Source organism: Streptomyces lienomycini (assembly GCF_027947595.1).
Classification (GTDB): Bacteria; Actinomycetota; Actinomycetes; order Streptomycetales; family Streptomycetaceae; genus Streptomyces; species Streptomyces lienomycini.
The window spans coordinates 4,665,083-4,721,718 of the sequence record NZ_CP116257.1 but is presented as its reverse complement, the minus strand read 5'-3'; the positions used below and the strand labels follow the sequence as shown (position 1 = coordinate 4,721,718).

Sequence of the window (56,636 nt, the reverse complement as noted above, 5' to 3'; positions counted from 1 at the left end):
CCTGGTCACCAAGGACCTCGTCGACTTCCACGTCGCCTACGCCCGCGGCGGCGTCGGCATGACCACGGTGGCCTACTGCGCGGTCGCCAAGGAGGGACGCACCGACCGCCACCAGATCTACTGGACCGACGAGGCGATGCCCGGCCTGCGCGTCCTCACCGACGCCGTGCACGCAGAGGGCGCCGCGGTCTCCGCGCAGATCGGACACGGCGGCCCCGTCGCCAACCCCAAGGGCAACGGTGCCCCCGCCCTCTCGCCGTCCCGGCACTTCCACGCCACCACCCTCAGCTTCGCGCAGGAGGCGTCCCTCGACGACATCCGGCGCGTCACCGAGGCCCACGCCGAGGCCGCGCGCCGCGCCGTCGAGGCGGGCTTCGACGCCGTCGAGGTGCACCTGGGCCACAACTACCTGGCCAGCTCCTTCCTCAGCCCCCGCGTCAACCACCGCACCGACGCCTACGGCGGCGGCCTGGCCAAGCGCGCCCGCTTCGCCCGGGAGATCATGCGGGCCGTGCACGACGCGGTCGGCGGTCGCATCGCGGTCATCGCCAAGATGAACATGGACGACGGGGTGCCCGGCGGCTTCTGGCTCGACGAGGCCATCCCCGTGGTGCAGTGGCTCGAACAGGACGGCACCGTCGACGCCCTGGAGATGACCGCGGGCAGCTCCCTGCTCAACCCGATGTACCTCTTCAAGGGCGACGCCCCGCTCAGGGAGTTCGCCGAGATCATGCCCCAGCCGATGAAGCTGGGCGTGAAGATGGTCGGCGACCGGTTCCTGCGCAGCTACCCCTACCGCGACGCCTACCTGCTGGAGGACGCCCGGCAGATCCGCGCCGCGGTCAAGCTGCCGATGATCCTGCTCGGCGGCATCACCGGCAAGCCCGTCATGGACCTCGCGATGCGCGAGGGCTTCGAGTTCGTCGCCATGGCCCGCGCCCTGCTGCGGGAGCCCGACCTGGTCAACCGCATGCGGGAGGACGCCGCCACGCCCTCGCTGTGCATCCACTGCAACAAGTGCATGCCCACCAACTTCACCGGCACCCGCTGCGTCCTGGTCGACCGCGGCACCACCCGGCGCGAGACCTGGGGCAAGCCCGCCGGATACGTGGCGTGAGGGGAGCGAGGGACGTGAGCCGCGAGAGGGAGGAGGCGGGCGCGGGGGGCCGCCTCGACGCCGTCGCCACGGCCGCCGCCGTACGCGACGGCGCGTGCGACGCCCGCAGCGTCACCGAGCAGGCCATCGCCCGCATCGAGAAGCTCGACCCCGGGCTCAACGCGGTGATCCACACCCGGTTCGAGGCCGCCCTCGCCGAGGTCGCCGCAGGCCTGCCCGACGGTCCGCTGCACGGCGTGCCCATGCTCGTCAAGGACCTCGGCACCGAGGTCGAGGGGCTGCCCGCGACCGGCGGCAGCCGACTGTTCCACGAGGTCACCGCCCGCCGCGACAGCGAACTGGTCGCCCGCTACCGCCGGGCCGGCGCCGTCGTCCTCGGCACCACCAACACCCCCGAGCTGGGCCTCAACGCCTCCACCGAACCGGCGCTCCACGGCCCCACCCGCAACCCGCACGACGGGGCGTACTCGGCCGGCGGCTCCAGCGGCGGCTCGGCGGCCGCGGTGGCGGCCGGGATGGTCCCGGTCGCACACGCCAGCGACGGCGGCGGCTCGATCCGCATCCCGGCGGCGGCCTGCGGACTGTTCGGCCTCAAGCCCAGCCGCGGCCGCGTCTCGCCCGCGCCCCGGCCCACCACCCTGTCGGGGCTCGTCTCCGGACACCATGCCGTCACCACCACCGTCCGGGACAGCGCCCTCCTCCTCGACGTCGCGGCCGGCCCGCTGCCCGGCGACGCCTACGCCGCACCGGAGCCGGCCGCGCCCTTCGCGGAACTGGCCCGGCGCGCCCCGGGGAGGCTGCGGATCGGCCTGCTCACCGCGTTGCCGGACGGCCCGGAGGTGCACCCCGACTGCGCGCGGGCGGCGCGCTCGGCGGCCCTGCTGTGCGAACGCCTGGGGCACGACGTCGTCGAGACCACCGCCCGGTACCGGCCCGACGACGTCGGCCGCACCTCGGGCGTCCTGATGGGCGCCGACCTGGTCGCCCAGATCGACGCCCGTCTCGACCGGCTCGGCAGGCCCCTGGCCGACGACGACATCGAGCCCTTCACCCGGGTGCTGTACGACGCCTACCGCGCGCTTCCGGCCGCCGACGTCAGCCGCGCGCTGCGCCGGGCGCAGGAGATCGGCTGGGCGGTCGGCGCCGCCTTCGACGAGGTCGACGTGCTGCTCAGCCCGACCCTCGCCCGGCCGACGCCGCCGCTCGGCACCCTCGACACGGCCGACCCGGAGTCCATCTACCGGCACGCCTCCGTCTACGCCGCCTTCACCAGCGTCCACAACGTCACCGGAATGCCGGCGATGTCCGTCCCGTTCGGCCACGACAGCCGGGGCCTGCCGCTCGGCGTGCAGTTCGCCGCCCGGCTCGGCGGGGAGGGGACGCTGCTCGCCCTGGCGGCGCAGCTGGAACGGTCGGCACCGTGGGAGACGGCGAGACAGGCGACGTCGTGACGCCGTGACGGCGGAGAGCGTGACGGCGTGACGGCGTGGCGGTGCGACGGCGCACGCCTGGACACACCGGGCGCGTGCCGTCCGTCGGCGGGGACGGCACGCGCCCGCTCCGCTCAGGCGGAGGTCGGTGTGTCCGTGGGCAGCGTCCCGGTGACCGACCGCCCCGCGTCACCCCGCCGGGGGCGCAGCCGGGAGGCGAGGGTCCAGCGTCCCGGGCCGACGGCGGCGACCAGGAGGAAGGACCAGCAGAACATGACCGCCGATTCCCCGCCGTTCTCGATGGGGAAGAGCCCGTCGGGCTGGTGCTCGACGAAGTAGGCGTACGCCATGGACCCGGAGCAGAGGATCGCCGCGGTACGGGTCGCCAGGCCGCACAGGACCAGGGTGCCGCCGACGAGTTGCACCACCGCGGCCCACCAGCCGGGCCATGCGGCGAAGCCGGGCGCGGCTCCGTGCGGGCCGCCCAGGACGTCGAACAGGGTGGCGGCTCCGTGGCAGGCGAACAGCAGGCCTACGACGATGCGGAAGAGCGCGATCACGTGCTCCCTGCGTTTTTCCAGCGCTTCCAACGGTGGGGCTCCTCTCTTGCGCAGCGACCGCGGGGAATCGGGCGGCCGTGGGGGTGGCGCGCAGCACGGGGCGGGGCCCGACGGCGCCCCTGGGGAGAGGGAGACGCGCGGCGGCCCATTCGACTCTCAACCATCACGAGGATCCTTGTCTAGACCAATAGCGCAACGAGTTGCGCCACGGGCCCGCCGGCCCAAGTGAGTGCCTCCGTGCGTCGGTTGATGCTGCGCGAACCCTTGACCGAACGGACTTCGCCGCTATGGTCTAGACCTGAAGTCGTCAGGTCTAGACCTGTATCGGGACATCGGGACATCGGGACATCGGGAAAGGGGCACGACATGCGCACCAAGAGACGGGTGGCCCTCGCGGTCGGGGCGCTGGTCGCTCCGCTGCTCGCCGTCAGCCTTCCGGCGAGCACCGCCAACGCCCACGGCTGGGTGACCTCACCCGGCAGTCGGCAGGACCAGTGCGCCGCCGGGATCGTCGACTGCGGCCAGATCAAGTACGAGCCGCAGAGCGTCGAGGGCCCCAAGGGCCTGAAGAGCTGCAGCGGCGGGAACAGCCAGTTCGCCGAGCTCGACGACGACAGCAAGGGCTGGCGGGTCGCACCGGTCGGCACGACGCACACCTTCACCTGGCACCACACGGCGCGGCACGCCACCGCCAACTGGCAGTACTTCATCGGCAACCAGAAGATCGCCGAATTCGACGGCCACAGCGCGCAGCCCGCCCCGGACGTCAGTCACCAGGTGAACTTCGGCGGCTTCACCGGCCGCCAGAAGGTGCTGGCCGTCTGGAACGTGGCGGACACGGGCAACGCCTTCTACTCCTGCATCGACGTCAACATCGGCGGAAGCGGCGGTGGCGACGGTGGTGGTGACGGCGGTGGCGGTGACGGCGGCGGTGGCGACGGCGACCCGGGTGCCTGCGCCGCCCCGGTCTGGAACGCCGGCAGCGTCTACAACGGCGGCGACACCGTCTCCCTCGGGGGCCACAACTGGCGTGCCAAGTGGTGGGTGACCGGCGAGGAGCCCGGCACCACCGGCCAGTGGGGCGTCTGGGAAGACCTCGGGGCCTGCGCCGCGGCGTGACCCCGACGGGCCGGCGCACGCCCACGGGGGTGTGCGCCGGCCCTCGTGCTCGACGCCGGAGCTTCAGGCGCCGGTCGGTGACGTGGGCAGGTACCGCGGCGCCCGCCAGGCGTCCAGCCGGCGCTCCACCGCGGCCCCCAGTGCCAGCAGTTCGCCGTCCTGACGGTCGCCGGCCATCAGGAGCAGCCCGACCGGCAGCTCGTTCACGGACCCGGCCGGGACCGACAGGGACGGGTACCCGGCGACGGCGGCCGGGGTGGAGGACGGGATCACGTCGTTGTCGCCCCGTGCGCAGTCGGTGGTCCACGCGGGCGGGTTCGCCGGAGAGGCGATGGCGTCCAGGCCGTACTCGGCCATGGTCTCGTCGATCGACCGCTGGGAGAGGTCCTTCAACTCGGCGCGCATGGCCCGGTAGCCCGGGTCCGTGGTCGGCGGCGCGGCCAGCGCCTGCTCGAACAGCTCCTGACCGGCGAAGCAGGTCCGCTCGCCGGGGTGCGTGCGGTTGAACTCGATCAGCTCGGCGAGATCCCGGGGCCCGCCACGGGTGGCGAGGTAGGCGTCGATGTCCCGGTGGAACTCGCTCAGCAGCGCCGGGAACTCCAGCTCGGCCAGCCGGTCCTGGTACGGCGGGGTCACCTCGACGACGACGGCCCCCGCGGCACGCAGTCGCGCCGCCGTACCGGTCATCAGCTCGTCCACCTCCCGGCCGAGCGAGGGCAGCCGCCACAGGCCGATCCGTTTGCCGCGCAGCGTGCCGGGGCGGGTGACCGCGTCCAGCAGGCCCGAGGCGCCGTCGGCGCGCACGAGGTCGTGGGCGCTGAGCACGGAGAGGGTGAGCGCGGCGTCGATCACGTTGCGCGCCATGGGGCCCGCCGTGTCCTGCTCGGCGGAGATCGGTACGATCCCGGACTGGCTGACCAGTCCGAGACTGGGCTTGTGACCGACCACCCCGTTCATCCCGGCCGGGCACACGATGGAGCCGTCCGTCTCGGTGCCGACCGCCACCTGCGCGAGCGACGCCGCCAGCGCCGCGGCCGACCCCGAGGACGATCCGCAGGGATTGCGGTCCAGGACGTACGGGTTGTTCGTCTGCCCGCCCACCGCGGACCACCCCGACGTCGGCCTGGCCGCGCGGAAGTTGGCCCACTCGGACATGTTGGCCTTCCCGAGGATCACCGCGCCCGCCGCCCGCAGCCTCCTGACCAGGTCCGCGTCCGTGTCGGGCGGGGCGCCCGCCAGCGCCAGCGAACCGGCCGTCGTCGGCATGTCATGGGTGTTGACGTTGTCCTTGAGCAGGACCGGAATGCCGTCGAGCGGGCCGCGGGCCGCACCGCGCCGGTGCCGCGCGTCACTGGCGGCGGCCTGGCGCAGGGCCGTCGGGCTGGTGCGCAGCACGGCGTTGATCTTGGGGTCGACGGCTTCGATCCGGCGCAGATACGCCCGGGTCAGGGCCGACGAGGTCAGCGAACCGCGCTCCATGCGCGCCTGCAACTCGGGGATCGTCACCGTGTCGAGGTCCATGCCGTGCGGGAGGCGCTCGGTCGCCGGCCGTGCCGGGCCGTCCGCACCGGGCTCGGCGGCCCGCGCCGGACGGGCGGGCGCGGCGGCCATGAGGCCGGCCGCCACCAGGGCCGCGGTCAGCGCGGCGATGCTTCGTCTGCTCATGGGGGACAGCCCACTGCATCGCGGCGGCCCGCCGCAAGAGCCCCTTTCCGCCGCTTCCACCGGGTGACGAACGGGTTCACTTCTTCCGAATGACGGTAAAATTGAATGAAAGCCGAAAAGGGGGTCCCCATGGATCCGTGGCTGATCTGGTTGATCGTCTCGGCGGTCCTGATCGTGGCTGAGATCTTCACCCTGACCGCCGCGCTCGGAATGCTGGGCGTGGCCGCGCTGATCACGTCCGGATCCGCGGCGGCCGGCCTTTCGACGCCCTTTCAGTTCCTGGTGTTCACCGTCGTCTCCGCGGTCGCCCTCCTCTTCCTGCGCCCCGTCGCCCTGCGCCACGTCCTGCAGCCCCCGGCCGAGCGCTTCGGGGTGGACGCGCTGGTCGGCAAAGCCGCCTACGTCGTCTCCGAGGTCTCGGGCAGGGAGGGCAGGGTTCGCATCGGCGGTGAGGAGTGGACGGCCCGTTCCTACGACGAGACGCTGGTGATACCCCGGGGCGCGACCGTCGACGTCATGGAGATCAGCGGTACCACCGCCTTCGTCTATCCCCGGGAGTGACCATGGAAGCTTCGGCGTTCCTCATCGCCGGTGTGATCATCGCGCTGCTCGCGGTCTTCACCGTCGTGCGGGCGGTCCGCATCGTCCCGCAGGCCCGCGCCCGCAACGTCGAACGGCTCGGCCGTTACCACCGCACGCTGAAACCCGGACTGAGCCTGGTCATCCCCTACATCGACCGGGTCTATCCGGTGATCGACCTGCGAGAACAGGTCGTCTCCTTCAAACCGCAACCGGTTATCACCGAGGACAACCTGGTCGTCGAGATCGACACCGTGCTGTATTTCCAGGTGACGGATCCGCGCGCCGCCTTCTACGAGATCGCGAGCTTCCTCCAGGCGGTCGAGCAGCTGACCGTCACCACGTTGCGCAATGTCGTGGGCTCCATGGATCTGGAGAAGACCCTCACCTCGCGCGACACCATCAACAGCCAGCTCCGCGGCGTGCTCGACGAGGCCACCGGAAAATGGGGGCTGCGGGTGAACCGGGTGGAGATCAAGGCCATCGACCCGCCGCAGTCCATCAAGGACGCGATGCAGAAGCAGATGCGGGCCGAGCGGGACAAGCGGGCCGCGATCCTCGGAGCGGAAGGCCAGCGCCAGTCGCAGATCCTCACCGCCGAGGGCGACAAGCAGGCCGCCGTCCTGCGCGCCGAGGGCAACCGCACCGCCGAGATCCTCAAGGCCGAGGGCCAGTCCCGGGCCATCGACGAGGTCTTCCAGGCCGTCCACCGCAACGACCCCGACCCCAAGCTCCTCGCCTACCAGTACCTCCAGGTGCTGCCGCAGCTGGCGCAGGGCGAGGGCAGCACGTTCTGGGTCATCCCCAGCGAGGTCACCTCCGCGCTCCAGGGAGTGTCCCGCGCCTTCACCGAGGCGCTTCCGCAGTCACCCGCCACCCGCGAGAACCCGACGTCGGACGAGGGCGCCGCCCAGGCCGCCAGCGACACGGCCCAGGCCGCCGAGGCCGCCGCGCAGGCCCTCGCCGACGCCGCCAGGGCCAACGCCGTGACGCCCGAGGCACTGCGTACCCGCCCGGCCGAGGACCGGTGAGCGGCCGGTACCCGGCCGCCCGGGCACCGGCCGCTCACGACGCGGCTACGGGGTGACCCGGTTGCCGCCGAAGGTCACCACGAGGGTGCCGTCCGAGCCGAAGGACCAGTCCAGGGCACCCGCGTAGGCGGCGCAGCGTGAGCCGTTGGAGCCGGTCCAGAACTGGTTCGAGCCGTCGGCGTCGCCCACGGTCTTGTCGTTGGACCCGTCGCCGTCGCGGCAGGAGGTGTTGTCGCGGAACACCGAACTGCCCTTGTCGAAGGAGAAGTTGCGCTCGGCGTTGTCGATGCCGACGTTGTCCGAGATCGTCATCGTGCCCGGGTTCGAGTTGTAGGTGAACCCGTGCTTGCCGTTGTGGTAGGCGATGCTGCGACGCACCACGTGGTCGACCTCGATGCCCTCGCCGCCGAGCTTGTAGCCGTTGCGGTCGCCGCTGGAGTTCTGCGTGCCGTCGGAGAGGGTGCCGTTCTCGTAGGCGAGGGAGTCCTCGATGGTGACCGCGCCGATCGCGCCCGTCTCGGACTTGGTGTAGAGGTCCCAGCCGTCGTCGATGTTGTTGTGGGACACGGTGTCCCGGAAGACGTTGCCGGGGCCCGCGGTGAGCTTGGCGGCGAAGCCGTCGGCGTCCTCGCCGTCGGAGTCGGCGTTGTCGTGCGACTCCGCGCTCAGGACGAGGTTGTTGGACGGCCACTGGTCGCGGGGCGTGTCGGAGGACATCCGCGAGAGCTGCAGTCCCGTGTCGCGGTTGTAGCGCGTCACCGTGCGCTCGAACACGTTGTTGCTGCCGCCGACGAAGATGCCGTTGTCCCCGGCGTGCTCGACGACGATCCCCTTGACGTGCCAGTACGAACCGTTGACCGCGAGTCCCCGGTTCGAGGAGCTCTCCGCCTGGGCCGAGAAGTTCAGCACCGGCGTCTCGCCCGGGTAGGCGGTCAGCTCGGTGCGGTCGCCCGAGGTGCCGTCGTTGCCCCGCGGGACGGTGACCGTCTGCGCGTAGCGGTAGGTGCCGCCGCGCAGGTAGATCGTCCCGCCGGGGGAGATCCGGTCGATCGCCGAGGTGAGGGTCGTCGGGTCGGACTCCGTCCCGGACGCGCCGTCGTCGCCGCTCGGCGACACGTACAGCGCGGAGGCGGCGGGCGGTGTGGTCGTGTCGTCGCCGTCCACCAGGGCGTCGACGTAGTCGACGTTCGGCAGGCCCGCGGACGAGGTGGGGTCGAGCCGCACGGTGTTGCTCCCGGCCCGCACCGGCACCGTGACGGTCTTCGTCACCCACGTGTCCCAGGCTCCGGTGGCCTCGAACGAGGCCGAAGCGGTACGCACACCGTTCACGACGATGTCCGCGGCCCGCGCGCCGCCGGTGCCGTTCGCGAACCGGACGCTCAGCGTCGCGGTGCCGGCGGCAGGGGCGCTCACGGTGAACCGGAGATCCGCGCCGACCGCGTTGGTGCCGTTGCAGAAGCCGCTGCCAGAGTAGCCGGACCAGTCGGAGTCGATGGTGCCGGTGCAGACCGCCGACGTGTTCTCGGCCTCGTAACGGGCGGACGCGGCCTGCGCCGACGTGCCGGAAAGGGTGACGAGCGTGCCGGCCAGCAGGGCGGCGCTCGCGAGGGCGGGTCTTGCGTGCATCGTGTCTCCAGGGGGTTGGGTCCGACCAGGACAGGGTGGGAGGATCGGCTGGAGAAAGCGCTTTCCCATGGGACAGTAGAGAGTGGTCGTGGACGCGTCAACGGTCTTTCATCTGATTCCTGTTCAGAATGATGAACATTGACCCGTGCTTGACGAACATCGGCCGTGCACGCCCCTGTGCGCGTCGTCGGTCTCACCCGAGGGCGGGACCGGTGACGGCCCGGCCGTCGGCGTCGTAGGGCCAGACGTTGGTCCGGCAGCCGTGCAGCCCCTTGATCTGCTGCATCATCACCGGTGCGGGCTGCCCCGCCCCCGGGCACCCCTCGTGACCGTGGCCCAGGAAGTGCCCGACCTCGTGGTTGATGATCAGTGCCCGGTACGACGTGACGTCGTCCGCGTAGTACTGCGTGGCCAGCAGCCACCGCTTGAGGTTGACCATGACGTCCTGGCCCACGTTGCAGTTGACCTCGCCGCCGGTGTCCAGGCCGTACTGGCCGCATATGTCGTCCACCGTCCCCGCCGTGGCGAGCCGCACCCGGAAGTCGGAGGCGCCGCCGGACACCCGCCGGAATCCCACCTTCCCGTCGGCCGTCCAGCCCCGCTCGTCGGCGAGGACGCGCTCGACCTCGGTCGCGACGTCACGGGCCGAGATCCCGATGCCGTCCTCGACCTGCACCACGTAGGTCAACGTCCGCGCGCTCCCGCCGACCCGGTCGCCGCCGCCGCCGGCGGTCGCGAACGTCCCGGGTCCGGACGACGGAATCGAAGCGGGGTCCCGTTCCCGCTCCGTCTCCTTCCCGGCGTCCTTGCCGCCGTCCTTCCCGGAGTCCTTCTCCCGCTCCGACTCCGGCCGGGGCGTCCCTTCCGACGCCTCTTCCGTCCCGTCGGCCCGCTGCGACCCGGGCGGCGCGGACACCGGCGGTGTGCCGGCCGCGTCGGCGGAGTGCCCGGAGGGCTCCGTGCCCCCCTTCAGGGCGAGACCGCCGGCGAGCACCAGCACGGCCCCGGCCGCGAGCCCCGGCCACAACAGGCGGGGCCGTCCGCCCCGCCGGCGGCGCGCGCGTCCGCCGCGGCGGCGGCCCGCGCCGGAAGTCGATGAGGGAATCCGTCGGTGCTCATTCATGATCACGAAGCCTGCACCGGGCGTGTGATGGTCCGTGGACCGCTTCTGGACCGCTGTGTAACAGCCGTCACCCGCAGGCGGGCTCCCGTCCGGGCGCGCGCATACTGTCGTCCATGCCACGGGTCCTGATCATCGAAGACGACCGCGCCGTCCGGGAGGGCGTACGACTCGCCCTGCGACGGCAGGGGCACGAGGTCGCCGCCGCCGCGACCGGCGAGGACGGGCTGGAGCAACTCCGGACGTTCCAACCCGACGCCGTGGTCCTCGACCTGATGCTGCCGGGCATGTCCGGCCTGGAGGTGTGCCGCCGCATACGCCTGAACGACCAGGTGCCGATCATCATGGCCACCGCCCGCGGCGACGACACCGACATCGTCGTCGGACTGGAGGCCGGAGCCGACGACTACGTCGTCAAACCGGTCCGCGCCCGGGTGCTGGACGCGCGCATCCGCGCGGTGCTGCGCCGCGTGGGCGGCGCGGCGGACGACCCGGGCACCCCGCGCACCGAACACCACGGCGACCTGGTCATCGACCGGGCCGGGCTGACCGTCACCCACCAGGGGCGGCCCGTCGCCCTCGGCCCCTCCGAACTGCGGCTGCTCCTCACCCTGTCCGCCTCGGCCGGGCAGGTGTTCAGCCGGCAGCAGCTCCTGGAAGCCGTGTGGGAGCACAACTACCACGGCGACGCGCGGCTCGTGGACGCCTGCGTCAAACGACTGCGGTCCAAGATCGGCGAGCCCGCGGGCAGCCCGCGCTACGTCCACACCGTACGCGGCTTCGGCTACCGGTTCGGGCCGCGGTGACCCTTTCACGGGTGCTGCGCGCGCTGAAGGGGCTGCGGCTGCGCCTGGTGGTGGCCTTCACCCTCGTCGCCGTCGTGGCCACGGTGACCACCGGCGCGCTGACCTTCCGCGAGGCACGGACCGGAGTCCTCCAGCAGAGCCAGGACACCGTGATCGAGGACTTCCGGCACCGCGTCAACACCCTGGCCCCCAACTACCGTTTCCCGCCCGAGGAGGCCGACCTGCGCTCGTTCGCCGACGACGTGTCGCGAGGCGGACGGTCCCAGCCCTGGCGGGTGCTGGTCGCCTACCGGGGGGCCGGCGCGACGTCCGTGCCCGACGACGCGTTCGGCGAACTGTCCCCGGCGATGCGCGAGTCGGTGCGCTCCCGCCGGGCCACCGTGTTCCAGCGGGTGTCGCACGGGGGCCGCCCCGCCCTGGTCGTCGGCATGCCCGTCACCTTCGCCGGCGACTACGTCACCGAGCAGCGCGCGTCCGGACTCGAGGTCTACCTCACCGTGCCCCAACAGGAGGAACAGGGCTACGTCGACGCGCTGGTCGCCGCCATCGAACGCGCCACCGTCCCGGCCCTCGCCCTGGCGGTCCTGATCGCGCTGCTGGCCGCACGCGGCGTGCTCCGTCCGGTGCGGGCGCTGCGCCGGGCGACCCGCAGCATCGCCGAGGGACGCCTGGACACCCGGCTCGCGGTCCAGGGCTCCGACGAACTCGCCGACCTCTCCCGCACCTTCAACGAGACCGCCGCGGCCCTGGAGGCATCGGTGGCGGAACTGCGGCGCATGGAGTCCGGCGCCCGCCGCTTCGCCGCGGACGTCTCGCACGAACTGCGCACCCCGCTGGCGGCCATGTCGGCGGTGACGGACGTACTGGACGAGGACGCGGCCGACCTGGACGAGGACACCGCGACGGCCGTACGCCTCATCAGCGCGGAGACCACGAAGCTGGCCGCTCTCGTGGACGACCTGATGGAGGTCTCGCGGTTCGACGCGGGGGCCGCCGCCCTGCACCTGGACGAGATCGACCTCGCCGAGTCCGTACGGCGCACGCTCGCCTCCCGCGGCTGGCAGGACACCGTGGAGACCGGCCTGCCCGAGCCGGACGGGCCGCGCGGCCGCGTCGACCCGCGCCGCCTCGACGTGATCGTGGCCAACCTCGTCGCCAACGCCCTGCGGCACGGCGCACCCCCGGTCCGGCTGGACCTCCACGCGCGCGACGCCCCGCACACCGGGAGAGAGGTGGTCGTCACGGTCCGCGACAGCGGCGACGGCATCCCCGAGAGCGTCCTGCCCCACGTCTTCGACCGCTTCTACAAGTCGGCCGACGCCCGCGCCCGGAGCGAGGGCAGCGGTCTCGGGCTGGCCATCGCCACGGAGAACGTACGCCTGCACGGCGGCACCCTCCGGGCGGCCAACCATCCGGACGGCGGCGCCGTCTTCACGGTCGTCCTGCCACTGCGGCCCGACGACACGGACGACACGGACGACACGGACGAGACGGACGAGACGGGCGACATGGGCGACCGGACGACGCGCGCGTCGGACCCGGTGCCGGACCCGGTCCCGATGGTCTCCACCCCGGCGAAGGAGGACCGGACATGAACGCGGTGCCCGCAAGGGCGGCCACGGCGGCCCCCCGCACCCGCCCCGCCACCCGGCACCCGGGCCGGCATGCCCCGCGCGCGCTCCCGCTCCTGCTGGCGGCGCTGCTCCCGCTCTCCGGCTGCGGCATCCCGCAGACCGGCGTGGTCGAAGCGGGCGAGCCCGCGACCGGCGTCCTGAAGCCGGGCGCCACCTCCGCGCCGTCGGCGGCCGCGCCCGAAGAGGTGCCCGCGGTCAAGGTGCCGCTCTACTTCGTCGAGGACGGCGCCCTGGTGGCCGTCTCGCGCATCGTGCCGGGCACGGCCGGGCTCGGCAACACCGTGCTGATGCTGTTCGAGGGACCGGACCGCGGGGAGCGGAACAGGGGACTGACGACGCAACTGCCCCCGTCCACCGTGGCGCCCACCGTCCGCGCCGACGGCACGGTGGTCAACGTCCAACTGCCGCGGAGCGCCGGGAGCCTCACCGAGACGGCCATCGACCAGTTGGCCTGCACGGTCGCCGTCGCCCGGCTGCGGCAGGACCCGGCCCTGGACCGCGCGCAGGTGACGGTGGAGCAGCCCGGCGGCCGACTGGCCGGCCGCTCCAGCGACGACTGCCCCACCGGCGAGGCCCCCACGAGCGCCGAGACCGCCACGATCCCCGGAACCGGCGGGAGCGGCGAAACCGGCTGACGGTCGGCGAAACCGGCTGACGGCCGGCGGCTCACAGGCAACCCGAAGGATGTCCTTCCCCTCCTTCCTCAACAAGGGGCGCCCGCACGGGCGGAGCCCCGAACCGAGGTTCTGAGGAGCGGATCCTTGATACGTGCTCGAACGACATGGGCGGCCGCCACGGCGGTGCTGACCCTGCTGGGAGTCGCGCCCGTCGCGGCCCACGCCGGGCCCCAGCCGCCCGGCGCCATATCCGTCCCGGCGTTACCGAACGCCGCCCCCGACCTGCCGCCCGGCTGGCGGATCACCGGCACCGGTGACGCGAGAGCCCTGGAGTGGCGCTCCCCGCGCCTCGTCGTGCCCGGCGACGCACGGGTGGAGTTCCGCCACGCCGACGGCCGCCTCCTCGGCGTACCGGAACCCGACCGGGACGGCAGGACCTTCCGCCTGCCGCTCGGGGACACCGGCCCGGCCGCGCTGGGCGCGCTGACGGACCTCCAGGTCAGCGCCGCCGGCCGCCGACTGGACCGGGAACCGGGCGCCGCCGCCCGGGAGCGCCGCCGCCCCACCGAAGCGCCCCCCGCGAAACTCCCGCCCCCACTCCCCGCCGGCACCGTCGACCCGGGCACACCGGGCCGGTTCGGCACCACCAGCGGCGAGTACACGCTCGACCCGGTCCGACTGCCCGGCCTGCCCGCCCCGGTCGAGATGCGCGGCCTCGTCGTCGCGCCGAAGGGAGCGACCGGCAAACGCCCCCTCGCCCTCTTCCTGCACGGCCGCCACGCCACCTGCTACGTCCCCGGCCAGGGCGAGGACGCCGTCACGATCGACTGGCCCTGCGCCGACGACGCCCGGCCCATTCCCAGCCACCGCGGCTACCTGGAGGACCAGCGGCTTCTCGCCTCCCAGGGCTACGTGACCGTCTCGATCTCCGCCAACGGCATCAACGGCCAGGACGGCGCACTGGAGGACGGCGGCGCCCAGGCCCGCTCCTCGCTGGTACGCGCGCACCTCGCCCGCTGGGCCGACTGGGCCGCCGCGCCCGCCACCGCCCCGGCCGCCGTACGCCGGGGACCGAAGGCCGACCCGTCCCGCGTCCTGCTCGTCGGCCACTCCCGCGGCGGCGAGGGCGTCGACCGCGCCGCCATGGACAGCCTGTACCCGCCGCCCGCCGACCAGGACGGGCACCCGGGAAGGGCCCGCTGGAACATCCGCGGCACCGTACTCATCGGCCCCACCGCCTTCGGCCAGAACCCGGTGCCCGACGTGCCGTCCCTGACCATCCTGCCGGGCTGCGACGGCGACGTCTCCGACCTCCAGGGGCAGCTCTACGTCGACGGCACCCGCGGCGTCAGCCGGGGCCGGGCGCTGCACAGCGCGGTCCACGTCACGGGCGCGAACCACAACTACTTCAACACCGAGTGGACTCCGGGCCTGTCCCAGGCACCCGCCTCCGACGACTTCTGGGAAGACCCCGAGGACCCCGGGGGCCGTGACCCGGTCTGCTCCGTGGACAGCCCGACCCGGCTCACCCCCGCACAGCAGCACCGGGCCGGCGCGACCTACATCGCCGCCGCCGCCCGGCTGTTCGTCGCCGGTGACGACCGGGTGCGCGAGCTGATCGACGGCACCGGCCGCCGCGCCCCCTCGGCCGACCCGGCCCGGGTGCTGACGCACGCCGTCGGCGCGGGCCGCGGCGCCGGGTTCCTGCCGGACGCCGGCGTGAAGGTGACCGGCGGACGCCTGTGCTCCGCGATCGACCCCGACCCGGCCGTCGCCTGCCTCGGCGAGGACGCGCGCGGTTCCTCACCGCACTTCGCGTACTGGGGCCCCGAACGCGAGACCGGCCGCGGCGCGGTCGCCCTGGACTGGTCCGCACCGGGCACCGCGACCCGTGTCCGTCCCGCCGCGCCCGTCTCCCTGAAGGGCGCGCGAAGCCTCGCCCTGCGCGTCATCGTGCCGCCCGGCAGCACCGGCACCCGGCTGGACGTCTCCGTCACGGACGCCGCCGGCCGGCGTGCCACCCTTGGAACCGTCCGCGCCGACGGCCTGCCGGGCAGCGAACGCACCGCCTCCTACTGGGCACAGGAACTGCGCGTACCGCTCGCCGCCGCCGCCCGCGCCGGCGTCGACCTGCGCCGCGTCACCGCGCTGGAACTGACGCCCCGTTCCCGCACCGGCCGGGCCTGGCTGATGGACGCCTACGGCTGGCAGGCCGGCACGCCCCAGGTGCGGCCGGCCCCGCTGGCCCGCGTCGACGTCGGCCGCACGACGGTCAAGGAGGGCGACTCCGGCGTACGCACCTACCGGGTGCCGGTCCGGGTCCGCGGCGAGAAGACCGCCACCGTCCGGACGTACGTCACGGACCCGTCCACCGGAGCCGTCGAGACGCGTCTGGTGACCGTCGGCCCCGGCACCCCCGGCGTCGACGTGACCGTCAAGGTGACGGGCAACAAGCGGTTCGCCTGGGACGCCTCCCACGACGTGCTGGTGAAGGCGGTACGCGGCTCGGTCGTCGGCTCCTACTCCGGCGGCGTGACCGTCGAGAACGACGACCCGATGCCCCGTGTCAGCGTGAGCCCCGTCGCCGACAAGGTCACCGAGGGGCAGCCGCTGCGCTGGAGGATCTCACTGTCACAACCCGCCGACGTCGACCTGGACACCGCCCTGCTGGCGGTGCCCGACGGCGACGCCCGCCCCGAACTGTCCACCAAGGACGTCGACCAGGACTGGCTCCTGGAGACGGTCGGGGAGATCCCCGACGGGGAGGTCCCGCTGTCCGGGCTGGACTGGTTCGCGCTCTGGGTCTCCGTCCCGCACGGCGAGTCGGACGCCGAGGTCACGGTGCCCACGATCCGCGACGGGGTCACGGAACCCACCGAGTACATCGGCCTGCGCGCCATGGACGACGAGGGTGAGCCCCAAGACCCGGTGCTGACCGGCACCGTGCTCGACGCCCCGTAGCGCGAACGGCGCACGCGGGTGCGGCCGGTACGTCCGGTCCGTACCCGCGTGCGCCAGGTGGCCCATCCGCCGGACACCCGACGCCGACCTCGGCGTGGTCCTGTGCCTGAGCCCGGGACGCCTGGGTACTCTCCGCCGCATGGCGGTGGACAGAAGGACCGAGCCGCCGCGCCGGACACCGGCTCGGCAGCGGACGAACCGCACGCTCGGGCGGGCGCTGGTGCGGTGGGCCACGACGACCGATCACAAGGTGATCGGCCATCTCTACCTGGCGACGTCGTTCGGCTTCTTCCTCTTCGGCGGCGTCCTCGCCATGCTGATGCGCAGTGAACTGGCCCGCCCGGGTATGCAGTTGTTCAGCAACGAGCAGTACAACCAGCTCTTCACCATGCACGGCGCGATCATGCTGCTGCTGTTCGCGACCCCCCTGTTCGCCGGGTTCACGAACGCCGTCATGCCGTTGCAGATCGGCGCCCCGGACCTGGCGCTGCCCCGGCTCAACGCGCTCTCGTACTGGCTGTACCTGTTCGGCGGCCTGACCGTGGCGGCGGGCTTGCTCACCCCCGGCGGGGCGGCCTCGTTCGGCTGGTTCGCCTACGCCCCGCTGAACAGCGCGACCTTCAGCCCCGGCCCGGGCGGCGACCTGTGGATCATGGGCCTGGTGCTGAGCGGCGTGTCGACCACGCTCAGCGCCGTCAACTTCATCACCACCATCCTGTGCCTGCGCGCCCCCGGCATGACCATGTTCCGGATGCCGATCTTCACCTGGAACGTGCTGTTCACCTCGATCCTGGTGCTGCCCGCCTTCCCTGTGCTCACCGCCGCGCTGCTGATGCTCGAGGCCGACCGGAAGTTCGGCGCGCACGTGTTCGACGCGGCCAACGGCGGGGCACTGCTGTGGCAGCACCTGTTCTGGTTCTTCGGCCATCCCGAGGTGTACATCATCGCGCTGCCGTTCTTCGGCATCGTCACCGAGATCATCCCGGTGTTCAGCCGCAAACCGGTCTTCGGCTACGTCAGCCTGGTCGGCGCCACCATCGCCATCACCTTTCTCTCCGCGGTGGTGTGGGCCCACCACATGTTCGCCACGGGCGCCGTGCTGCTCCCCTTCTTCTCCGTCATGTCGTTCCTCATCGCCGTACCGACCGGGGTGAAGTTCTTCAACTGGATCGGCACGATGATGCACGGCTCGCTGTCCTTCGAGACACCCATGCTGTGGTCGTGCGGCTTCCTGGTGACGTTCCTGCTCGGCGGTCTGAGCGGCGTCCTGCTCGCCTCCCCGCCGCTGGACTTCCATCTGACGGACTCGTACTTCATCGTCGCGCACCTGCACTACGTGGTGTTCGGCACGGTCGTCTTCGCGATGTTCGCCGGCTTCTACTTCTGGTGGCCGAAACTCACCGGCAAACTGCTCGACGAACGCATCGGGAAGATCCACTTCTGGACGCTCTTCGTCGGCTTCCAGACCACGTTCCTCGTCCAGCACTGGCTCGGCGAGCAGGGCATGCCGCGCCGCTACGCCGACTACCTGGCCGCGGACGGCTTCACCACGCTCAACACCGTCAGCTCCCTCGGCGCCTTCCTGCTCGGCCTGTCCACCCTGCCGTTCCTCTACAACGTGTGGCACACCCACCACTACGGGAAGAAGGTCGAGCAGGACGACCCCTGGGGCTACGGCCGTTCCCTCGAATGGGCCACCAGTTGCCCGCCACCGCGCCACAACTTCACGTCGCTGCCCCGCATCCGCTCCGAGTCCCCGGCGTTCGACCTGCACCACCCCGACGTCACCCGACACGATCAGAGGCACGTGCAGTGAGGACCGAATCCCGTCTGTTCACCGGTGTGGCGCTCTTCTTCGGCGGCGAAGCGGCCCTCTACGGCTGGTGGTCCCGCGAACCCGCCGGCACCGCCGCGCTCGTCCTCGCCTTCCTCATGGCCTCGCTCGTCGCGTTCTTCCTGCGCGTGCAGTACGTCAAGCGCGGCCTGCGGGCGCAGGACCGAGGCGAGGGCGAGATCGTCGACACCGCGGGCCCACTCGACTTCTTCCCGCCGCACAGCCCCTGGCCCATCACGATCGCGCTGGCCGCCGTGGTCCTCGCGTTCGGCATCGTCTTCGGCCTGTGGCTGGCCCTGATCGGCTTCGGCCTGCTCGCCATGGGGGTCTCCGGCCTGGTCTTCCAGTACGCCGACCGCGGCGTTCAGCGTTCCCGCTCGCCCGAGTAGGACCCCGGGTCCGCCGCCTGCGCCGCATCCGCCGCCGGCTCCCGCTGCCGCGCCAGGGCCGAGTCCTGTTCCGGCTCCCGCTCCTGCTCCGGCTCCTCGACGTCGACCCGGTCGCCGTAGTACCACTCGCTGAGCGTCGCCCGCAGCCGTCCCACGTGCGGTGCGTCGTCCTCTTTCCCCGACGGCGCCAGCGGCTCGGGTGCCCTGCGGGCCCGCAGCACGTGACGCTCCTCGGCGTCGAGGGGCCCGTGGCTCTCGGCGTAGCCGCCCGCCAGGGTCTGGTGCACCTCGCCCGTCTCCTCGCCCTGCGACAGTCGCTCGCGGTCCCGCTCCTGAAGTGCCAGGCAGACCCGCTTGGTCACCACGAAGGCGATCGGCGGCGTCAGCACCAGCGAGATCCGGAACACCCATGTGAGCAGGTTCAGCGAGAGATGGAACGTGTGGGCGAGGATGTCGTTGCCGCCCGCCAGGAGCAGCACACCGTAGAACCAGATCGCGGCGACGCCGAGCCCCGTCCGCACGGGCTTGTCCCGGGGCCGGTCGCACAGGTGGTGCTCCTCGTGGTCGCCCGTCACCCACCGCTCGAAGAACGGGTAGGCGTACAGCACCGCGAACAGGGCCGCCGGCAGCAGGACCGCGGGCACCAGCACGTTCCACATGACGGTGTGACCCGCCACCGCCGTCTCGAACGGGGGCATCAGCCGCAGCGAGCCCTCCAGGAAGCCGACGTACCAGTCCGGCTGGGAGCCGGTGGAGACGATGTCGGGACGGTAGGGGCCGTACGTCCAGACCGGGTTGATCTGCGCCACCGCCGCGAGCACGGCCAGGACACCGAAGACCGTGAAGAACAGACCCGTCGAGTTCGTCATGAACTGCGGGAAGAGCGGCTTGCCCACCGCGTTGCGGTTGGTGCGGCCCCGGCCCGCCCACTGGGTGTGCTTGAGGTAGAAGACCAGGATCAGATGGAGCGTGACCAGCGCCAGCAGCAGCCCGGGGAGCAGCAGGATGTGCAGCGAGTACAGCCGCGGCACGATGTCGTGCCCCGGATACTCGCCCCCGAACACGAACATGCTGACGTACGTCCCCACGACCGGGATGGACAGCATGATCCCCTGCGCGATGCGCAGCCCCGTCCCGGACAGCAGATCGTCCGGGAGCGAGTAGCCGGCGAAGCCCTCGGCGAGCGCCAGCACGAACAGCGTCACCCCGATCAGCCAGTTGACCTCACGCGGACGGCGGAACGCGCCGGTGAAGAAAATCCGCAGCAGATGCACCCCGATGGCCGAAAGGAACACCAGCGACGCCCAGTGGTGCACCTGCCGGATCAGCAGCCCGCCGCGCACGTCGAAGCTGATGTCCACCGTCGAGCGGTAGGCCTCCGACATGCGCACCCCCAGCAGGGGCTCGTACGAGCCGTCGTAGACGACCTCCGCCATCGAGGGCTTGAAGAACAGCGTCAGCCAGACACCGGTCAGCAGCAGCACCACGAAGCTGTACAGGGCGATCTCGCCCAGGAGGAACGACCAGTGCTCGGGGAAGGCCTTGCGCAGCAGCCCCCCGCCCTCGGAGACGGGGAGTCGCCCGTCGGCCCAGTTGACGGTGTGTTCGGCCGCGTGACGGGCCCGCGCACCCGCGCGGGCCCTTCTCCTCTGCAACAGCACGGCGCATGGGTTCCCCACCGTCCGGGCCGGAAACTACGCTCCGCCTAGGTGCGGTCACCCTTCGGCTTGCCACGCTGGTCCGGAGTCCCGTGCGGCGGCGGGGAGAACGGCTGCGCGGAGGTCGCCGGTGACACGGGGGAGCCCGTGCGGCCCCGGCCCTGCTCCGGGCGTACGGCATCCGGGTCGCCCGAGGACGGCTCGGCACCGGACCGCAGCTGCTCCAGCCGCGTCGAGAGCACCTCCGTGGCCGGGACACGGTCGGCGTGCGAGCGCTCGTAGGCCAGCAGCTCCTCCACCTCGTCCGCGCCCAGCGACCGGATCCGGCTCTCCAGCCCGCCGATCGGCAGATGGTCGTAGTCGGGCAACGGCAGGGCGTCGCGAGCGGGGTCCGCCATGGTTCTCACATCCTCAGTACGGCAGTACGGCGTCGTGCGCGGGTCAGCGTCCGCCCGGACCGCCGCTGCCGAAGGAACCGCTGCTGCCCTCGTCCCAGCGGGGCCGGTCCTGATCGGTGGAGGTCCGGCTGCCCTGGTGCCCGAGTTCGTGCGGCAACGTGCGTTCGTCGGTCCGCGGCATCTCGTCGGGCTCCCGACGCTCCCGCTCCTCGTGGACGGGCCCGCCCTCGGGCACCTGGGGCTGCTCCTCCGGACGCGGCGGCGGCGGCTCCCGGCGCTTTTGCCGGCTGCCGAACGCGAAGGCGCCGATCAGCAACGCCACCACCACGAAGGCCGCCACGATCAGCCAGATGGCGAGCGCGCCGGAGCCGCCCGCGGCCAGGTCCGTCCATGCGTTGGTCATGGAGCGCGGGTACCCCCGGCCCGCTCCGCCAACCTGCTCACTCCGAGCGTGACGCTCGCGTCCGCGAACGGTTGGCCTTCCTGATCGCCGCGAGCAGATCCGCCTTCGACATCTTCGAACGGCCCTCGACGCCCAGACGCCGGGCGACGCCGTACAGATGCTCCTTGGACGCCTTCTCGTCGACGCCCTCGCCGCTGCGCCCGCCCCGTCCGCGGGGCCGCCCGGACCGGGGGTCGGAGGGACCCTTGCGGCCGCCCTCCTTGCGCTCCCAGTGGTCGCCGACCTTCTCGTACGTGTGCTTCAGCGCCCCGTACGCCACCCGGTGGGCCCGCTCGCCCTCGCCGTACTCCCGAACGGCCGAGTCGTGGGCCTCGATCCAGGTCCGCCGCGCCTCCCGCGGGGAGCGCTCCAGGGTCGACGGGACTTCCTGTCGTCCCGGCATGTCCGTGCACCTCCGTGCTCTTCCGCGTCGCCGCCCCCACCGGTCGCGGGGGGCGGCCCACGGGTGCCCGGCGGCCCACCCGGGAAACGGCCCGGAACCCTTGGAAACACCGGGTCCGGCGTTTGGCGCCGCCGTCGGCGGCAACCCGCGCCGTGTGACATCGACGACGACTTCCCAGCAGGAACTGTTCCGCTTCCTCGAGGACCGCTTCGCGTGCGCACAGGCGTGCAGCGAGTGCGCCCGGTCCTGCGCCCTGCGGGCGAGCCTCGTGGACCCGGACGGCACCGAGAACCAGGAACTCGTACGACGCAGGGGCATCATGTGCGCGGAGGTCTGCGACGCGACCTGCCGGGTGCTGTCCGAACAGAACCAGGTGGACGAGGGTGCCATCCGCGCCCAGCTGGAGTGGTGCCGCCAGGTGTGTCTGGAGAGCGCGCACGTCTTCGACGCACACCCGGGCGCCGAGGAGAGCGCGAAGGCGTGCCGCGACTGCGCCCGGGCCTGCGGAGAGTTCCTCGCCACCCTGCGCTGAGGCCCTGCCGGCGGGTCCAGCGCCGCGTTAACCTGCCCGTATGGCGGCTACCCGGACGGACGGCGACCCGGGGCTCTTCGGTCCCGGCTCCGTGACCTGGCAGGCGCACGGCGACCCGATGATGTGGGTGGCCGGCGTCCGTGCCCTCTACCTCCAGGCCCTGCACCCGCGCGCCGTGCGCGGCGTCATGCAGAACAGCGACTTCTGGCACGACGCGTGGGGCCGGCTGATGCGCACCGCGGGCTTCGTCGGCACCACGACCTACGGCACCACCGAGGCCGCCGAGCGGGCCGGCGCCCGGGTACGGAAGATCCACCGCATGCTCGGCGCGACGGACCCCGACACGGGGGAGCGCTACGGCGTCGACGAACCCGCGCTGCTGCTGTGGGTGCACTGCGCCGAGATCGGCTCCTACCTGCACGTCCTGCGCCGCTCCGGATTCCCCCTCACCGACGCCCATGCCGACCGCTACCTCGCCGAACACCGGCACAGCGCCCGCCTCGTCGGCCTCGACGGCGACTCCGTCCCGGCGAACCGCGCCGACCTGGCCGCCTACTTCGCTCGGGTACGGCCCGAACTGGCCGCGGGGGACGAGGCGCACGAGGTGGACGACTTCCTGCGCCGCCCGCCCACCCACCCCTGCTGATCCCGGCCCGCGAGCTGCTGTGGCGGCGCATCGCCCGACTTGCGTACGACTCCCTACCGCCCTACGCGCACGAGCTCTACGGCAGACCGGCGCCCGCGCCCGCCACCGTCACCCGCCGGCTGCGCGTCACGGGCACCCTGCTGCGCTCGGTACCCGCACGTCTGCGCTGGCAGCTGCCGCCCAAACACATCCTGCGCGCCATGGCACGGCTCGGCCCGGCCGCGCGTCCCGCGCCATACAAACTGGGACGCCGAGCGGCCATACTGGACGGGCCAGGGGGCGGGGCGGACTGAACCACGGGGGCGGGGCGAAGTCATGGGGGACGGCACGCTGATCCAGGGCCGGTACCGGCTGCTCGAGAGGATCGGACGCGGTGGCACGGGCGAGGTGTGGCGGGCGAAGGACGAGTCACTGGGCCGTCGCGTCGCCGTCAAATGCCTCAAACCGCTCGGCACCCAGCACGACCACTCCTTCACCCGCGTCCTGCGGGAGAGGTTCCGGCGCGAGGCCCGGGTGGCCGCCGCGCTCCAGCACCGCGGAGTGACCGTCGTGCACGACTTCGGCGAGTGGGACGGACTGCTCTTCCTGGTCATGGAGCTGCTGGAGGGACGGGACCTGAGCCGGCTCCTGGAGGAGAACAGGGGCCATCCACTCCCGGTCCCCGACGTCCTCGACATCGCCGAACAGCTCACCTCCGCCCTCGCCTACACGCACGAGCAGGGCATCGTCCACCGCGACCTGAAGCCCGCGAACATCGTGCGGACCGCCGACGGCACCGTGAAGATCTGCGACTTCGGCATAGCCCGGCTGGGGCACGACGCGGGCTTCACCGCCCGGCTGACCGGCACCGGCATCGCCATGGGCACCCCGCACTACATGTCGCCCGAGCAGATCGGCGGCGACGAGGTCGACCGGCGCAGCGACCTGTACTCACTGGGCTGCGTCCTCTACGAGATCGCCACCGGCGCCCCGCCGTTCGACCTCGACGACGCCTGGGCCATCCTCGTCGGCCACCGCGACACCGCACCCGAACCGCCCCGCAACCACCGCGCCGAACTGCCCGGATACCTGGACCGCATCATCCTGGACCTGCTGGCCAAACGGCCCGAGCAGCGCCCCGACGACGCCCGTGAACTCGGCCGCCGGATCACCGCCGGGCGAACGGCGCCGGCGCACCTGCCGGCGCTGGTGGCGGCCGGGCCGCGCACACCCGTGCCGGTCGGTGACCGCGCCGGGCTGCCGTCCTGGACCCACGGCATGACCACCGGACACAAGGCGACCGGCGCCGGACCCCGCGTCACGCCCCCGGACCCGGCGGCGGGCCTGACCGGCGACTGGACACCGCGGCCCGCCGGCGACCGGGCCGCGGAACCCGTGCCCGCCCGGCTGCCGGATCCGGTGCCCGAGGCCGTCGCCGGGCTCGCCGGACGCCACAACGCGGGCCTGAGCCTGGGCCGGCTCGGCCGCTGGGAGGAGGCCGGCGAGGTGCACCGCGCGGTGGCCGCCGAACGCGAGCGCCTGCTCGGACCCGACCACCCCGACACCCTCGCCAGCCGCTACGAGGCCGCCTTCACCCTCGGCCGCACCGGTCACGCCGCCGACGCGCTGCGCGCCTACAAGGGTGTCGCCGAGGCCCGGATCAGAATGCTCGGCGCCGACCACGCCGACACCCTCGCCGTCCGCCAGGAGATGGCCTACGCCCTGGGCAGACTGGGCCGGTACGCCGACGCCCACCAGGTCTACGCGTCGGTCCTGACCGCCCGCGAGCGCACCATGGGCGCCGACCACCCCGACACGCTGCGCTGCCGGCACAACCTGGCCTTCAACCTCGGCCGGCTCGGCCGCACCGAGGACGCCCACCGGATGGCCCGCGAGGTGGCCGCCGCCCGGGCCCGTGTGCTCGGCCCGGACCATCCCGACACCCTGGTCACCCGCTACGAGGTGGCCTACGAACTCGGACGGCTGGACCGCTGGCAGGAGGCCCTGGCGACCTACCGCGAAGTCGCCGCCGCCCGCCTCGGCGTGCTCGGCCCGGACCACCCCGACACCCTCGCCGCCCGCTACGAGACCGGCGTCGCCCTGGGCCGCCTCGGCCGCTGCGCGGAGGCGCTCACCCAGTACGAGCGACTGATCGACGACCGCGCCCTCGCCCAGGGTCCCGAGCACCCCGAGACCCTGCGCGCCCGGCACGGCCTGGGCGTCAACCTCGGAAGGCTGGGCCGCTGGGCGGAGGCGCTCGCCGAGGCCCGCGACGTGTGCGCGATCCGCGCCCGGGTCCTCGGCCCCGACCACCCGGACACCCTGGTCAGCCGCCGCGAGGTCGCCGTCGCCCTGGGCTGGCTGGGCCGCTGGTCCGCCGCGCTCGCCGAGTACCGCCTGGTCGCCGCCGCGCGGGAACACGCCCTGGGGCCCGACCACGCCGACACCCTCGTCGCCCGCGACGACGAAGCCCACTGCCTGGAACAACTCGGCCGGGCCGCCGAGGCCGCGGAGCTGTACCGCAGGGTCGCGGTGCAGCGCGCGGCGGCCCCACGGTGACCGGGAGACCACCGCGGGACACGGGTGGCGACCACGGAGGGCGGCAAGGCGCGGCGTGCCGACCGCGGACGGTGCCGACGGCGGGCTGGCCGCCGCCGATCGGGCCGTGTTACCAAGAGCCATGACGACCCCGCCCGGCACCTTGCGCACCTACGACGCCGTCATCGTGGGCGGCGGCCACAACGGCCTGGTCGCCGCCGCCTACCTGGCCCGCGCCGGCCGCTCCGTGCTGGTCCTCGAACGGCTGGACCACACCGGCGGGGCGGCCGTGTCCACGCGGCCGTTCGCCGGGGTCGGCGCACGGCTGTCGCGCTACTCGTACCTGGTCAGCCTGCTGCCCAGGAAGATCGTCCGGGACCTGGGTCTGGACTTCCGGGTGCGAGCGCGCACCGTCTCCTCGTACACCCCCGCCGAACGCGCCGGGCGGCCCACCGGGCTTCTCGTCGGCGGTGGCGAGCGGCGCACGCGCGAGTCGTTCGCCCGGCTCACCGGCTCGGAGCGGGAGTACGCGGCCTGGCAGCGTTTCTACGCCATGACCGGCCGTGTGGCCCAGCGGGTCTTCCCGACCCTCACCGAGCCGCTGCCCACCCGGGACGAGCTGCGCCGCAGGGTCGACGACGAGACGGCCTGGCGGGCGCTGTTCGAGGAACCGGTCGGCGTCGCCATCGAGGAGCACTTCGCCGACGACCTGGTGCGGGGCGTCGCCCTCACCGACGCGCTGATCGGCACCTTCGCCGACGCCCACGACCCCTCCCTGATCCAGAACCGCTGCTTCCTCTACCACGTGATCGGCGGCGGCACCGGCGCCTGGGACGTGCCGGTGGGCGGCATGGGCGCCCTCACCGACGCACTGGCCGACGCGGCCCGCTCGGCGGGGGCCGTGCTCGCCACCGGACACGAGGCGGTACGGATCGAGGCGGACGGCCGTACGGCCGAGGTCACCCACCGCTCGGCCGACGGCGAGGGCGTCGCCGCCGCACGCCACGTGCTGGTCAACGCCTCCCCGCGGGAGCTGGCGGCGCTCACGGGCCAGGCCCCGCCGCCGCCCGCCGAGGGCGCCCAGCTCAAGGTGAACATGCTGCTGACCCGCCTCCCGCGACTGCGCGACCCCGGGGCGGACCCGCGCGAGGCCTTCGCCGGGACCTTCCACATCGCCGAGGGCTACGAGCAACTGGCCGCCGCCCACGCCCAGGCGGCCGCCGGGTCCCTGCCCTCCGCACCGCCGTCCGAGATCTACTGCCACTCGCTGACCGACCCCAGCATCCTCGGCCCCGGCCCGGCCGCGAGGGGCCTGCACACCCTCACCCTGTTCGGCCTGCACACGCCCGCCCGCCTCTTCGCCCGGGACAACGACGCCGTACGCGCGGAACTGCTGAAGTCGACCCTCGCCCAGCTCGACGCCCACCTGGCCGAGCCCCTCGCCGGCTGCCTGGCGACCGACGCCGACGGGCGGCCCTGCATCGAGGCCAGGACGCCGCTCGACCTGGAACGCGACCTGCGCCTGCCCGGCGGGAACATCTTCCACCGCGAGCTGTCCTGGCCCCACGCCCAGCAGGGCACCGGCCACTGGGGCGTGGAGACCGGCCGGGCGAACGTCCTGCTGTGCGGCGCGGGCGCCGTACGCGGGGGTGGGGTGAGCGGGGTGCCGGGGCACAACGCGGCGATGGCGGTGCTGGACGGGACCGGGGCCTGACGGGCGCATGCGGGGGGCGGGGCTGGGTACCGCGACATGACGGACATTCCGTGCACGACACCGCACGACACCGCACGACAAGGAGCCTGCCATGGCGGACCTCAGCCCCATCGACCTGCAGAAGGCCCTCAACGGCATGGACTACCCGGCCGACAGGAAGTCGCTCGTCGACCGCGCCCGCGAGAACAAGGCCGACGACAAGGTCGTGAACCGTCTCGACGGTCTGAAGGAGAACAGCTTCGACGGCCCGAACGAGGTGCAGAAGGCCGTCTTCAACGGCTAGCGACACGGCCGGCGACCCCGCACAGGACACCCCCTAGTCGGCCGACGTCGACCACCCCACCGCCTCGACGCGCGCGGCGTCGGCCGGGCGCGCGTCGTGGAAGAGGACGTGGCCGCCCGCCTCCGCGCGCAGCCCGTCGACGTAGGCACCGCGGCCCACGTACAGCCGGTCGGTCGTGTACCGCCAGCGCAGGACGAGCCCGCGTGCGGCCGGGAGGTCGGCGCTCAGCCGGTGCCAGACGCGCCCCGACCAGCCGGTGGCCGAGCCCGCCGGATGGTCCAGGGGCGCCTCGCCGTGCCGGGTCGTCGTGAACGGCACGGGCCGCCATCCGGCACCGCCGTCGTCCGAGGCCTCCAGGGCCAGGGTGTCCGACCCCGGCTCGGTGTCCCACCACAGCGCACCGCGCAGCCGCGCCCGCCCGGCCGACGTGTCCAGCGCGGGCAGCGTCAGGGTGGCCGTGGCGGAACTCGCCGTCCCCGAGAACCACGCGGTGCGACCGTGCGCCGGGCGGACCGGCACCGCCCGCGCCAGGTGGGTGCCGGCCGCCACCCGGGGAGCAGATCCGGAACGCCAACTCCGCACCGGGTGCACCGAGTTTCCGAGCACCACGAGGAACGAGTCGGTCGTCGGGTCGAGCACCAGCGAGGTGCCTGTGAAGCCGGTGTGCCCGGCCGTGCGCGGCGTGGCCATCGCACCCATGTACCAGTGCTGGTACAGCTCGAAGCCGAGGCCGTGCTCGTCGCCCGGGAAGTCGGTGTTGAAGTCGGTGAACATCAACTCCACCGACTCCGGCCGCAGGATGCGCGCCCGCCCGTAGGAGCCGCCGTTGAGCAGCGTACGGCCGAGCACCGCGAGGTCCCACGCGCAGGAGAACACCCCCGCGTGACCGGCGACGCCGCCCAGGCTGAAGGCGTTCTCGTCGTGCACCTCGCCCCACACCAGACCGCGGTCCAGGCCGGACCAGGGCTGCCGGGCGTCCTCGGTGGCCGCGATCCCCGGCCGCCAGGAGGCGGGCGGGTTGTAGCGGGTGCGGCCGAGTCCGAGCGGTTGCGCGACCTCGTCGCGCAACAGCACGTCCAGGGCGCGCCCGGTGACCTTCTCCAGCACCAGCTGCAACGAGATCATGTTCAGGTCCGAGTACAGGTACGCCGTGCCGGGCGGGCTCACCGGCGCCTCGTCGTAGACGAGTCGGACCCTCTCCTCGTACGTCGGCGCGCTGTACAGCGGGATCCATGCCCGGAACCCCGAGGTGTGCGTCAGCAGCTGACGTACCGTCACCTCCTGCTTGCCCGCCCGGCCGAAGTCCGGCAGGTACCTGGCGACCGGCGCCTCCAGCTCCAGCGCGCCCCGCTCCAGCTGCTGCACGGCCAGGATCGAGGTGAACAGCTTGGAGATCGACGCGAGGTCGAACACCGTGTCCCCGGCCATCGGGATCTGCTCGCCCGCCGGGAACTCGACACCGGTGTCGGTCGCCTCGTCGTAGGCCCGGTAGCGCACCGCCATGCCGATCGGCTCGTGCAGCGCCACCGTGCCGCCCCGGCCGGCGAGCAGCACGGCGCCCGCGTACCACGGGTGCTCGGGGGAGGGGCCGAGGAACGCCTCGGCGTCGGTGACGAGCTGCCGCAGATGACCCGCGAGCAGTCCGGCACGCTCGGCGGAGCCGTGCCGCAAGGTGGGGCGGCGGCCCGCGCCGGAGGCGGCCTCGGCCGGTCCGGCCGCGAACGGCGCGAGAGCCAGGGCACCGCCCAGGGCCAGGGCGCCCGCGCCCAGTTGTCGCCGTGTGAAACCGCTCGTCGCCTGTCCGGCCATCGAAGAGTCTCCCGCCACCGAAGCTGAAAGTATCTTTCCCTGATCGCCGTGCGGAGTGAAACTTTCCTGTCAGTGACGGGTCGTGTCAATGGGGCGTACGGGAGTGGGCACAAGGAGTCGACGGACCGGCGCACACCGCTTGACCCGCCCCCGGGACCGGCCGAGGATCATGTCATGACGCCCGGACACGGCAGCACCGGCAGCACCGTCGACGGCATGCTGCGGCGCAGCGCCCGACGCACCCCGGCACGCGTCGCGGTCGAGTACCGCGACCGCGCCTGGACGTACCAGGAACTCGACACCGCCGTCTCCCGCGCGGCGAGCGTCCTGCTGGGGGAGGGGCTGTCCCGGGGCGACCGCGTCGGCGCCTACGGCCACAACTCCGACGCCTACCTGATCGCCTTCCTCGCCTGCGCCCGCGCGGGCCTGGTGCACGTCCCGGTCAACCAGAACCTCACCGGCGACGACCTCGCCTACGTCGTCGGCCAGTCCGGCAGCACCCTGGTCCTCACCGATCCGGACCTCGCCGCCCGGCTCCCCGCCGGGGCCCGCACCCTGCCGCTGCGCGACGCCGACGACTCGCTCCTCGCCCGCCTCGCCGCGGCGCCCGCGTACGACGGCCCCGAGCCCGGCGCCGAGGACCTGGTGCAGCTCCTCTACACCTCCGGCACCACCGCGCTGCCCAAGGGCGCGATGATGACCCACCGGGCGCTCGTGCACGAGTACCTGAGCGCCATCACCGCCCTGGACCTCGCGGCGGGGGACCGCCCCGTCCACGCGCTCCCGCTCTACCACTCGGCCCAGACGCACGTCTTCCTGCTGCCCTACCTCGCGGTGGGCGCGACCAACGTCCTCCTGGACGCACCCGACGGCGACCGGCTCTTCGACCTGATCGAGACGGGCCGCGCGGACAGCCTGTTCGCACCGCCCACCGTGTGGATCGGCCTCGCGAACCGCGCCGACTTCGCCACCCGCGACCTGGGCGGCCTGCGCAAGGCCTACTACGGCGCGTCCATCATGCCGGTGCCCGTCCTGGAGCGGCTGCGCGCACGCCTCCCGCACCTGGCCTTCTACAACTGCTTCGGGCAGAGCGAGATCGGCCCCCTCGCCACCGTCCTCGGCCCCGACGAGCACGAGGGCCGCATGGACTCCTGCGGCCGGCCCGTCCTGTTCGTCGACGCCCGCGTGGTCGACGAGGACGGCAAGGACACGCCCGACGGCACACCCGGCGAAGTCGTCTACCGCTCACCCCAGTTGTGCGAGGGCTACTGGGACAAGCCCGAGGAGACCGCGGCCGCCTTCCGCGACGGCTGGTTCCACTCCGGCGACCTCGCCGTACGCGACGCCGACGGCTACTACACGATCGTCGACCGCGTGAAGGACGTCATCAACTCCGGCGGCGTGCTGGTCGCCTCCCGCCAGGTCGAGGACGCCCTCTACACGCACGACGCCGTCGCCGAGGCGGCCGTCGTCGGCCTGCCCGACGACCGGTGGATCGAGGCCGTCACGGCCTTCGTCGTCCCGCGCGGCGACGTCACCGAGGACGAACTGATCGCCCACGCCCGTGAACGGCTCACCGCGTTCAAGGCACCCAAACGGGTCCGGTTCGTGGACGCCCTGCCACGCAACGCCAGCGGCAAGATCCTCAAGAGGGAGCTGCGGGACCGCTTCGCCGATTCCGCGTCTCTTCCGAAGGCACCCCTCGACGGCCTGTCCGCGGTCCGACCCGATCGCTAGGCTGGCCGCCGACGACGACACCGGGAGGAGCACGGACGTGGCCGAGAGCACCACCCACCAGCGCCCGCTCATGGGCTGGGACAAGCCGCAACTGGATCTCAGCAACGCGCAATGGCAGTCCAGCAGCCGGGGCCTGGGGGATGTCCAGATCGCCTTTGTCGAGGGCTTCATCGCCATGCGCAACAGCGGCAGCCCGGAGAGCCCCTCACTGATCTTCACCCCCGACGAATGGGGCGCGTTCGTCTCGGGAGCGCGAGAAGGGGAGTTCGACCTCACGTAGGACGCGGGCGGGGTGAGCCGACCGGCCGAACCGGGGTGTTTCGTCCGCTGCCGGGGGGAAGTCCGTACTCCGGAGGTGAGGACCCATGAGCACCCTGCCGGTCATCGCGGCGGTCGACGGTTCGCAGGACGGCCTGCGCGCCCTGGACTGGGCGTTCGACGCCGCCCACCGGCGCGAGGCACCCCTGCGGGTGGTCCATGTGCGCCAGTACGCCGCCTGGGCCCAGACCGACGTCCTGGTCGCGGGTCCACCGGACACCGCCGAGGACCCGGCGCTCGACCAGGCCCGCGACCACCTCCAGGGGCGTGCCTACGCCGTCGCGACGGAGTACGTCGGCATGGAGGGCGTCCCCGGTGCCCTCCTGCCGGAACTGGGCGCCGACGCGCAGTTGCTCGTACTCGGCTCCCGGGGCCGGGGCGGCTTCACCGGCCTGCTGCTCGGCTCCAACGGCATGGCCGCCGCCCGCGACGCCGAGTGCCCCGTCGTGGTGGTGCCCCGCCCCGGCCGCGAGGTCCACGGCGAGGCGCCGGACGAGCCCGGCCCCCGGGTGGTGGTCGGCCTCCACGTGGACAGCCCCGACGACGCCACGCTGTCCTTCGCCTTCACCGAGGCCGAGCTGCGCGGCGCCCGCCTCCAGGTGGTCGCCGCCTACCCGTGGCCCGTGCAGACCTGGGCCGCCGCCGGGCAGATCGTGCCCCCGGTGATCGACGAGGTCTCCCTCGAGAGCGAGACCAGGGTCCTCGCCGACGGCTTCCTCGCCCCCCACCGGGAGCGCCACCCCGAGGTCCGGGCCGAACCGTACGTCGCACCCGGCGACGCCGCCGGAATCCTGGTCGCCTCCTCCCGGGACGCCGACCTGGTCGTCGTCGGCCGCCACCGCCGGCGCCTGCTGGCCCCCGCCCGCATGATGGGCTCGGTCACCCACGCCGTCCTGCTGCACGCGGCGTCCCCGGTCGCGGTGGTCCCACCGGCTCCGCCGCAGGAGTGACACCCGGCCCGCCCCGGCGTGCCTATGATCGGCCCATGCAGGACTCGCCCGGCAGGGACACCCGGATCGCGCTCGACCTCGCGCTGACCGTCCGGCACGACGGCCACGGCTCGGTCACCGACGACCTGGCCGACCCCGCCGGGCTCACCGCCTGGATCACGGACCACCCCGGCATCGTGCCGGGCGGCGAGGGCTTCACCGCCGACGCGCCCACCCTGACCGCCGTACGCGACGTACGGGCCGCCGCCCGCGCCCTCTTCGCCCACGCCGTGCGCCCCGGCGAGCCGAGCCCCGCCGACGCCGCCCGGCTGCTGCCCGTCCCCGAGGCACTGCGGCGCCTGAACGAGGCGGCCGCCCGCACCCCCACCGTCCCCGTGCTGGCCTGGTCCGACACCGCCGAGCCGGTCGTGCGCGCCGCCCCCGCCGAGGACGGCCGGGCCGACCTCGCCGCCGCCCTCGCACGGGCCGTGATCGGCTTCCTCGCGGGACCCGACCGGCAGCGGCTGCGGGCCTGCCACGCACCGCGCTGCGTGCGCTACTTCCTCAAGGAGCACCCGCGCCAGGAATGGTGCAAGCCCTCCTGCGGCAACCGCGCCCGGGTCGCCCGCCACCAGGAGCGGCACGGGCGCACCGGGTAGCCCGGCCGGGCGTCCTCCCGCACGCCGTTCGCGGTGCTCGGCCACGTACCATGGCGGCATGTCGTTCCTCCGCCGCCGCAGCGCCACGCCCGCCGGGCCAGACTTCGACGTACTGGCCATGGACCCGGGCGACTGGCCCGGGAACCTCGGCGCCGGCCTGCTGCCCGCGCCCGACGGCAGCTGCCAGGGCGTCTTCCTGCGCTACGACCTGTTCGGCGGCCGCGGCCCCGCGATGATCATCGGCAACCTCCCGGACGGCTCCCCGGCCCGCGAGGTCCCCGAGGGAGAGATCCCCTTCGAGGTGGCCCAACTGCTGCTCGCCCTGGAGAACGACGAGGAGATCACCGTCGTCGGCGCCGAGGACGTCCCCGTGATGCAGGGCGACAACCTGCTCATCGTGCGCCGCCTCAAGCTCTCCGAGAGCCGGATCTCCTGCGTGCAGTTCGACCGCAGCGACGGCGTCCTGGTGACCATCGCCGCCTGGGACCGCCCCATCACCGACGACCTGTACGCCCTGCTGAAGCCGCTCCCGGCGGAGCTGTTCCAGCAGGGCTGAGGCCCGGCTCCCGGAGCGGCCCTACCGCGCGGCCGACACCGTCACGTCGGCCGCGCGCACGTACGCCACCCGGTGGCCGTACTGGATCTCGTAGTACTGGTCCTGGCCGGTCACCACCCGGTGCGACGCCTCGTCGAAGGTGACCGCGTAGTAGTACTCGCCGGGCACCTTCTCACCGACCACGTACTTCTGCCCCGCGGGCAGCGTGTACGGCAGCGGCGACACCGCCTGGGCGGGCACGTCCGCCGGGTAGGCGGCCTTCTCCGGGTACGCCCGCCCGTACACCGGGACGCTCGCGAGGCCCTTCCTCGGGGTGATCACGCGTCCCGACGCGGGCACCGCCGCCGGGCTCTTCCGCGGGTTGGGGAACCACGCCTTCTGACCCAGGTACCAGATGGCCGTCCAGTCGCCCCACCGGTCGGCCACCGCGTACTGCTGGCCCGTGGAGACCCGGGAGGACAGGTCGTTCACGCCGGTCGTGGGGGTGGTGCCGAGACCGACGTCCTTGATCAGCGGCGCGTCCACGTCGTGGTCGGAGTACAGCCGCACCTCGCTGGAACCGTGCGCCGCGCAGGGCTCGCCCGCCGTCTCGCAGCCGGTGTACCCGGGACGGTTGGCGTCGTAGTCGGGGCGGATCGTCACCAGGGAGGACTTCTTCCCCGCGGTCGGCTGGAACGGGCGGCCGAGCAGCTGGAAGTAGTGCCGCCAGTCCCAGTACGGGCCCGGGTCCGTGTGCATGCCCGGGATCGTCGCCGCGGTGGTGCCGGGGACGTTGTCGTGGCCGAGGACGTGCTGCCGGTCCAGCGGGATGTCGTACTTCTTCGCCAGGTACTTCACCAGCCGCGCCGACGACCGGTACATCGCCTCCGTGTACCAGGCGTCCGGCTCCGCCAGGAAGCCCTCGTGCTCCAGGCCGACCGAGTTCGCGTTGACGTACCAGTTGCCCGCGTGCCAGGCGACGTCCTTCGCCTTCACATGCTGGGCGATGTGCCCGTCGGTGGAGCGCAACGTGTAGTTCCAGGACACATAGGTGGGGTCCTGCACCATGTTGAGGACCCCGTTCCAGGTGCCCTCCGTGTCGTGCACGACGATGTACCGGATGCGCTGGGAGGCCGGCCGGTTCCCCAGGTCGTGGTTGCCGTAGTCGCCGTCGCCGAACTCCTCGTACGGCGCGGGGATCCACTCGCACGACACCGACTTCGGGCACTCGGTTCCGGCGGCGGACGCGGCACGCAGGCCGGCGCCGCCCAGCTGCGCGACGTCGGGCGCCACGTCGGGGCGGGCGGCCAGGGCGACCCGCTGGCCGGCGTCCGTGGTGCGCCGCTCGCCCGTGCGGATGACCTCGTACACGTCGTTCGCGTACGCCGCGGCCGTCGCGGAGTCCTCCGCGCCCGAGAAACGGGCCACCGCCCCGTACCAGTCCGCCGGGTCCGCGCTGAGCGGTTCGCCCAGCTCCCGCTGGGCGGCGGCGAGCAGCGCGGCCCCGCCGGACACGTTCGCGGCCGGGTCCGTGCGCAGCGCCTCGCCGCTCAGCCCGGTCAGCTCGGCCGCCCTCGGCAGCGTGGTCAGCCGGGCCGGCAGAGCGCCGGCCGGCGCGGCGGCGCCGGCCGCCGGGTGCAGCGGGGCGCGGGCGTCGTCGCCGCGCGGGTCCTCGGAGCCCTGGCCGTGGTGCGACGCCCCGGCCAGTGCCGTGCGCGCGTCGGTGAGGTGCAGCGGTCCGTAGCCCCCGGTGACGCTCGGCACGCCGCCGTGCGCGTCCCAGCGGGACTGCAGGTAGGAGACGCCGAGCAGAACGCTCTGCGGCACGTGGTACTCGGCCGCCGCGGTGGCGAACGCCCGCTGGAGGCGGTCCGGGGCGGGCGGCGCGTCCGGGGGCGCGGCGGCGGACGGTGCCGCGCCGAGCAGCGGCAGCAGCAGGGCCGCGGTGGCCAGGGCGGGCACGACGGGGGATCCTCGCAAAACGGCCTCCTGTGACGATCGGGCGTGACGGGGCGTGGCGGGACGTGACGTGTGGTGCGGGGCCGGGCGTGGGTCAGTGGTACCCGGCGGTCCGATGATCCGTCAATCATGCCGTCACGGCGGCGATTTCCCATGTCAGCAGGGGCTTCGGCGAGTTTCGCGGCGGCGGCCCACGGGCCTGCGCGGCGTCAGTGGCTTACACCAATGGCCGCCGTACGGACCCGGTCCGCGGGGAACACGAAAACCGCGGTGCGCCCCCGAGGGGCACACCGCGGCACGTGGTCCTTCCCGTCAGCGCGTGCCGACCGCCGCCCGCACGGCCCGGCGGGCCATGTGGCAGTCGTCGTGCAGCCGGCGCAGCAGCAGCCGCTGCTCCTCACCGGTCGGCGTGGCACCCGGATGGGCGGGCGCCGAGGGGGCCGCGACCGTGTCGTGCATCGAACGCTGCACGGCCGTCTCGTAGGTACGGATCTCCCTGGTCAGGACGAGCATCAGGTTCACCAGGAACGCGTCGCGCGCCGCGGTGCCCGTCGACTGGGCGATCTGGCTGATCTGCCGGCGGGCCACCGGTGCGTCGCCGAGGACGGCCCACAGCGTCGCCAGGTCGTAACCCGGGAGATACCAGCCGGCGTGCTCCCAGTCCACCAGCACCGGACCGGCCGGGGACATGAGCACGTTGGACAGCAGCGCGTCCCCGTGGCAGAACTGGCCCATACCCTGGCGTCCGCCCGCGTGCGCGATGCCGTGCAGCAGCTTCTGCAGGTCGCCCAGATCCCGGTCGGTGAGCAGTCCGAGTTCGTGGTACCGGGAGATCCGGGCCGCGTAGTCCAGCGGGGCGTCGAAGGCGCCGGCCGGCGGCCGCCAGGCGTTCAACCGGCAGACCGCGCCGAGCGCCGCCCTGATGTCCGCCCGGGGCGGGGCCTCCACGGGGTGCCGCTGCAGCGCGGCCACCCGCCCGGGCATCCGCTCGATCACCAGCGTGCCGTTGTCCGGGTCCGCCGCGATCAGTCTCGGCACCCGCACCGGAGGGCGCTGCCGGACGAACGAGCGGTATGCCCCTATCTCGTGCCGACTGCGCTCCGCCCACGCGGGGGAGTGGTCCACTAAGCACTTGGCGACCGCGGTGCTGCGCCCGGTCGTACCGACCAGGAGCACGGACCGCCCGCTGCGGCGCAGCACCTGCACGGGGGAGAACTCGGGGCAGATGCGGTGCACGGCGGCGATCGCCGTGCGCAGTTGGGCCCCCTGGGGGCCGGACAGGTCGATTCTCCCGCTGAGCGGCTGTGTGCCGGGCCCCGCGCCGAGCCGCGCCCTGCCCGCTCCGAGCACCGGGGCCGCCGGGCGGGCGGGGGCGAGGTAGGGGCCACCGCCCGCCGCCGGGCGGGGGTGCAGCGAGCGCTGCGGGGCGGACACGGAGGACGATGCTGCGTACATGGGCGAGACAGATCCCTTCGTGTGCCTGCTGTGCCTGCCTGAAGAGCGGTGCCGCTCCGGTCCGTTTCCTTCCGTACCGGAGGCGGCACGCCTTCCGAAAGCCGTCGCGCCGCCCGACCGGTCGCCGGGGCCACCCTGGGGAGTACCCCCGCGGCAACCGGGTCGGGGTGGCGCATTCCTACCTGACACCCGGCCGCCCCTGGCACACCATCTGGCGCACCCTGGCGAACGGTGGCGAATAGTCGCCCGGCAACCCGCACGGGGCTACTGTCAACTCAGCCGAGAACCTGGGGGCTTGACGTGAGCGGAGAACCCAACACCCGTCTGTCGGACCTGTTCGGCCTGGCCGGCTGGTCCAAGGGCGAACTCGCGAGGCTGGTCAACCGGCAGGCGGCGGCCATGGGCCACCCCCAGCTGGCGACCGACACCTCGCGGGTGCGCAGGTGGATCGACATGGGAGAGATCCCGCGCGATCCGGTGCCGCGGGTGCTGGCGGCTCTGTTCACCGAGCGTCTCGGCCGTGTCGTGACCATCGAGGACCTCGGTCTGGTCCGGCACGGGCGTGCGGGGAAACGGCAGCACGGCGGGAGCGAAGAGCATCCCGACGGCGTGCCGTGGGCGCCCGAGCGGACTGCGGCGGTCCTCACCGAATTCACGGGAATGGACCTCATGCTCAACCGACGCGGCTTGGTGGGCGCGGGCGCCGCGCTCGCCGCGGGCTCCGCACTCAGCAGCGCCATGCACGACTGGCTGCACACCGACCCGGCCCTGGCGGCCGACGCCCCCGACCTCCACCAACCCCTGCACGCCGACCCCGCCGGGTTCGACCGCTACGAGGCCGCCCCCATCGGGTCGCAGGAGGTGGAGGAACTGGAGCGCTCGGTCGAGGTGTTCCGCGCCTGGGACGCCGCCCGTGGCGGCGGGCTCCAGCGCAAGGCCGTAGTGGGCCAGCTCAACGAGGTGGGCGGCATGCTCGCCTACCACCATCCACCCCATCTCCAGCGGCGCCTGTGGGGCGTCGCCGCCAACCTCGCCGTCCTCGCCGGCTGGATGTCCCACGACGTCGGCCTGGAACCCACGGCCCAGAAGTACTTCGTCATCGCCGCGCACGCCGCACGCGAGGGCGGCGACCGGCCCCGGGCGGGCGAGGCGCTCTCCCGGGCGGCCCGCCAGATGGTGCACCTGGGCAAGCCCGACGAGGCCCTCGACCTCATGAAGCTCGCCCAGTCCGGCTCCGGCGAGCAGGTACTGCCGCGCACCAAGGCCATGCTCTACACCATCGAGGCCTGGGCACAGGCGTCCATGGGGAAGGGCCAGGCGATGCGCCGCACCCTCGGGCGGGCCGAGGACCTCTTCGTCTCGGACAAGGCGGAGGTGCCGTCCCCGGACTGGATGCAGACGTTCAAGGAGGAGGACCTGTACGGCATGCAGGCCCTCGCCTACCGGACGCTCGCCGAGTTCGAGCCGGGGGCCGCCGCGCACGCCCAGCACTACGCGGACAAGGCGCTCGCCCTCAGGATCGACGGGCGGCAGCGGTCGAAGATCTTCGACTACCTGTCGATGGCCTCCGCCTGCTTCATCGCCGACGACCCCGAACAGGCGGACCGGTACGCCCGCCTGGCCCTGGTGTCGATGGGGTCCAACTCCTCCCAGCGCACTTGGGACCGGCTGCGCCAGATGTACCGGCTCACCGCCGAGTACGCCGGTTACCCGAGGATCCAGGAACTGCGCGAGGAGATCGAACTGGCGCTGCCCAGGCCCAGGTCAGCCAGGGGGAAGGGACCGGGCGGCAACGTCGCGCCGGCCTAGGGCGTCACCCGGGCCACCAGTACACAGGCGTCCGCCCGATCCGGGAGCCCACCGAGTTCCCGCGTCACCATCCGGACGCAGTCCTGTGCCGAACCCGCCCCGCACAGGCGGGGGGCCAGCGAGAGGAGGTGCTCGACGGCCGCCGGTTCGCGTGCCGCGGTGTGCAGGAGCAGCAGGTCATCGGCTTCAAGGGTCGCCTCGGCCTGCCCGGACGGATCCGACGGCCAGGACAGCCCACGCCCCGTTCCGCCGCGGAACAGCAGCGGGACGGGGCCCGAGGCGTGCGCCCACGTCAGCGTGCGGGTGCGCGGCCGGTAGCCGCAGTACGCGGCGCCGCGCACCGGCGGCAGGGCGGTGGACCCGAGCAGTGCGGCGAGCCGGTCCCGCAGGTGCGCGGGCCGGGTGCCCGCCAGCGCCAGGCCGCGCAGGGCGCCGATCAGCACCGCCGGGCCGTGACCGCCGCCGGGGTCCGGCCCGTCGAGGTCGCCGACGCTGAGCAGGGTCTCGTCCCCGGTGAGCGGGCACGCGTCGTACCAGCCGCCGCAACGGGCGCCGTGGACCGGCGTGGCCGTCGAGGGAAGGTATCCGGCGGCCAGGTCCAGGCCCGGCCGGCCCTCGTCGGGGAAGCGGAGGAGACCGCGCCAGGGCGGCGCCGGATGGTGCCGCAGCGAGTCCCGGGTCTCGCTCACCACCCGCTGGCTGCGGCGCAGTTCGCCGACGTCGCGCAGCACGGCCCACATCGAGGCGGTACTGCCGTCGGCGTCGAGCACGGGCTCGCCCATCATGTGCACGGTGCGTACGCCGCCGTCGGGCCGCACGACACGGAACTCGCCGTCGATGGGCCGGGCGTCCACCAGGCAGTCCGTGACCATCGCGGTCAGCTTCGGCCGGTCCTCGGTGACGACCAGGGACGGGAGTTCGTCGAGGCTGAGCGGGACGGACGCGGGGTCGCGGCCCAGGATGCCGAAGAGCTCGGGGGACCACTCGGCCTCGTCCGTCAGCAGGTTCCACTCCGCGCTGCCGACCCGGCTGAGCAGTGAACCCGGGCGCGGCGCGGACGCCGGGCCGTCCCGTAACTGCGCCAGGTGCGCGTCGAGATCCGTGAGCTGGTGGAGCGCCAGGTCGTAGAGGGCGCGCTGCCAGCGTCCGCGGGGGTCCGTCACGTCGTCCTGGCTGTCCCGGCGTACCGCGTCCACGTCGCCCCGCAGCCGCCGGGCCTGCGATATGAGGGCCTCGACCGAGCCGCGCCCCGGTGGCGGGGCGGCCGGATGGTCCGCGGAGAGAGGGGACGACATGACGCACTCCGATGTGCTGACGGTACGACCAAGACGGAACCGGGGCCTGTGGAGGGACCGTTACGACTGTTGCACAGCCCGCGACGCCCCGTAAGTGATTCGGCAACACACGATACGGTGGTGCTTCCGGCATATGCCACAGTCTTCCCGGAGGGGCTTCGGTACGTGTTCGGCGTACCCGAGGCCGAGGGCAAGTCGTAGAAGACCTACGGGACTTGGAGGAGGATGGGGCGCGGGGGCATCGTCGCCCCGGTGTTCGCCGGACTCGTGTTCTATGCCGGGTCGCGCAGGGGCGGCCGGGGCGCCAGTTCGACGGGCGTGCGCACGCCCGTCTCCAGTGCCCGCGCCCCCGCCTCGGCGACCGTGGCGGCGGCGTATCCGTCCCAGGCGTCCGGACCGGTGACGCGGCCCCGGCGGGTGGCGTCCACCCAGGCCCGCACCTCGCGGTCGTAGGCGTCCGAGAACCGTACGAGGTAGTCCTGCGGCACCTCCTGCCGGGCGCTCCCGGCCCCCGTCACCAGCATGCCGCGCGTCTCCCCGATCCGGGCGCTGCCCGCCTCGCAGACGGCCTCGCAGCGCACCTCGTAGCCGAAGCCGCAGTTGACGAAGATCTCCACGTCCACCACGGCGCCGCCCTCGGTCTCGAAGAGCACGAGCTGCGGGTCGAGCAGACCCCGCGGCGCGCTCGCCGACGGCCGCGGCCGCAGTACGGTCACCGCGGACAGCTCCTGCCCGAGCAGCCAGCGGGCCGCGTCGATCTCGTGCGAGACGGAGCTGGTCACCAGCATCGCCGAGGTGAAGTGGGGCGGGGAGGAGACGTTGCGGTGCACGCAGTGCAGCATCAGCGGCCGGCCGAGCCGCCCGCCGTCCAGGAGGGACTTCAGCTGCCGGTACTCGGCGTCGTAACGCCGCATGAACCCGATCTGTGCCAGCCGCCTGCCCAGCCGGGCCTCCGCCTCCACCACGCGCAGCGCACCCGCGGAGTCCGGCGCCATCGGCTTCTCGCACAGGACCGGCAGCCCCCGGGCGAAGGCGGCCAGCAGCGCCTCCTCGTGCGCCTCGCCGGGTGAGGCGATCAGGACGGCCTCGACGCCCGGCGCGTCCAGCGCGGCCTCGACGTCCGTGTGCACGGTCGCCCCGTCGATCCCGCCGACGGCCTCCTTCGCCCGCTCGGCGTCGGGGTCCGCCACCGCGGCGACCCTGGCGCCGCTCACCACCCGGTCGAGGCGTCGTATGTGGTCGGCGCCCATGTGGCCCGCACCCATGACCGCCACACCCAGAAGTCCGCTCACGCTCCGCCCGCTCCTTCGCGTCCGCCGCGCACCCGCGAACAGCGGGTCCGTGTACGGCGAACAGGCTTTCACGCCTGTCGATCTCGTCAAGGGGGAGAGCGGCTCCCGGGTGGGGCGGCAGGCGTCAGTAGCGCAGCACCCCGGCGATGCCCTCCACGTCCCCGAGCGAGCCGTCGGGCACGAAGCGCACGTCGGCGCCGGTCTCCAGGCACTGCTCGACGATCTCGTCCACGATGTCCTCCCGGGCGTCGAGGTCGCCGTCGGCCGCCGGGAGCAGGTGCTCACCGTCGTCGCGCATCGTGACCCTGAAGTTCTCCTCCACGGCCAGCAGCCGGACGCGGCCCGTGTGCGCGCTCTCCCACAGCTCGTCGACCCCGGCCGCGAAGTCCTTGCGCCCGCGGGCCGCGTCCAACTCCCTGGCCACCGCCTCGACGGATCCGCGCGCCTCGTCCTCCAGCACCGGCCGCACTGCCTGCCAGACGGCCTCAGCGGTGCCGTGCGCCAGCCCGCCGTGCGGTACGAGCACCGCGTCCCCGGTGAGGGCGCCCGCCTCGTCGAACAGCGACAGCGCGGGCTCGGGGCCGGTGACGTACAGCGGTCGGGGATGCCGGCGCAGGACCTTGCCCATCGCGGCGTCGGCGTCGCGCAGGAACCTGCGCGTGCCCTCGTCCCGGAACGTGCTCGGCGCGTCGCCGATCCGCTCCTGGCGCTCGGGGTCGAAGTCCTCGGCGGGCCGGTCGAGCGGGAAGCCGCCGAGGTGCTCCTCGACGACCCGGCCCGCGCCGCCGTTCCAGAGCGTGACGCGGTCGGCGGCGACCGACAGGACCCAGAACGGCCGTTCGGCGGCCTGAGCCGCGACGAGGTTGCGGGTCAGGAAGGTGTCCGAGAGGACCACGCGCTCGGGCACGGAACGGGCGAGGGTCCAGACCTGGTGCTCACCGGGAGCGGCGAAGATCGCCAGACCGTCCTCGGCATACGTCAGGTCGACCTCGGCGAGGGCCCGGTCCAGCTCGCCGGAGACCGCCGCCCGCTCCTCCCGGCCGACCGCCGGATCCTCCTCCAGTTGTTTCTTGGCCGCGGCGACCGCGTTGCGCAGCCGGACGCGGTCCTGGGCGTTGTCCGGTTCCCGGCGGTGCGTCGGCGTCAGCACGGACACGGCCGGATAGGGGCGGGGGCGCCGCAGTTCGGCGAGGGTGGCGGGACTCAGATCGTGCTCCATGACAGCACGATAGGACCAATGGACATATCGGGCACGCGGAGCGGGTCGCCGCTCAGCCGGATCCGTCCCCGCCGGACTCGGGACCGCAGGAGCTGCCGTCGGGCGGCAGGGAGCCGTACAGCAGGAAGTCGTCGACCTTGCGGTGCACGCACCCGGAGGACGCGTAGCCGGTGTGCCCCTCGCCCCGGTTGTCCAGGACGACCGCCGGGGAGCCGAGCCGATCCGCCGTCTCGGTGGTCCAGCGGTACGGCGTCGCCGGGTCGCCGCGGGTGCCGACGAGGAGCATCTTCGCGGTGTCGAGGTCCTTCACGTCGTCCCGGATGTAGTCGGTGCCCCTGGGGCGGCCGTAGCACATGAGCACCTGGGTGAGCCGGTACCGGCCGAAGACCGGCGACGCCTCCTCGTACCGTGCGCGCAGCCGGTCCAGGGACCCGGTGACCCGGGCGGCGGTGGGGCGGTCGGGGTCGTCCGCGCAGTTGATCGCCATCAGGGCGGCCGGAAGGTTGTCCATGGGGACGTCCTCCTCGTCGGTGAGACCGGCGTCCTCGTCCCCGCGCCCCGGCGCCCGCTCCGGCTCGCGGACCGGGAAGGTGACACCGCCGGACGAGAAGCTCTCCAGGCCGCCGGTGTCCCCGCCCTCGATCAACTGCGCGAGCGCCCGCTCCAGCGACGGCCACAGCTCCCGGCTGTACAGCGCCTGACCGACGGCACCGACCAGGTCCTGCCCGGAGAAGGGCTCCCCGAAGGCCGACGCCACCGGGTCGGAGTCCAGCGAGGCCACGAGCCGTACGACCTGGTCGCGGGCGTCCCGGGGGTCCTGGCCGAACGGGCAGGCGACGTCCTCCACGCACCAGTCGAGGAAGTTCTCCAGCGCGGTCTGCTGCCCCCGTGCGCCGGCCAGGCCCTGCTCGGCGAGCGGTTCCGTCAGTGTGTCCACGCCGTCCAGCACCATCCGGCCGACCTTGCCGGGGAACTGGGCGGCGTACACCGCGCCCAGCCGGGTCCCGTAGGAGAAGCCCAGGTAGTTGAGCCGGTCGTCACCGAGCGCCCGGCGCATCACGTCCATGTCGCGTGCGGCGTCGACCGTCCCTATGTGGGGCAGTACCGGGCCGGAGTACTCGGCGCATTCGGCCGCCGCGTCCCGCAGCCGCTTCAGCACGTCCTCCGGGGCGCCCGCCTCCTCGTTTCCGTCCGTCGCCTCCATGATCTTCAGGGTGGCCGGCCCGCAGGAGACCGGCGAGGACCGGCCGACGCCGCGGGGATCGAAGCTCACCACGTCGTAGCCGTTGGTGAGGTGCATGAACTCCTTGCCACCCGCCGCGAGTTCGTTGACGCCGGAGCCTCCCGGGCCGCCGAAGTTCAGCAGGACCGAGCCCCGCGAGTCGCCGGTCGCCCGGTACCGGGCCAGGGCCAGGTCGAGGGTCCTGCCCTCCGGCCGCGCGTAGTCGAGGGGGACGGTGACCTTGCCGCACTGCAGGTCCTTGGGCATCTCCATGCCCTCGCACGCGGACCACTTGACCTTCTGGTCGTAGAACCGGGACAGACCGGGGCCGGCGGCGCGCGCGTTCGCGGCGTTCGCGGCGGGCAGTCCGGCCCCCAGCAGGGCCAGCCCGAGCGCTCCGGTGACCGCGCAGCGCCGGACCGAGGACCGAGTCTCCAGCGTGGCCTGCATCGATGCCTCCCGGGCGCCCCGTAGCGGACCGGTGGTCGGCGCCCTCGCTCACCATAAGGGGGCTGCGCACCCGGCGCCTGCGGACGACGGCGCACCCGACGCCGTGCGGCTTGTTCGATGAACCGCCCACTCGATGGGGTGAAAGACGGATAAGCCATAACTCGGATGGTGCGCCCGCGTTTTAACCGGTGCGGGCGAACGCCCGCGACCAAGTCTGGAAGGCAGGGAACCTCATGAGAAGGGTTACCCGAAACGGTGTGCTCGCCGTCGCCGCGTCAGGCGCGCTGGCCGTGACGATGCCGGCGTACGCGGCCTTCGCGTCCGACGGCTCCTCGGCCGGCGGCTCCTCGGTCGGCTCGCCCGGGCTGATCTCCGGCAACACCGTCCAGCTCCCGGTGGACGTGCCGGTGAACGTGTGCGGCAACACCGTGAACGTGGCGGGGCTCCTCAACCCGGCCGCGGGCAACAGCTGCGCCAACACCGGGGAGCGTGGGACGCCGCACGCGGGGACGCCGCACGCGGACGCGTCGCGGGCCGGGTCCGGCGGCGCGGTCGCCGAGGGGAGCGGAAAGGATTCGCCGGGTGTGCTCTCGGGCAACGGCGTGCGGTTGCCGGTGCACCTCCCGGTGAACGTCAGCGGCAACAGCGTCAACGTGGTCGGCATCGGCAACCCGGCTGTCGGCAACGAGTCGACGAACGACTCCGGTGACCACCGCCCCCCGGAGCACGTACGGCCCCCGGCGGAGCCCCAGCCCTCCGCCCCCGAGGAGGAGCGCGCCGAGCCCGAGCCGTCCCCGCACGCCGCCCCGCCGCGGGAGCAGGCGTCCCTCGCCCGCACGGGGGCGGACCAGGCCCTGCCCTTCCTCGCCGGCGGCGCGGCACTCGTGCTCGGCGGAACCGCCCTCCACCGGCGCTTCCGGCCGGGCGCCCAGGGCTGACGCCCGGCACGCACCCGCGTCACCGGTTCAGACGCGACCCTCGTGGAAGCGCCGGTGCAACGCGTGGATGTCGTCGGTGAGTTGCGGCACCGGGCCCTCCACGGCGACGCCGGGCGCGACCTCGTGCACCGCGAGCGTCCGCACCGGCGGCGCCGGGACGCCCAGTTCCGCCAGCCATGTGCCCAGTTGCTCCGAAGAGGCGACGTACACGATGCGCCCCAGGCCCACCCACGCGTGGGCGGCGGCGCACATCGGGCAGTGCTCGCCCGACGTGTACACCGTGGCCGCGGCCCGCTCCTCCGGGGTGAGGTGCGCGGCCGACCAGCGCGCGAGCTCGAACTCCGGGTGACGGGTCCGGTCGCCGGAGGCCACCCGGTTGTGGTCCTCGGCCAGCACCGCACCGTCCCCGCCCACCAGCACGGACCCGAACGGCTCGTCACCGGCCTCCAGCGCCTCGGCCGCCAGCTCCACACAGCGGCGCAGGTACGGCAGTTCGGCGTCCTTCACGACCATGGCGTACAGCCCTCCTCGCGACGTGATCCTCGCCGTCCAGCCTAAGTCTCCCGCCCTCCTTGCTATCGCCAATCGCGAGAGTTAGAGTCTCTAACGTAAGCGAATAGCGATAGCTCCTTCTCCGTGGACTTCGTGCGGAGGGGGCGAGACAGGAGGAGTGCCATGTCCACCGCCACCCCGCAGCCGCACGCCGTCCACACCGTGCTGGGATCCGGCCCCGCGGGCACCGCGCTCGCTCGTGAGCTGGTGCGCAGGGGGCACCCCGTCCGGTTGGTGGACCGCAGGGGCGAAGGCCCCGCGATCGAGGGCGTCGAGCGGTTCGCCGCCGACGTGAGTACGGCCGACGGTGCCCGTGCGGCCGTGGCCGACGCCGCCGTGGTGTACCACTGCGTCAACGTCGCCTACCACCTCCAGGTCGAGGTGATGCCCCGCGTCCAGGAGGCCGTCCTGGCCGCCGTCGAGGCGAGCGGTGCCCGGCTGGTCGTGCTCGACACGCTCTACCCGTACGGCGAGACCGGGGGAGCGGTGATGACCGAGGACAGTCCCTGGCTGGCGACCAGCCGCAAGGGCCGGATGCGCGCAGAGCTGGACGAGCGGTACCTCGCCGCCCACCGGTCCGGCCGGGCCCGCGTGGTCCTCGGCCGCAGCGCGGACTTCGTCGGCCCCGGCGTTCTCAACTCGTCCCTGGGCGCGGCCGTGTTCCCCGGCGCGCTCACCGGCGGCGAGGTCCTCGGCTTCGGCGACGTCGACCTGCCGCACAGCTACACGGACATCCGGGACGTGGCCGCGGGACTCGCGACACTCGGTGAGCGCGAGGACGGCGACGGCCGCGTCTGGCACCTGCCGACCGCCCCCGCCGTCAGCACCCGCGAGATCCACACGCTGATCGAGAAGCGCGTGGGCCGCCCGCTGAACGTCGTGGTGCTCTCGCGGCTTCGCCCCTTCGGTCCGTTCGACGAGCGGTTCGTCGCCGAGTACGAGGAGATGTTCTACCAGCACACGGAGCCCCAGATCATGGACTCCAGCGCCTTCGAGCGGTCGTTCGCGGTGGCCGCCACGCCCCCGGCGGACACCGTGGAGGCGACCGTCACCTGGTACGAGGCGTGGCTCGCCGACAGGTGACGGTCATGGCCTCAACGGTCCGGCCGCGACCGGCGGATCAACGGCCCGGACGTGACCGGGAGCGGTCCAGCGCGGCCACACCGAGCGCGGCCAGGCCGATCTGGATGAGCCACTCGACCCAGTCGACGCCGTTGGTGTCGGCCACGTCGAAGGCAGACGCGATCCACGACCCGATGAGCGCGGCCACGATGCCGACCAGGATCGTCCACAGGACGCCGATGCGCTGTCGGCCCGGCACCACGAGCCGGCCCAGTACGCCGATGACGATACCGATGACGATGGCACTGATGATGCCGTCGATCTCCATCTCCACCCCTTCGCTCAGGATCCCCGCTGCAGTGCGTCTGCCCACTGCGCTCCGGTCCAGTCCGCCGGGCCCCGCACGCCGGTCCTCCCCGCGGGCGCACGGGCCGGCCCGCGTGTGCGGGCCGGCCCGTGCCGCTTCCTTCCTGTGTCTCTAGGGCCTTCGTGGGGCGCTCCGCGCCGCCGTACCGGCGCAGACCATGCCCAGAATCAGAGCCAGGGCGCCGATGACGGCGTTGTTCCAGATGACGCCGGCGTCCGGGCTCGTACCGACGATCCATGGCGAGATGATCATCCACACGCCGATCGCGCACATGGCCCAACTGAGGCCGTACATGCGTTCGGGGGCGCGGGTGAATCCGAGGGCCAGCAGACCGATGGCTATGCCCACGATCAGGTTGTGGGCCACGAGTGAGGGCTGGCTGGTGGTGAAGTGGAGTATCCACGGGGACACGGCACAGTAGAGGCCGAGCAGGAACACCGGCCCGTCCACGAGTGCCACGTCCCGACCACCGAGCATGCGCGCGTAGCGCGCCTGCATTTCCGGGGCGTCGGGGTGGCTGGTGATGTCACCTCGGGGGTGCGAGACGTTGGCCATAAGTCGTCTCCTTCGACTTGCAGGGCCGACCGCTTCCGGTGCGGTGTGCGGTAGCGCCGCATAAGTCCATTCTGCTCTTATTCAGCCCTTATGTGTAGTGGTGGGCGGGTCGGGATCCCGCCTTGTCACGCCCGTGTGAATTCCGGGTCCGCCAGACGAGACCGGTCCGGCTCTCCTTGACCGCCTTCGACGGCGGCTGCCAGGATCGTCGTCATGACAACGCGACCGGACCTCACGCGGCGACGCCACGTCGACCTCGCGCGCGTCTCCAGCGCCTCCTGTCGCACCGCGGCCTGATCCGCCGCTTCCCTCCCACCTCGCCTCCTCTGCCCCGCCCCGCACCGGCCGGGCGCCGCCCGGCGAGCGACTCCCCGCACCACCCGGACCCGGCCGCCACACGCGCCGTTCGGGCCCGGTGCGTCCCATGTCCCGGCCGCTGCGGTCCCCGAGGGGACTCCGCCGGGTGTTCCGCCGCGCCCGCCTCCCCGAAACGAGGTCCCATGGCCACCGTCCTGTCCGTCTCCGGCAGCCCCTCCGCCTCCTCCCGCACCAACCGCCTGCTGCGCCACCTCGACGACCGGTTGACCGCGCACGGCCACGAGGTGATCCCGCTCGACGTGCGCACGGTCCCCGCCGAGGCCCTGCTCGGGGCGGACTTCGGCCACCCCGCGATCAGCGAGGCCGCCGCGCTGTTCGCCCGTGCCGACGGCGTCGTCGTCGGCACCCCCGTCTACAAGGCGTCCTACTCCGGTGTCCTGAAGGCCCTCCTCGACCTCCTCCCGCAGTACGCCCTCACCGGCAAGACGGTGCTGCCGCTCGCCACCGGCGGCTCCACCGCCCATGTCCTGGCCATCGACTACGCGCTGCGCCCGGTGCTGACCTCCATGGGCGCGGCACACATAGTCCAGGGCTGGTTCACCCTGGACCGGGACATCACGGCGCACGAGAACGGCACGGTCACCGTCGCCCCGGGCGCCGCGGAGGCCCTCGCCCAGGTGGTCGACCAGTTCTCGGCCGCCCTGGGTCCCCGCGCGGCCGCCCTCGTCCGGTCCGTCCCCGCCCGCGCCGCGGTGGGCTGAGACCCGTGCGGCGCCTGGCCGCGCCCGCCGGGCCGCCGCCGCTCGACCGCCGCGCCCGCCTGCCTGCCTGACCGCCGGTCAGGCCGTTCCGTCCGCCGCGCTCACGTCCCCGAACGGAGACCACGTGTCGACCCTCTCCTTCCACTGGTTCCTGCCCACCAGCGGCGACAGCCGCGACGTCGTCGGCGGTGGCCACGGCGCCCCGGCCACCGGGTCCGGGCGCGTCCGGCCGCCGACCGTGGCCTATCTGAGCCAGATCGCCCGCGCCGCCGAGGACCTCGGCTTCGTCGCCGCACTCACCCCTACCGGTGCCTGGTGCGAGGACGCGTGGCTGACCACCGCCATGGTGTCCCAGGCGACCGAACGGCTGAAGTTCCTGGTCGCCTTCCGCCCCGGCTTCGTCTCGCCCACGCTCGCCGCGCAGATGGCGTCCACCTTCCAGCGGCAGACCGGCGGACGGCTCCTGCTCAACGTCGTCACCGGCGGCGAGAGCCGCGAGCAGCGGGCCTACGGGGACTTCCTCGACAAGGACGCCCGCTACCGCCGCACCGGCGAGTTCCTGCACATCGTCCGGGAGTTGTGGACGGGCCGGACGGTGAACCTGCGCGGCGAGCACCTCCACGTGGAGGACGCGAAGCTGGTGCGGGTGCCCGACCCCGTGCCCGAGGTGTACTTCGGCGGCTCCTCGCCCGTCGCCGGCGAGGTCGCCGCCCGGCACGTCGACGTGTACCTCACCTGGGGCGAGCCGCCCGAGCAGGTGGCCGGCAAGATCGCCCGGATGCGGACACTGGCCGCTCGGGAGGGCCGTACCCTGCGCTTCGGCATCCGGCTGCACGTCATCACCAGGGACACCGCGGAGCAGGCGTGGGCCGAGGCGCACCGGCTGCTCGACGGCTTCGACCCGGACACCGTACGGGCCGTGCAGGAGGGCCTCGCCCGCAGCGAGTCCGAGGGACAGCGGCGCATGCTCGCCCTGCACGGCGGGTCCCGCGACGCCTTGGAGATCCACCCCAACCTGTGGGCCGGCATCGGCCTGGTGCGCGGCGGCGCGGGCACCGCCCTGGTCGGCGGCCACGACGAGGTCGCGGACCGGATCGCCGAGTACCACGCCCTCGGCGTCGACGAGTTCGTCCTCTCCGGCTACCCGCACCTGGAGGAGGCCTACTGGTTCGGCGAGGGCGTCCTGCCGCGCCTCGCCGAACGGGGGCTGTGGCGCCACCCGGCCCGCGTACCGGCCGGACGCGACACGGTGCCGCTGCCGGTCGCCGTCTGAACCCAACCCCTGAGCAGCCGAGTCGAGTTGGACTGGTCTACACCCTTGACTGGTACATACCAACGCGGTTGAGTGTGCCTCACACCCCCCTCCACGGCCGCCCCCACGCCGTGGCCGGTCCGACCGGCACGTGCGCACAAGGTTCCGCTCCGCTCCGCCCTTGTACGGGAGCGGCCGTGCTCCGCAGAAGGAGACAGACCTGTGCCGAGGCGCCGTATATCCGCCGTGGTGACCGCACTCGCCCTCGCGGGCGCCGTCCCGCTGCTCATGCCCGCCGACGAGGCGTCGGCCGCCACCTGTTCGAGCTACCCCGCGTGGTCGGCCGGTGCGAACTACAACACCGGCGACATCGTCCGCTACACCGACGGCAAGGCCTACATCGCCGAGCACGCCAACCCGGGCTACGACCCGCTCATCAGCACCTGGTTCTGGGACCCGTACGCCTGTGACGGCGGTTCGCAGACGCCGGTCGGCAGCTTCGTCGTCAGCGAGGCCCAGTTCAACCAGATGTTCCCGGGCCGGAACTCCTTCTACACCTACAGCGGCCTCACCGCCGCGCTCAGCGCCTACCCCGGCTTCGCCAACACCGGCAGCGACACCACCAAGAAGCAGGAGGCCGCGGCCTTCCTCGCCAACGTCAGCCACGAGACCGGCGGCCTGGTCCACATCGTCGAGCAGAACACCGCCAACTACCCCCACTACTGCGACTGGAACCAGCCCTACGGCTGCCCGGCCGGCCAGGCCGCCTACTACGGGCGCGGACCGATCCAGCTCAGCTGGAACTTCAACTACAAGGCCGCGGGCGACGCGCTCGGCATCGACCTGCTGGGCAACCCCTGGCTGGTGCAGAACGACGCGGCCGTGGCCTGGAAGACCGGCCTGTGGTACTGGAACACCCAGTCCGGGCCCGGCACCATGACCCCGCACAACGCGATGGTCAACGGCGCCGGCTTCGGCCAGACCATCCGCTCCATCAACGGGTCCCTGGAGTGCGACGGCCGCAACCCCGCACAGGTCCAGAGCCGGGTCGCCAAGTACCAGCAGTTCAGCCAGATCCTCGGCGTCTCCCCGGGCGGGAACCTGTACTGCTGACGCTCCCCGGGTGCGTGGGACTCCGCCGGTGACGTCGGAAACGATCACCGCGGAGTTCCGGCGCCCTGGGCCCTCGGCACCCCTCCCCGCGCCCCGCTCCAGGGCCGAGCCCTCCGGAGCGGGGGCGCGGCCGGGACTTGGCGTCCGACGGGTTTTACGTATAACCTCTCCCGTCAATCGCCCGGCCCGGAAGGTACCGATGACACGCATCGCCCTGGTCGCCCTCGTCGTCGACGACTACGACGAGGCGATCCGCTTCTACACCGAGGCCCTCGGCTTCCGCCTCGCCGAGGACACGCCCCGGCCCGACGGCTCCCGCTGGGTCGTCGTCGAGCCCGGTGGCCCGGGCCCGGGCACCGCCCTGCTGCTGGCCCGCGCCAAGGGCGAGGCCCAGCGTGCCCGGATCGGCGACCAGACGGGCGGGCGCGTCGGCTTCTTCCTCCACACCGCCGACTTCGCCCGCGACCACGCCCGCATGACCGCCGCGGGCGTGACCTTCCTGGAGGAGCCCCGGCACGAGCCCTACGGCTCGGTCGCCGTCTTCCAGGACCTGTACGGCAACCGCTGGGACCTGCTCCAGCCCGCCGCCCCCTGATCCGCGTCCCGCCCGTACATCCGTCCCGCCCGTACCCCGCTTCGCGGACCCGTCCCCGCTCTCCCGCACCGATCTGCCGAGGAACCGCCGCACATGTCATCTACGCGCATAGACACCGAGACCCTCCGCCGCCTCCCCAAGGCGGTGCTGCACGACCACCTCGACGGCGGCCTGCGTCCCGCCACCGTCGTGGAACTGGCCGCGTCCGCCGGCCACACCCTGCCCACCACCGACCCCGACGAACTGGCCGCCTGGTACTACGAGGCCGCCAACTCCGGTGACCTGGTGCGCTACATCGCCACCTTCGAGCACACCCTCGCCGTGATGCAGAACCGCGAGGGGCTGCTGCGCACCGCCGAGGAGTACGTCCTCGACCTCGCCGCCGACGGAGTCGTCTACGGCGAGGTCCGCTACGCCCCCGAGCTGAACACCAGGGGCGGGCTGTCGATGAGGGAGGTCGTGGAGACCGTCCAGGAGGGCCTCGCCGCCGGCATGGCCAAGGCGGCCGCCGACGGGACTCCCGTCCGGGTCGGCACCCTGCTCTGCGGCATGCGGATGTTCGACCGGGTCCGCGAGGCCGCCGACCTCGCGGTCGCCTTCCGGGACGCCGGTGTCGTCGGCTTCGACATCGCCGGCGCCGAGGACGGCTTCCCGCCCGCCGACCACCTCGACGCCTTCGAGCACCTGCGCCGCGAGAACGTGCCCTTCACCATCCACGCCGGCGAGGCGCACGGGCTGCCCAGCATCCACCAGGCCCTCCAGGTGTGCGGCGCCCAGCGCATCGGCCACGGCGTGCGCATCACCGACGACATCCCCGACCTCGCCTCCGGCAAGCTGGGCCGGCTCGCCGCCTGGGTGCGCGACCGCCGGATCGCCCTGGAGATGTGCCCGACCTCCAACCTCCAGACCGGCGCCGCGACCTCGATCGCCGAGCACCCGATCACCGCGCTGAAGGACCTCGGCTTCCGCGTCACCCTCAACACCGACAACCGCCTCGTCTCGGGCACGACGATGACGCGCGAGATGTCCCTGCTGGTCGAGCAGGCGGGCTGGGGGATCGAGGACCTGCGCACGGTCACCGTCAACGCCCTGAAGAGCGCCTTCGTCCCCTTCGACGAGCGCAACGCCCTGATCCAGGACGTGGTCCTGCCGGGTTACGCGTCCGCGCTCTGAACCAGCCCGCGCGCATAGGCGGCCTGTCCGACGTGCTGGAGATCGTCGGACAGGACGCTGACCAGGCGCGCGCCGAGGGTGACCGGCGGATCCCAGTTGTCGTCCACGATCCGCTCCAGGTCCTTGGCGGCCAACGAGCGCAGGGCCGTGAGCGTCTGCTCGTGCACGGCGTCGTAGTAGCCCGTCAGCAGGTCGGGGGAGTCGACCCGCACCTTGGCGACCTTCGCGGAACTGTGGCCGTACCCGGTGTCGCCGCGCGGCAGGCCCAGGCCGAAGCGCTTCTCCCACCCCCCGGTGAACCACACCTGGTCGAGGCCGAAGGCGTCGGCGACGTGGTCGTCCTGGACGCGGGTGAGGTGCCAGACCAGCCAGGCGACGGAGTTCGCGTCGGCGGCGGGGCGGGCGTTCAGGCCGTCGGGGTCCAGGCCCTCGACGGCGGCGTGGACTTCTTCCTGGATGCGGCCGTAGCCCTCGATGAGGATGTCCTTCGCATGCATACGTCCACCATCGCGCAGTCCGCCCTCACGCGCGCCCCGTTCCCGCGCTTCCCGGACCCGCGCTGCCCGTCTCCAGCAGCCCCATCAGCGCCCGCGCCGCCGGACTGGTCGCCTGCGCGGGCGGCAGCAGCGCGATGGTCTCGTACTCCGTCCCGTCCGCGTCCTTGAGGGGCAGCGAGGTCAGCGCGGCGCGCTTGTGGCGGAAGTGGCGCGGCACGACCGCGATGCCGAGGTTCTCGTCGATCAGGTCGAGCAGCCCGTGCACGTCGTTCACCTCCAGCGGCACGGTGCGCCGCACGCCCGCCGCGGCGAACACGGCGTCGGTGACGCGGCGCGGGCCCCAGTCCGGGTGGAAGTCGACGAAGACCTCGTCGGCCAGGTCGTGCGGGGTGAGCACCGCGCCGTCGGCCGCGAGCCGGTGACCGGGGTGGCACAGCACCGTCATCGGCTCGCCCGCCAGCGAGACCGAACGCAACTGCTCCGTGTCCGCCTGGGTGCGGTAGGCGAAGGCCAGGTCGAGCCGGCCCGCCGCGACCTCCTCCGCCAGCTGACCGGAGCCCGCCTGCCGCAGCCGGATCTCCACGTCCGGGTGACGCCGCCTGAACCCGGCCAGCAGCCCGGCCACCGGCACCCCGGCGATGCACTGCTCGGCACCCAGCGACAGCGTCCCGCGCAGCACCCCCTGCACCGCGGCGACCGCCTCGTGCGCCGACCGCACCTGGGCCAGGATCCGCCGCGCCTCCTCCAGCAGCGCGCGCCCGGCCTCCGTCAGCGTCACCCGACGGGTCGTACGCACGAACAGCGGCGCCCGCAGCTCCCGCTCCAGCGCCCGGATCGACGCGGACAGACCGGACTGGGACACCAGCAGCCGTTCCGCCGCCCGGGTGAAGTGCTGGTCCTCGGCGACCGCCACGAAATGCTGGAGATGACGCAGTTCCATGACTCAGAAGCGTAACCGCGCAATCCCATCGGATTCTTCTGTTGGACCACTGCCCGCAGGTCACGCCAGAGTGGAGGACGGTTCCACCCAAGCCCCGCACCTCGGGGGCCAACCCCTCTGGAGTCGCGTTGTACACCGCACACCCCGACCGCTACGCGGAGATGCCCTACCGGCGCACCGGACGCAGCGGGCTCAAGCTCCCCGCGCTCTCGCTCGGTCTGTGGCACAACTTCGGCCCGGACCGCCCGGTCGAGACCCAGCGCGCCATCCTGCGCCGCGCCTTCGACCTCGGCGTCACCCACTTCGACCTCGCCAACAACTACGGACCGCCCCCCGGCTCCGCGGAGTCCGCGCTCGGCGAGGCCCTGAAGGCCGACTTCGCGCCGTACCGTGACGAGCTGGTGATCTCCACCAAGGCCGGCTACCTGATGTGGCCGGGTCCGTACGGCGAGTGGGGCTCGCGCAAGTACCTGCTGTCCTCACTCGACCAGAGCCTGGACCGGATGGGTCTGGACTACGTCGACATCTTCTACTCGCACCGCCCCGACCCGGAGACTCCGCTGGAGGAGACGATGGGCGCCCTGCACACGGCGGTGCAGCAGGGCAAGGCGCTCTACGTCGGCGTCTCCAACTACTCGCCGGAGCAGACCCGCGAGGCCGCCCGCATCCTCGCCGGACTGGGCACCCCGCTGCTGATCCACCAGCCGCGCTACTCCATGCTCGACCGCCGCCCCGAGACGAGCGGCCTGCTGGACACCCTCGACGAGCTGCGGGTCGGCTCCATCGCCTACTCCCCGCTGGAGCAGGGCCTGCTGACCGGCCGCTACCTGAACGGCATCCCGGAGGACTCCCGGGCCGCGAGCGACAGCCCGTTCCTGAACTCCGACGCGGTCACCGAGGAACTGGTCGGCAAGCTGCGCGCCCTGAACGGGATCGCCGAGTCCCGCGGCCAGTCACTGGCCCAGACGGCCCTGGCCTGGGTACTGCGCGAAGGCCGCGTGACCTCCGCCCTGGTGGGCGCGAGCAGCCCCCGGCAACTGGAGGACAGCGTCGCGGCCATCGGCAACCTCGACTTCGACGCCGACGAACTGGCCCGTATCGACGAGATCGTCAACGGCTAGAACGCCGACGGGCAGAACGCCGACGGCCAGAACGTCCCCCGCCCGCGTGTCCCCCGCTCTCACACCCCCTCGGGAACCCGGTCGAGGAAGCCGTGGACGTCCCGGATGCGGTCCTCTCCGTCCAGGGTGATCACGTCGAATCCGGCCACCGGCGCCGAAGCCTCCCCAGCGGCGGCACCTCCGGCCTCGCTCACCAGTTCCCAGGAGAAGCGCGCCGTGTCGTGATGCCCGTCCACGGCGCCGGACAGCCGGAAGACGAAACCGGGGAACTGCTCGTGGGCCGCCGTGATCACGGCCGCGATCTGCTCGTGGCCCCGGACGTCGGCCAGCGGGTCGGTGTAGCCGCCGTCATTGGTCCAGGCCGCGGCGACCGCCTTGGCCCGCGCGTCCGGCCCGGCGTTCCAGGCCTCGAAGTAGCGGGCGACGGCGTCCTCGTAGCGACGCGTGGGTGCGGACATGGCGATCAGCCTCCGTCGAGGTGGTGTGCGCTGGTCAGGGACCGGATCCCGGTCTCGGCGACCCGGTACCGCAACCATGCCCGCGCCCGTCCGCCCGGTCGATTACCCCCGGGGTCATGCCGCCGCGCCACGGGCCTCCGGAGCCAGCCGTCCTACGGCAGGCCGAACCGGCGAGGCACGGCACGACGTTTTCGGCCATCAAACGCGAGGAATATGCCAGGAGACTGGCCGGAAATTCATGGTGACAGTGGTTCAGTAGTGAACATACTCACCTCTAGGGCCTCTCACACCACGCGACAGCGCCCTCACGCACAGCACACGAGCCGCACGGACGCCCTGCCCGACCGGCAGGCGGGCTGGGTGACGGGGGAGGGTAGCAGTGCACGACGAGTTCCTGTGCCATGTCACCGCCTACGGCGTCTGCGACGGACGGCGCATCGGTGTCCCCCTGGGGACCTACCGGGCCCCCACCCTCGCCCTGGCCCTGTGGTGGCTGCGCGACCGGGCGTTCTGGATCGCCGAGCGGCTCGATCCGCAGCCCGACACCCCCCACTTACCGCGCGGCGCCCTGACTCCCGTCGCCGACGACGCGCCCGACGTGCCGCGCATGCTGCGCACCTGGTGCACCGACGACATGCGACAGGAGCTGGTCGCCGACGAGTTGGCCGCCGGACATCTGGTGCGCATCGCGACCAGCGACGAGACCACCGAGTACGAGCTGATGGCCGAGTCCGTCGACGCGCTGCGCATGCAGCGGGCCTCCCCGCCCCTGGTCGTCCCCGTCGCCTGACCGCCCGCGGCGCACCGCGACCGCACCTACGAACCGGCCCGGCCGGCCCGTCCGCCCACCCACCGGGCGAGCAGCGCACCCAGGAACCCGGCGACCAGCCCCCACAGCAGCGCGAGGCCCACCGCACCCCACCACCGCGGTCGCAGGAACAACTGCCCGGCCAGCCCGCCGCCCAGATCGCCGATGCCGAGCACCGACAGCCCGTAGTGCGCGCGGATCCGGCCGACGAGAGAGATCACGAGGACCGTCAGCGCCAGCGCCACGGCCAGGCGCACCGCGCACAGCCAGGCCGGCGACCGGACGGGGGACCGGGATGCCACGAGGAATCCGGCCGCCAGGACGAGGACCGCCGCGGCGACCAGGAGCCACCACATC

53 protein-coding genes and 1 pseudogene (2 of these 54 running past the window's edge) are annotated in these 56,636 nt (G+C 73.1%); 32 read left to right on the top strand and 22 right to left on the bottom strand.

Going from position 1 to position 56,636, the window contains the following annotated elements; translation table 11 throughout:
- Positions 1-1,117 carry the 3' portion of an NADH:flavin oxidoreductase gene (locus BJ961_RS21395; protein ID WP_271414409.1) on the top strand. It extends 149 nt beyond the left edge of the window, so only the last 1,117 of its 1,266 coding nucleotides appear in the window; its start codon lies off the left edge, out of view; the stop codon is at positions 1,115-1,117.
- Between the two features lie 14 nt (positions 1,118-1,131).
- Positions 1,132-2,568 (top strand): amidase, encoded by a 1,437-nt coding sequence (locus BJ961_RS21390; RefSeq protein ID WP_271414408.1) that lies wholly within the window; start codon positions 1,132-1,134, stop codon positions 2,566-2,568.
- A 113-nt stretch (positions 2,569-2,681) separates the two neighbouring features.
- Here BJ961_RS21390 and BJ961_RS21385 read toward each other — a convergent pair whose 3' ends face one another.
- Positions 2,682-3,137 (bottom strand): DoxX family protein, encoded by a 456-nt coding sequence (locus BJ961_RS21385; protein ID WP_271414407.1) that lies wholly within the window; start codon positions 3,135-3,137, stop codon positions 2,682-2,684.
- A 336-nt stretch (positions 3,138-3,473) separates the two neighbouring features.
- Here BJ961_RS21385 and BJ961_RS21380 point away from each other — a divergent pair, with 336 nt between their 5' ends.
- Positions 3,474-4,226 carry a lytic polysaccharide monooxygenase gene (locus BJ961_RS21380; protein WP_271414406.1) on the top strand — a complete coding sequence of 251 codons (753 nt, stop codon included), beginning with the start codon at positions 3,474-3,476 and terminating at the stop codon, positions 4,224-4,226.
- 63 nt (positions 4,227-4,289) lie between these two features.
- Here BJ961_RS21380 and BJ961_RS21375 read toward each other — a convergent pair whose 3' ends face one another.
- Positions 4,290-5,891: an amidase gene (locus BJ961_RS21375; protein WP_271414405.1), complete on the bottom strand. Its 1,602-nt coding sequence runs from the start codon at positions 5,889-5,891 to the stop codon at positions 4,290-4,292.
- A 129-nt stretch (positions 5,892-6,020) separates the two neighbouring features.
- On the opposite strand from BJ961_RS21375, the gene BJ961_RS21370 reads away from it, so the two are divergent.
- Entirely contained in the window at positions 6,021-6,452 is a 432-nt protein-coding gene (locus tag BJ961_RS21370; RefSeq protein ID WP_271414404.1) for an NfeD family protein, read from the top strand.
- A gap of 2 nt (positions 6,453-6,454) precedes the next feature.
- Positions 6,455-7,501 carry an SPFH domain-containing protein gene (locus BJ961_RS21365; protein WP_271414403.1) on the top strand — a complete coding sequence of 349 codons (1,047 nt, stop codon included), beginning with the start codon at positions 6,455-6,457 and terminating at the stop codon, positions 7,499-7,501.
- Positions 7,502-7,546: 45 nt separating this feature from the next.
- On the opposite strand, the gene BJ961_RS21360 is transcribed toward BJ961_RS21365, so the two are convergent.
- Positions 7,547-9,127, bottom strand: coding sequence for a carbohydrate-binding protein (locus BJ961_RS21360; RefSeq protein ID WP_271414402.1), 1,581 nt, complete (start codon positions 9,125-9,127; stop codon positions 7,547-7,549).
- Between the two features lie 193 nt (positions 9,128-9,320).
- Positions 9,321-10,250, bottom strand: coding sequence for a DUF3152 domain-containing protein (locus tag BJ961_RS21355; protein WP_271414401.1), 930 nt, complete (start codon positions 10,248-10,250; stop codon positions 9,321-9,323).
- A 113-nt stretch (positions 10,251-10,363) separates the two neighbouring features.
- Here BJ961_RS21355 and BJ961_RS21350 point away from each other — a divergent pair, with 113 nt between their 5' ends.
- The 6 genes from BJ961_RS21350 to ctaF all read left to right on the top strand — a co-directional run bounded on the left by BJ961_RS21350 (position 10,364) and on the right by ctaF (position 18,488).
- Positions 10,364-11,053 carry a response regulator transcription factor gene (locus BJ961_RS21350; RefSeq protein ID WP_271414400.1) on the top strand — a complete coding sequence of 230 codons (690 nt, stop codon included), beginning with the start codon at positions 10,364-10,366 and terminating at the stop codon, positions 11,051-11,053.
- Between the two features lie 11 nt (positions 11,054-11,064).
- A complete protein-coding gene (locus BJ961_RS21345) occupies positions 11,065-12,648 on the top strand; it encodes a sensor histidine kinase (RefSeq protein WP_271414399.1) in 1,584 nt (527 codons plus the stop codon).
- A complete protein-coding gene (locus BJ961_RS21340) occupies positions 12,645-13,322 on the top strand; it encodes a hypothetical protein (RefSeq protein ID WP_271414398.1) in 678 nt (225 codons plus the stop codon). The genes BJ961_RS21345 and BJ961_RS21340 overlap by 4 nt, the downstream gene beginning before the upstream one ends.
- 126 nt (positions 13,323-13,448) lie before the next feature.
- The gene (locus BJ961_RS21335) at positions 13,449-16,265 is read left to right on the top strand and encodes a hypothetical protein (protein WP_271414397.1); all 2,817 of its coding nucleotides are present in this window, start codon (positions 13,449-13,451) and stop codon (positions 16,263-16,265) included.
- A 139-nt stretch (positions 16,266-16,404) separates the two neighbouring features.
- The gene (gene ctaD / locus BJ961_RS21330) at positions 16,405-18,081 is read left to right on the top strand and encodes an aa3-type cytochrome oxidase subunit I (RefSeq protein WP_443054483.1); all 1,677 of its coding nucleotides are present in this window, start codon (positions 16,405-16,407) and stop codon (positions 18,079-18,081) included.
- Positions 18,078-18,488, top strand: coding sequence for an aa3-type cytochrome oxidase subunit IV (ctaF, locus tag BJ961_RS21325; protein ID WP_271414395.1), 411 nt, complete (start codon positions 18,078-18,080; stop codon positions 18,486-18,488). The genes ctaD and ctaF overlap by 4 nt, the downstream gene beginning before the upstream one ends.
- On the opposite strand, the gene qcrB is transcribed toward ctaF, so the two are convergent.
- Genes qcrB through BJ961_RS21305 form a run of 4 tightly spaced genes read right to left on the bottom strand, consistent with a single transcriptional unit; the run spans position 18,464 to position 21,389 of the window.
- Entirely contained in the window at positions 18,464-20,149 is a 1,686-nt protein-coding gene (gene qcrB, locus BJ961_RS21320) for a cytochrome bc1 complex cytochrome b subunit (protein WP_271414394.1), read from the bottom strand. The genes ctaF and qcrB overlap by 25 nt on opposite strands.
- A 44-nt stretch (positions 20,150-20,193) precedes the next feature.
- Positions 20,194-20,544 carry a hypothetical protein gene (locus BJ961_RS21315; RefSeq protein ID WP_271414393.1) on the bottom strand — a complete coding sequence of 117 codons (351 nt, stop codon included), beginning with the start codon at positions 20,542-20,544 and terminating at the stop codon, positions 20,194-20,196.
- Positions 20,545-20,587: 43 nt separating this feature from the next.
- Positions 20,588-20,947 carry a DUF6479 family protein gene (locus BJ961_RS21310; protein ID WP_271414392.1) on the bottom strand — a complete coding sequence of 120 codons (360 nt, stop codon included), beginning with the start codon at positions 20,945-20,947 and terminating at the stop codon, positions 20,588-20,590.
- A gap of 37 nt (positions 20,948-20,984) precedes the next feature.
- The gene (locus BJ961_RS21305; protein ID WP_271414391.1) at positions 20,985-21,389 is read right to left on the bottom strand and encodes a ChaB family protein; all 405 of its coding nucleotides are present in this window, start codon (positions 21,387-21,389) and stop codon (positions 20,985-20,987) included.
- 154 nt (positions 21,390-21,543) lie between these two features.
- On the opposite strand from BJ961_RS21305, the gene BJ961_RS21300 reads away from it, so the two are divergent.
- The 5 genes and pseudogenes from BJ961_RS21300 (at position 21,544) to BJ961_RS21280 (ending at position 27,081) form a co-directional block, all read left to right on the top strand.
- Entirely contained in the window at positions 21,544-21,921 is a 378-nt protein-coding gene (locus tag BJ961_RS21300) for a four-helix bundle copper-binding protein (protein WP_271414390.1), read from the top strand.
- A 40-nt stretch (positions 21,922-21,961) separates the two neighbouring features.
- A pseudogene (locus BJ961_RS21295) lies at positions 21,962-22,860 on the top strand (oxygenase MpaB family protein).
- 22 nt (positions 22,861-22,882) lie between these two features.
- The gene (locus BJ961_RS21290; RefSeq protein WP_271414389.1) at positions 22,883-25,105 is read left to right on the top strand and encodes a serine/threonine-protein kinase; all 2,223 of its coding nucleotides are present in this window, start codon (positions 22,883-22,885) and stop codon (positions 25,103-25,105) included.
- Positions 25,106-25,226: 121 nt separating this feature from the next.
- On the top strand, positions 25,227-26,798 hold the full coding sequence (locus BJ961_RS21285; protein WP_271414388.1) for a phytoene desaturase family protein: 1,572 nt from the start codon (positions 25,227-25,229) through the stop codon (positions 26,796-26,798).
- 91 nt (positions 26,799-26,889) lie between these two features.
- Positions 26,890-27,081 (top strand): DUF2795 domain-containing protein, encoded by a 192-nt coding sequence (locus tag BJ961_RS21280; RefSeq protein ID WP_271414387.1) that lies wholly within the window; start codon positions 26,890-26,892, stop codon positions 27,079-27,081.
- A gap of 33 nt (positions 27,082-27,114) precedes the next feature.
- On the opposite strand, the gene BJ961_RS21275 is transcribed toward BJ961_RS21280, so the two are convergent.
- Positions 27,115-28,890, bottom strand: coding sequence for a serine hydrolase (locus BJ961_RS21275; RefSeq protein ID WP_271414386.1), 1,776 nt, complete (start codon positions 28,888-28,890; stop codon positions 27,115-27,117).
- A gap of 174 nt (positions 28,891-29,064) precedes the next feature.
- Between BJ961_RS21275 and BJ961_RS21270 the strand changes: the two genes are divergently transcribed.
- The 5 genes from BJ961_RS21270 (at position 29,065) to BJ961_RS21250 (ending at position 33,089) form a co-directional block, all read left to right on the top strand.
- Positions 29,065-30,627 carry an acyl-CoA synthetase gene (locus tag BJ961_RS21270; protein ID WP_271414385.1) on the top strand — a complete coding sequence of 521 codons (1,563 nt, stop codon included), beginning with the start codon at positions 29,065-29,067 and terminating at the stop codon, positions 30,625-30,627.
- 37 nt (positions 30,628-30,664) lie between these two features.
- Complete coding sequence (locus tag BJ961_RS21265) at positions 30,665-30,907, top strand: DUF397 domain-containing protein (protein WP_271414384.1); 243 nt, start codon at positions 30,665-30,667, stop codon at positions 30,905-30,907.
- Positions 30,908-30,992: 85 nt separating this feature from the next.
- On the top strand, positions 30,993-31,895 hold the full coding sequence (locus BJ961_RS21260; RefSeq protein ID WP_271414383.1) for a universal stress protein: 903 nt from the start codon (positions 30,993-30,995) through the stop codon (positions 31,893-31,895).
- Between the two features lie 35 nt (positions 31,896-31,930).
- Entirely contained in the window at positions 31,931-32,533 is a 603-nt protein-coding gene (locus tag BJ961_RS21255; RefSeq protein ID WP_271414382.1) for a CGNR zinc finger domain-containing protein, read from the top strand.
- Positions 32,534-32,591: 58 nt separating this feature from the next.
- A complete protein-coding gene (locus BJ961_RS21250) occupies positions 32,592-33,089 on the top strand; it encodes a hypothetical protein (protein WP_003971896.1) in 498 nt (165 codons plus the stop codon).
- 21 nt (positions 33,090-33,110) lie between these two features.
- Here BJ961_RS21250 and BJ961_RS21245 read toward each other — a convergent pair whose 3' ends face one another.
- Both BJ961_RS21245 and BJ961_RS21240 read right to left on the bottom strand, forming a co-directional pair.
- The gene (locus BJ961_RS21245) at positions 33,111-35,030 is read right to left on the bottom strand and encodes an N-acetylmuramoyl-L-alanine amidase (protein WP_271414381.1); all 1,920 of its coding nucleotides are present in this window, start codon (positions 35,028-35,030) and stop codon (positions 33,111-33,113) included.
- Positions 35,031-35,339: 309 nt separating this feature from the next.
- On the bottom strand, positions 35,340-36,482 hold the full coding sequence (locus BJ961_RS21240) for an aminoglycoside phosphotransferase family protein (RefSeq protein WP_271414380.1): 1,143 nt from the start codon (positions 36,480-36,482) through the stop codon (positions 35,340-35,342).
- A 300-nt stretch (positions 36,483-36,782) separates the two neighbouring features.
- Here BJ961_RS21240 and BJ961_RS21235 point away from each other — a divergent pair, with 300 nt between their 5' ends.
- Positions 36,783-38,291, top strand: a complete 1,509-nt coding sequence (locus tag BJ961_RS21235) for a DNA-binding protein NsdB (protein WP_271414379.1) — start codon at positions 36,783-36,785, stop codon at positions 38,289-38,291.
- Here BJ961_RS21235 and BJ961_RS21230 read toward each other — a convergent pair.
- The 4 genes from BJ961_RS21230 to BJ961_RS21215 all read right to left on the bottom strand — a co-directional run bounded on the left by BJ961_RS21230 (position 38,288) and on the right by BJ961_RS21215 (position 43,769).
- On the bottom strand, positions 38,288-39,586 hold the full coding sequence (locus BJ961_RS21230) for a PAS domain-containing protein (protein WP_271414378.1): 1,299 nt from the start codon (positions 39,584-39,586) through the stop codon (positions 38,288-38,290). The two genes, BJ961_RS21235 and BJ961_RS21230, sit on opposite strands and share 4 nt — an antisense overlap.
- Positions 39,587-39,858: 272 nt before the next feature.
- Positions 39,859-40,878, bottom strand: coding sequence for a Gfo/Idh/MocA family protein (locus BJ961_RS21225; RefSeq protein ID WP_271414377.1), 1,020 nt, complete (start codon positions 40,876-40,878; stop codon positions 39,859-39,861).
- 124 nt (positions 40,879-41,002) lie between these two features.
- Entirely contained in the window at positions 41,003-42,097 is a 1,095-nt protein-coding gene (locus tag BJ961_RS21220) for a baeRF3 domain-containing protein (RefSeq protein WP_271414376.1), read from the bottom strand.
- Positions 42,098-42,149: 52 nt separating this feature from the next.
- On the bottom strand, positions 42,150-43,769 hold the full coding sequence (locus BJ961_RS21215; protein ID WP_271414375.1) for an alpha/beta hydrolase: 1,620 nt from the start codon (positions 43,767-43,769) through the stop codon (positions 42,150-42,152).
- Between the two features lie 233 nt (positions 43,770-44,002).
- Here BJ961_RS21215 and BJ961_RS21210 point away from each other — a divergent pair, with 233 nt between their 5' ends.
- Positions 44,003-44,707 (top strand): chaplin, encoded by a 705-nt coding sequence (locus BJ961_RS21210; RefSeq protein WP_271414374.1) that lies wholly within the window; start codon positions 44,003-44,005, stop codon positions 44,705-44,707.
- 27 nt (positions 44,708-44,734) lie between these two features.
- Here the strand turns inward: BJ961_RS21210 and BJ961_RS21205 are convergent, their stop codons facing one another.
- Positions 44,735-45,220, bottom strand: a complete 486-nt coding sequence (locus BJ961_RS21205) for a nucleoside deaminase (protein ID WP_271414373.1) — start codon at positions 45,218-45,220, stop codon at positions 44,735-44,737.
- A 162-nt stretch (positions 45,221-45,382) separates the two neighbouring features.
- On the opposite strand from BJ961_RS21205, the gene BJ961_RS21200 reads away from it, so the two are divergent.
- On the top strand, positions 45,383-46,342 hold the full coding sequence (locus tag BJ961_RS21200) for an NAD-dependent epimerase/dehydratase family protein (protein WP_271414372.1): 960 nt from the start codon (positions 45,383-45,385) through the stop codon (positions 46,340-46,342).
- Between the two features lie 37 nt (positions 46,343-46,379).
- Here the strand turns inward: BJ961_RS21200 and BJ961_RS21195 are convergent, their stop codons facing one another.
- Positions 46,380-46,649 (bottom strand): GlsB/YeaQ/YmgE family stress response membrane protein, encoded by a 270-nt coding sequence (locus BJ961_RS21195; RefSeq protein WP_271414371.1) that lies wholly within the window; start codon positions 46,647-46,649, stop codon positions 46,380-46,382.
- Positions 46,650-46,799: 150 nt separating this feature from the next.
- Complete coding sequence (locus BJ961_RS21190) at positions 46,800-47,243, bottom strand: SPW repeat protein (RefSeq protein WP_271414370.1); 444 nt, start codon at positions 47,241-47,243, stop codon at positions 46,800-46,802.
- Between the two features lie 213 nt (positions 47,244-47,456).
- On the opposite strand from BJ961_RS21190, the gene BJ961_RS36195 reads away from it, so the two are divergent.
- The 6 genes from BJ961_RS36195 (at position 47,457) to BJ961_RS21165 (ending at position 52,455) form a co-directional block, all read left to right on the top strand.
- The gene (locus BJ961_RS36195) at positions 47,457-47,540 is read left to right on the top strand and encodes a putative leader peptide (RefSeq protein WP_350891961.1); all 84 of its coding nucleotides are present in this window, start codon (positions 47,457-47,459) and stop codon (positions 47,538-47,540) included.
- A gap of 203 nt (positions 47,541-47,743) precedes the next feature.
- Positions 47,744-48,322: an NADPH-dependent FMN reductase gene (ssuE, locus tag BJ961_RS21185; protein WP_271414369.1), complete on the top strand. Its 579-nt coding sequence runs from the start codon at positions 47,744-47,746 to the stop codon at positions 48,320-48,322.
- A 124-nt stretch (positions 48,323-48,446) separates the two neighbouring features.
- Complete coding sequence (locus BJ961_RS21180; RefSeq protein WP_271414368.1) at positions 48,447-49,595, top strand: LLM class flavin-dependent oxidoreductase; 1,149 nt, start codon at positions 48,447-48,449, stop codon at positions 49,593-49,595.
- 201 nt (positions 49,596-49,796) lie between these two features.
- Entirely contained in the window at positions 49,797-50,687 is an 891-nt protein-coding gene (locus BJ961_RS21175; RefSeq protein ID WP_271414367.1) for a glycoside hydrolase family 19 protein, read from the top strand.
- A gap of 199 nt (positions 50,688-50,886) precedes the next feature.
- On the top strand, positions 50,887-51,282 hold the full coding sequence (locus BJ961_RS21170; RefSeq protein WP_271414366.1) for a VOC family protein: 396 nt from the start codon (positions 50,887-50,889) through the stop codon (positions 51,280-51,282).
- Between the two features lie 93 nt (positions 51,283-51,375).
- Complete coding sequence (locus BJ961_RS21165) at positions 51,376-52,455, top strand: adenosine deaminase (protein WP_271414365.1); 1,080 nt, start codon at positions 51,376-51,378, stop codon at positions 52,453-52,455.
- Here the strand turns inward: BJ961_RS21165 and BJ961_RS21160 are convergent.
- Positions 52,437-52,952: a mycothiol transferase gene (locus BJ961_RS21160; RefSeq protein WP_271414364.1), complete on the bottom strand. Its 516-nt coding sequence runs from the start codon at positions 52,950-52,952 to the stop codon at positions 52,437-52,439. The two genes, BJ961_RS21165 and BJ961_RS21160, sit on opposite strands and share 19 nt — an antisense overlap.
- Before the next feature lie 25 nt (positions 52,953-52,977).
- Positions 52,978-53,892, bottom strand: coding sequence for a LysR family transcriptional regulator (locus BJ961_RS21155; protein WP_271414363.1), 915 nt, complete (start codon positions 53,890-53,892; stop codon positions 52,978-52,980).
- Positions 53,893-54,020: 128 nt separating this feature from the next.
- On the opposite strand from BJ961_RS21155, the gene mgrA reads away from it, so the two are divergent.
- Positions 54,021-55,013, top strand: a complete 993-nt coding sequence (mgrA, locus tag BJ961_RS21150) for an L-glyceraldehyde 3-phosphate reductase (protein WP_271414362.1) — start codon at positions 54,021-54,023, stop codon at positions 55,011-55,013.
- A gap of 59 nt (positions 55,014-55,072) precedes the next feature.
- Here mgrA and BJ961_RS21145 read toward each other — a convergent pair whose 3' ends face one another.
- Complete coding sequence (locus tag BJ961_RS21145; RefSeq protein ID WP_271414361.1) at positions 55,073-55,471, bottom strand: nuclear transport factor 2 family protein; 399 nt, start codon at positions 55,469-55,471, stop codon at positions 55,073-55,075.
- 379 nt (positions 55,472-55,850) lie between these two features.
- Here BJ961_RS21145 and BJ961_RS21140 point away from each other — a divergent pair, with 379 nt between their 5' ends.
- The gene (locus BJ961_RS21140; RefSeq protein WP_271414360.1) at positions 55,851-56,261 is read left to right on the top strand and encodes a hypothetical protein; all 411 of its coding nucleotides are present in this window, start codon (positions 55,851-55,853) and stop codon (positions 56,259-56,261) included.
- Between the two features lie 26 nt (positions 56,262-56,287).
- Here BJ961_RS21140 and BJ961_RS21135 read toward each other — a convergent pair whose 3' ends face one another.
- On the bottom strand, positions 56,288-56,636 hold the 3' portion of the coding sequence (locus BJ961_RS21135; RefSeq protein WP_381160666.1) for a streptophobe family protein. The gene runs 956 nt beyond the window's last position; only the last 349 of its 1,305 coding nucleotides appear in the window; the start codon falls outside the window, past its right edge — the gene reads right to left on this strand; it ends in the stop codon at positions 56,288-56,290.

Bases quoted from the DNA above. Each gene is read 5' to 3' on its own strand.
- BJ961_RS21220 (WP_271414376.1), bottom strand. From the start codon at position 42,097: ATGGAGCACGATCTGAGTCCCGCCACCCTCGCCGAACTGCGGCGCCCC.
- BJ961_RS21210 (WP_271414374.1), top strand. From the start codon at position 44,003: ATGAGAAGGGTTACCCGAAACGGTGTGCTCGCCGTCGCCGCGTCAGGC.
- BJ961_RS21370 (WP_271414404.1), top strand. From the start codon at position 6,021: ATGGATCCGTGGCTGATCTGGTTGATCGTCTCGGCGGTCCTGATCGTG.
- BJ961_RS21230 (WP_271414378.1), bottom strand. From the start codon at position 39,586: ATGTCGTCCCCTCTCTCCGCGGACCATCCGGCCGCCCCGCCACCGGGG.
- BJ961_RS21145 (WP_271414361.1), bottom strand. From the start codon at position 55,471: ATGTCCGCACCCACGCGTCGCTACGAGGACGCCGTCGCCCGCTACTTC.
- BJ961_RS21355 (WP_271414401.1), bottom strand. From the start codon at position 10,250: ATGAATGAGCACCGACGGATTCCCTCATCGACTTCCGGCGCGGGCCGC.
- BJ961_RS21375 (WP_271414405.1), bottom strand. From the start codon at position 5,891: ATGAGCAGACGAAGCATCGCCGCGCTGACCGCGGCCCTGGTGGCGGCC.
- BJ961_RS21365 (WP_271414403.1), top strand. From the start codon at position 6,455: ATGGAAGCTTCGGCGTTCCTCATCGCCGGTGTGATCATCGCGCTGCTC.
- BJ961_RS21340 (WP_271414398.1), top strand. From the start codon at position 12,645: ATGAACGCGGTGCCCGCAAGGGCGGCCACGGCGGCCCCCCGCACCCGC.
- BJ961_RS21165 (WP_271414365.1), top strand. From the start codon at position 51,376: ATGTCATCTACGCGCATAGACACCGAGACCCTCCGCCGCCTCCCCAAG.
- BJ961_RS21315 (WP_271414393.1), bottom strand. From the start codon at position 20,544: ATGGCGGACCCCGCTCGCGACGCCCTGCCGTTGCCCGACTACGACCAT.
- BJ961_RS21190 (WP_271414370.1), bottom strand. From the start codon at position 47,243: ATGGCCAACGTCTCGCACCCCCGAGGTGACATCACCAGCCACCCCGAC.
- BJ961_RS21285 (WP_271414388.1), top strand. From the start codon at position 25,227: ATGACGACCCCGCCCGGCACCTTGCGCACCTACGACGCCGTCATCGTG.
- BJ961_RS21250 (WP_003971896.1), top strand. From the start codon at position 32,592: ATGTCGTTCCTCCGCCGCCGCAGCGCCACGCCCGCCGGGCCAGACTTC.
- BJ961_RS21290 (WP_271414389.1), top strand. From the start codon at position 22,883: ATGGGGGACGGCACGCTGATCCAGGGCCGGTACCGGCTGCTCGAGAGG.
- BJ961_RS21240 (WP_271414380.1), bottom strand. From the start codon at position 36,482: ATGTACGCAGCATCGTCCTCCGTGTCCGCCCCGCAGCGCTCGCTGCAC.
- BJ961_RS21360 (WP_271414402.1), bottom strand. From the start codon at position 9,127: ATGCACGCAAGACCCGCCCTCGCGAGCGCCGCCCTGCTGGCCGGCACG.
- BJ961_RS21200 (WP_271414372.1), top strand. From the start codon at position 45,383: ATGTCCACCGCCACCCCGCAGCCGCACGCCGTCCACACCGTGCTGGGA.
- BJ961_RS21260 (WP_271414383.1), top strand. From the start codon at position 30,993: ATGAGCACCCTGCCGGTCATCGCGGCGGTCGACGGTTCGCAGGACGGC.
- BJ961_RS21160 (WP_271414364.1), bottom strand. From the start codon at position 52,952: ATGCATGCGAAGGACATCCTCATCGAGGGCTACGGCCGCATCCAGGAA.
- ssuE (WP_271414369.1), top strand. From the start codon at position 47,744: ATGGCCACCGTCCTGTCCGTCTCCGGCAGCCCCTCCGCCTCCTCCCGC.
- BJ961_RS21305 (WP_271414391.1), bottom strand. From the start codon at position 21,389: ATGCCGGGACGACAGGAAGTCCCGTCGACCCTGGAGCGCTCCCCGCGG.
- BJ961_RS36195 (WP_350891961.1), top strand. From the start codon at position 47,457: ATGACAACGCGACCGGACCTCACGCGGCGACGCCACGTCGACCTCGCG.
- BJ961_RS21380 (WP_271414406.1), top strand. From the start codon at position 3,474: ATGCGCACCAAGAGACGGGTGGCCCTCGCGGTCGGGGCGCTGGTCGCT.
- BJ961_RS21275 (WP_271414386.1), bottom strand. From the start codon at position 28,890: ATGGCCGGACAGGCGACGAGCGGTTTCACACGGCGACAACTGGGCGCG.
- BJ961_RS21350 (WP_271414400.1), top strand. From the start codon at position 10,364: ATGCCACGGGTCCTGATCATCGAAGACGACCGCGCCGTCCGGGAGGGC.
- BJ961_RS21170 (WP_271414366.1), top strand. From the start codon at position 50,887: ATGACACGCATCGCCCTGGTCGCCCTCGTCGTCGACGACTACGACGAG.
- BJ961_RS21205 (WP_271414373.1), bottom strand. From the start codon at position 45,220: ATGGTCGTGAAGGACGCCGAACTGCCGTACCTGCGCCGCTGTGTGGAG.
- BJ961_RS21195 (WP_271414371.1), bottom strand. From the start codon at position 46,649: ATGGAGATCGACGGCATCATCAGTGCCATCGTCATCGGTATCGTCATC.
- ctaD (WP_443054483.1), top strand. From the start codon at position 16,405: ATGGCGGTGGACAGAAGGACCGAGCCGCCGCGCCGGACACCGGCTCGG.
- BJ961_RS21155 (WP_271414363.1), bottom strand. From the start codon at position 53,892: ATGGAACTGCGTCATCTCCAGCATTTCGTGGCGGTCGCCGAGGACCAG.
- BJ961_RS21270 (WP_271414385.1), top strand. From the start codon at position 29,065: ATGACGCCCGGACACGGCAGCACCGGCAGCACCGTCGACGGCATGCTG.
- BJ961_RS21280 (WP_271414387.1), top strand. From the start codon at position 26,890: ATGGCGGACCTCAGCCCCATCGACCTGCAGAAGGCCCTCAACGGCATG.
- BJ961_RS21215 (WP_271414375.1), bottom strand. From the start codon at position 43,769: ATGCAGGCCACGCTGGAGACTCGGTCCTCGGTCCGGCGCTGCGCGGTC.
- BJ961_RS21310 (WP_271414392.1), bottom strand. From the start codon at position 20,947: ATGACCAACGCATGGACGGACCTGGCCGCGGGCGGCTCCGGCGCGCTC.
- BJ961_RS21255 (WP_271414382.1), top strand. From the start codon at position 31,931: ATGCAGGACTCGCCCGGCAGGGACACCCGGATCGCGCTCGACCTCGCG.